Annotated in this window: 50 protein-coding genes (1 of these 50 cut by a window edge); 26 read left to right on the forward strand and 24 right to left on the reverse strand. The window is 42.6% G+C overall.

Annotated features, from left to right (window positions below):
- From rfbC to znuC, 9 genes are all read right to left on the reverse strand, one after another.
- Nucleotides 1–427: the 5' portion of a dTDP-4-dehydrorhamnose 3,5-epimerase gene (rfbC, locus tag DC094_RS06500; protein WP_116686321.1), read on the reverse strand. It extends 140 nt beyond the left edge of the window; only the first 427 of its 567 coding nucleotides appear in the window; it begins with the start codon at nucleotides 425–427; its stop codon lies beyond the left edge, outside the window.
- Between the two features lie 21 nt (nucleotides 428–448).
- A complete protein-coding gene (rfbA, locus tag DC094_RS06505; RefSeq protein ID WP_116686322.1) occupies nucleotides 449–1,357 on the reverse strand; it encodes a glucose-1-phosphate thymidylyltransferase RfbA in 909 nt (302 codons plus the stop codon).
- Between the two features lie 76 nt (nucleotides 1,358–1,433).
- Nucleotides 1,434–3,128, reverse strand: a complete 1,695-nt coding sequence (locus DC094_RS06510) for a polysaccharide biosynthesis/export family protein (protein ID WP_116686323.1) — start codon at nucleotides 3,126–3,128, stop codon at nucleotides 1,434–1,436.
- 177 nt (nucleotides 3,129–3,305) lie between these two features.
- A complete protein-coding gene (locus tag DC094_RS06515; RefSeq protein ID WP_116686324.1) occupies nucleotides 3,306–4,484 on the reverse strand; it encodes a KpsE/RkpR family capsule polysaccharide export protein in 1,179 nt (392 codons plus the stop codon).
- 148 nt (nucleotides 4,485–4,632) lie between these two features.
- The gene (locus DC094_RS06520) at nucleotides 4,633–5,301 is read right to left on the reverse strand and encodes an ABC transporter ATP-binding protein (RefSeq protein ID WP_116686325.1); all 669 of its coding nucleotides are present in this window, start codon (nucleotides 5,299–5,301) and stop codon (nucleotides 4,633–4,635) included.
- The gene (locus DC094_RS06525) at nucleotides 5,298–6,074 is read right to left on the reverse strand and encodes an ABC transporter permease (protein WP_116686326.1); all 777 of its coding nucleotides are present in this window, start codon (nucleotides 6,072–6,074) and stop codon (nucleotides 5,298–5,300) included. The genes DC094_RS06520 and DC094_RS06525 overlap by 4 nt, the downstream gene beginning before the upstream one ends.
- Nucleotides 6,075–6,262: 188 nt before the next feature.
- Entirely contained in the window at nucleotides 6,263–7,243 is a 981-nt protein-coding gene (locus tag DC094_RS06530; protein WP_116686327.1) for a KpsF/GutQ family sugar-phosphate isomerase, read from the reverse strand.
- Between the two features lie 1,307 nt (nucleotides 7,244–8,550).
- Nucleotides 8,551–9,429: a metal ABC transporter permease gene (locus DC094_RS06535; protein ID WP_116686328.1), complete on the reverse strand. Its 879-nt coding sequence runs from the start codon at nucleotides 9,427–9,429 to the stop codon at nucleotides 8,551–8,553.
- Between the two features lie 210 nt (nucleotides 9,430–9,639).
- Nucleotides 9,640–10,407: a zinc ABC transporter ATP-binding protein ZnuC gene (gene znuC / locus DC094_RS06540; protein WP_206605595.1), complete on the reverse strand. Its 768-nt coding sequence runs from the start codon at nucleotides 10,405–10,407 to the stop codon at nucleotides 9,640–9,642.
- Between the two features lie 271 nt (nucleotides 10,408–10,678).
- Here znuC and DC094_RS06545 point away from each other — a divergent pair, with 271 nt between their 5' ends.
- The 3 genes from DC094_RS06545 (at nucleotide 10,679) to egtD (ending at nucleotide 14,864) form a co-directional block, all read left to right on the forward strand.
- Complete coding sequence (locus DC094_RS06545; RefSeq protein WP_116686329.1) at nucleotides 10,679–11,674, forward strand: zinc ABC transporter substrate-binding protein; 996 nt, start codon at nucleotides 10,679–10,681, stop codon at nucleotides 11,672–11,674.
- Between the two features lie 345 nt (nucleotides 11,675–12,019).
- Nucleotides 12,020–13,621, forward strand: a complete 1,602-nt coding sequence (gene egtB / locus DC094_RS06550) for an ergothioneine biosynthesis protein EgtB (protein WP_116686330.1) — start codon at nucleotides 12,020–12,022, stop codon at nucleotides 13,619–13,621.
- 232 nt (nucleotides 13,622–13,853) lie between these two features.
- Complete coding sequence (gene egtD, locus DC094_RS06555) at nucleotides 13,854–14,864, forward strand: L-histidine N(alpha)-methyltransferase (RefSeq protein ID WP_206605596.1); 1,011 nt, start codon at nucleotides 13,854–13,856, stop codon at nucleotides 14,862–14,864.
- A 297-nt stretch (nucleotides 14,865–15,161) separates the two neighbouring features.
- Here the strand turns inward: egtD and radA are convergent, their stop codons facing one another.
- Nucleotides 15,162–16,529 (reverse strand): DNA repair protein RadA, encoded by a 1,368-nt coding sequence (radA, locus tag DC094_RS06560; RefSeq protein ID WP_116686331.1) that lies wholly within the window; start codon nucleotides 16,527–16,529, stop codon nucleotides 15,162–15,164.
- A gap of 112 nt (nucleotides 16,530–16,641) precedes the next feature.
- On the opposite strand from radA, the gene DC094_RS06565 reads away from it, so the two are divergent.
- The 4 genes from DC094_RS06565 (at nucleotide 16,642) to DC094_RS06580 (ending at nucleotide 24,769) form a co-directional block, all read left to right on the forward strand.
- Complete coding sequence (locus DC094_RS06565; protein ID WP_116686332.1) at nucleotides 16,642–17,511, forward strand: hypothetical protein; 870 nt, start codon at nucleotides 16,642–16,644, stop codon at nucleotides 17,509–17,511.
- Nucleotides 17,512–17,733: 222 nt separating this feature from the next.
- On the forward strand, nucleotides 17,734–18,489 hold the full coding sequence (locus DC094_RS06570; protein ID WP_116686333.1) for an HAD-IIA family hydrolase: 756 nt from the start codon (nucleotides 17,734–17,736) through the stop codon (nucleotides 18,487–18,489).
- Nucleotides 18,490–18,793: 304 nt separating this feature from the next.
- Nucleotides 18,794–19,600: a transporter gene (locus DC094_RS06575; RefSeq protein WP_116686334.1), complete on the forward strand. Its 807-nt coding sequence runs from the start codon at nucleotides 18,794–18,796 to the stop codon at nucleotides 19,598–19,600.
- Nucleotides 19,601–19,624: 24 nt separating this feature from the next.
- Nucleotides 19,625–24,769, forward strand: a complete 5,145-nt coding sequence (locus tag DC094_RS06580) for a zinc-dependent metalloprotease (RefSeq protein ID WP_116686335.1) — start codon at nucleotides 19,625–19,627, stop codon at nucleotides 24,767–24,769.
- 77 nt (nucleotides 24,770–24,846) lie between these two features.
- Here DC094_RS06580 and DC094_RS06585 read toward each other — a convergent pair whose 3' ends face one another.
- Together DC094_RS06585 and DC094_RS06590 are read right to left on the reverse strand one after the other, a co-directional pair.
- Nucleotides 24,847–25,701, reverse strand: a complete 855-nt coding sequence (locus DC094_RS06585; protein ID WP_116686336.1) for an NAD(P)-dependent oxidoreductase — start codon at nucleotides 25,699–25,701, stop codon at nucleotides 24,847–24,849.
- Nucleotides 25,702–25,729: 28 nt separating this feature from the next.
- Nucleotides 25,730–26,395 carry a fumarylacetoacetate hydrolase family protein gene (locus tag DC094_RS06590; protein WP_116686746.1) on the reverse strand — a complete coding sequence of 222 codons (666 nt, stop codon included), beginning with the start codon at nucleotides 26,393–26,395 and terminating at the stop codon, nucleotides 25,730–25,732.
- Between the two features lie 85 nt (nucleotides 26,396–26,480).
- Between DC094_RS06590 and DC094_RS06595 the strand changes: the two genes are divergently transcribed.
- Nucleotides 26,481–26,885, forward strand: coding sequence for a hypothetical protein (locus DC094_RS06595; RefSeq protein WP_133245485.1), 405 nt, complete (start codon nucleotides 26,481–26,483; stop codon nucleotides 26,883–26,885).
- A gap of 97 nt (nucleotides 26,886–26,982) precedes the next feature.
- On the opposite strand, the gene DC094_RS06600 is transcribed toward DC094_RS06595, so the two are convergent.
- From DC094_RS06600 to DC094_RS06610, 3 genes are all read right to left on the reverse strand, one after another.
- Nucleotides 26,983–27,213, reverse strand: a complete 231-nt coding sequence (locus DC094_RS06600; RefSeq protein WP_116686338.1) for a hypothetical protein — start codon at nucleotides 27,211–27,213, stop codon at nucleotides 26,983–26,985.
- Nucleotides 27,214–27,247: 34 nt separating this feature from the next.
- Nucleotides 27,248–28,279: a malate dehydrogenase gene (locus tag DC094_RS06605; RefSeq protein ID WP_116686339.1), complete on the reverse strand. Its 1,032-nt coding sequence runs from the start codon at nucleotides 28,277–28,279 to the stop codon at nucleotides 27,248–27,250.
- Nucleotides 28,280–28,674: 395 nt separating this feature from the next.
- Complete coding sequence (locus tag DC094_RS06610; protein ID WP_116686340.1) at nucleotides 28,675–29,862, reverse strand: methyltransferase; 1,188 nt, start codon at nucleotides 29,860–29,862, stop codon at nucleotides 28,675–28,677.
- Nucleotides 29,863–29,976: 114 nt separating this feature from the next.
- Between DC094_RS06610 and DC094_RS06615 the strand changes: the two genes are divergently transcribed.
- The gene (locus tag DC094_RS06615; RefSeq protein WP_116686341.1) at nucleotides 29,977–32,709 is read left to right on the forward strand and encodes a DUF349 domain-containing protein; all 2,733 of its coding nucleotides are present in this window, start codon (nucleotides 29,977–29,979) and stop codon (nucleotides 32,707–32,709) included.
- Between the two features lie 23 nt (nucleotides 32,710–32,732).
- Nucleotides 32,733–33,773 carry an AsmA family protein gene (locus DC094_RS06620; protein WP_116686342.1) on the forward strand — a complete coding sequence of 347 codons (1,041 nt, stop codon included), beginning with the start codon at nucleotides 32,733–32,735 and terminating at the stop codon, nucleotides 33,771–33,773.
- Nucleotides 33,774–33,845: 72 nt separating this feature from the next.
- Here the strand turns inward: DC094_RS06620 and DC094_RS06625 are convergent, their stop codons facing one another.
- Nucleotides 33,846–34,220: a hypothetical protein gene (locus DC094_RS06625; protein WP_116686343.1), complete on the reverse strand. Its 375-nt coding sequence runs from the start codon at nucleotides 34,218–34,220 to the stop codon at nucleotides 33,846–33,848.
- Between the two features lie 544 nt (nucleotides 34,221–34,764).
- Between DC094_RS06625 and DC094_RS06630 the strand changes: the two genes are divergently transcribed.
- A complete protein-coding gene (locus DC094_RS06630; RefSeq protein ID WP_116686344.1) occupies nucleotides 34,765–35,814 on the forward strand; it encodes an NAD(P)H-dependent flavin oxidoreductase in 1,050 nt (349 codons plus the stop codon).
- A gap of 210 nt (nucleotides 35,815–36,024) precedes the next feature.
- Here DC094_RS06630 and glpD read toward each other — a convergent pair whose 3' ends face one another.
- Nucleotides 36,025–37,551, reverse strand: a complete 1,527-nt coding sequence (gene glpD / locus DC094_RS06635; RefSeq protein ID WP_116686345.1) for a glycerol-3-phosphate dehydrogenase — start codon at nucleotides 37,549–37,551, stop codon at nucleotides 36,025–36,027.
- Between the two features lie 414 nt (nucleotides 37,552–37,965).
- On the opposite strand from glpD, the gene DC094_RS06640 reads away from it, so the two are divergent.
- Nucleotides 37,966–39,588 carry a cation:proton antiporter domain-containing protein gene (locus DC094_RS06640; RefSeq protein ID WP_116686346.1) on the forward strand — a complete coding sequence of 541 codons (1,623 nt, stop codon included), beginning with the start codon at nucleotides 37,966–37,968 and terminating at the stop codon, nucleotides 39,586–39,588.
- A 57-nt stretch (nucleotides 39,589–39,645) separates the two neighbouring features.
- Here the strand turns inward: DC094_RS06640 and pspF are convergent, their stop codons facing one another.
- The gene (gene pspF, locus DC094_RS06645; protein ID WP_116686347.1) at nucleotides 39,646–40,752 is read right to left on the reverse strand and encodes a phage shock protein operon transcriptional activator; all 1,107 of its coding nucleotides are present in this window, start codon (nucleotides 40,750–40,752) and stop codon (nucleotides 39,646–39,648) included.
- Nucleotides 40,753–40,973: 221 nt separating this feature from the next.
- Here pspF and DC094_RS06650 point away from each other — a divergent pair, with 221 nt between their 5' ends.
- From DC094_RS06650 to DC094_RS06665, 4 genes are read left to right on the forward strand one after another with little or no spacing between them, the layout of a single operon-like run.
- The gene (locus tag DC094_RS06650; RefSeq protein WP_116686348.1) at nucleotides 40,974–41,633 is read left to right on the forward strand and encodes a PspA/IM30 family protein; all 660 of its coding nucleotides are present in this window, start codon (nucleotides 40,974–40,976) and stop codon (nucleotides 41,631–41,633) included.
- Nucleotides 41,634–41,681: 48 nt separating this feature from the next.
- Nucleotides 41,682–41,909 (forward strand): envelope stress response membrane protein PspB, encoded by a 228-nt coding sequence (locus tag DC094_RS06655; protein ID WP_116686349.1) that lies wholly within the window; start codon nucleotides 41,682–41,684, stop codon nucleotides 41,907–41,909.
- Nucleotides 41,906–42,370: a PspC domain-containing protein gene (locus DC094_RS06660; protein ID WP_116686350.1), complete on the forward strand. Its 465-nt coding sequence runs from the start codon at nucleotides 41,906–41,908 to the stop codon at nucleotides 42,368–42,370. The genes DC094_RS06655 and DC094_RS06660 overlap by 4 nt, the downstream gene beginning before the upstream one ends.
- Entirely contained in the window at nucleotides 42,367–42,747 is a 381-nt protein-coding gene (locus tag DC094_RS06665; RefSeq protein WP_116686351.1) for a DUF3192 domain-containing protein, read from the forward strand. Before DC094_RS06660 ends, DC094_RS06665 begins: the two co-directional genes overlap by 4 nt.
- An 89-nt stretch (nucleotides 42,748–42,836) precedes the next feature.
- Here the strand turns inward: DC094_RS06665 and DC094_RS06670 are convergent, their stop codons facing one another.
- From DC094_RS06670 to ubiK, 3 genes are all read right to left on the reverse strand, one after another.
- Complete coding sequence (locus DC094_RS06670; RefSeq protein WP_116686352.1) at nucleotides 42,837–43,634, reverse strand: DeoR/GlpR family transcriptional regulator; 798 nt, start codon at nucleotides 43,632–43,634, stop codon at nucleotides 42,837–42,839.
- A gap of 118 nt (nucleotides 43,635–43,752) precedes the next feature.
- Nucleotides 43,753–45,105, reverse strand: coding sequence for a glycerol-3-phosphate transporter (gene glpT, locus DC094_RS06675; RefSeq protein WP_116686353.1), 1,353 nt, complete (start codon nucleotides 45,103–45,105; stop codon nucleotides 43,753–43,755).
- A gap of 761 nt (nucleotides 45,106–45,866) precedes the next feature.
- The gene (gene ubiK, locus DC094_RS06680) at nucleotides 45,867–46,136 is read right to left on the reverse strand and encodes a ubiquinone biosynthesis accessory factor UbiK (protein ID WP_116686354.1); all 270 of its coding nucleotides are present in this window, start codon (nucleotides 46,134–46,136) and stop codon (nucleotides 45,867–45,869) included.
- Nucleotides 46,137–46,529: 393 nt separating this feature from the next.
- Here ubiK and DC094_RS06685 point away from each other — a divergent pair, with 393 nt between their 5' ends.
- From DC094_RS06685 to DC094_RS06705, 5 genes are all read left to right on the forward strand, one after another.
- Nucleotides 46,530–46,868: a P-II family nitrogen regulator gene (locus tag DC094_RS06685; RefSeq protein WP_116686355.1), complete on the forward strand. Its 339-nt coding sequence runs from the start codon at nucleotides 46,530–46,532 to the stop codon at nucleotides 46,866–46,868.
- A gap of 138 nt (nucleotides 46,869–47,006) precedes the next feature.
- The gene (locus tag DC094_RS06690) at nucleotides 47,007–48,197 is read left to right on the forward strand and encodes an ammonium transporter (protein ID WP_422615582.1); all 1,191 of its coding nucleotides are present in this window, start codon (nucleotides 47,007–47,009) and stop codon (nucleotides 48,195–48,197) included.
- Between the two features lie 238 nt (nucleotides 48,198–48,435).
- Nucleotides 48,436–48,897 carry a DUF4124 domain-containing protein gene (locus tag DC094_RS06695; RefSeq protein WP_116686357.1) on the forward strand — a complete coding sequence of 154 codons (462 nt, stop codon included), beginning with the start codon at nucleotides 48,436–48,438 and terminating at the stop codon, nucleotides 48,895–48,897.
- A 70-nt stretch (nucleotides 48,898–48,967) separates the two neighbouring features.
- Entirely contained in the window at nucleotides 48,968–49,501 is a 534-nt protein-coding gene (locus DC094_RS06700; RefSeq protein WP_116686358.1) for an NUDIX hydrolase, read from the forward strand.
- Nucleotides 49,502–49,858, forward strand: coding sequence for a YbaN family protein (locus DC094_RS06705; protein ID WP_116686359.1), 357 nt, complete (start codon nucleotides 49,502–49,504; stop codon nucleotides 49,856–49,858).
- Between the two features lie 61 nt (nucleotides 49,859–49,919).
- Here the strand turns inward: DC094_RS06705 and ppnP are convergent, their stop codons facing one another.
- On the reverse strand, nucleotides 49,920–50,204 hold the full coding sequence (gene ppnP, locus DC094_RS06710; protein ID WP_116686360.1) for a pyrimidine/purine nucleoside phosphorylase: 285 nt from the start codon (nucleotides 50,202–50,204) through the stop codon (nucleotides 49,920–49,922).
- Between the two features lie 124 nt (nucleotides 50,205–50,328).
- Nucleotides 50,329–51,183, reverse strand: coding sequence for a polyamine aminopropyltransferase (gene speE, locus DC094_RS06715; RefSeq protein WP_339374120.1), 855 nt, complete (start codon nucleotides 51,181–51,183; stop codon nucleotides 50,329–50,331).
- A 189-nt stretch (nucleotides 51,184–51,372) separates the two neighbouring features.
- Between speE and speA the strand changes: the two genes are divergently transcribed.
- The 3 genes from speA to DC094_RS06730 all read left to right on the forward strand — a co-directional run bounded on the left by speA (nucleotide 51,373) and on the right by DC094_RS06730 (nucleotide 55,331).
- Nucleotides 51,373–53,325 carry a biosynthetic arginine decarboxylase gene (speA, locus tag DC094_RS06720; protein ID WP_116686362.1) on the forward strand — a complete coding sequence of 651 codons (1,953 nt, stop codon included), beginning with the start codon at nucleotides 51,373–51,375 and terminating at the stop codon, nucleotides 53,323–53,325.
- Nucleotides 53,325–54,218, forward strand: coding sequence for a 1-acylglycerol-3-phosphate O-acyltransferase, YihG family (gene yihG, locus DC094_RS06725; protein ID WP_116686363.1), 894 nt, complete (start codon nucleotides 53,325–53,327; stop codon nucleotides 54,216–54,218). Before speA ends, yihG begins: the two co-directional genes overlap by 1 nt.
- Nucleotides 54,219–54,365: 147 nt before the next feature.
- Nucleotides 54,366–55,331, forward strand: a complete 966-nt coding sequence (locus DC094_RS06730) for a D-2-hydroxyacid dehydrogenase (protein WP_116686364.1) — start codon at nucleotides 54,366–54,368, stop codon at nucleotides 55,329–55,331.
- On the opposite strand, the gene DC094_RS06735 is transcribed toward DC094_RS06730, so the two are convergent.
- Nucleotides 55,332–56,579 (reverse strand): nucleotide sugar dehydrogenase, encoded by a 1,248-nt coding sequence (locus DC094_RS06735; protein ID WP_116686365.1) that lies wholly within the window; start codon nucleotides 56,577–56,579, stop codon nucleotides 55,332–55,334.
- Nucleotides 56,580–56,765: 186 nt separating this feature from the next.
- Here DC094_RS06735 and DC094_RS06740 point away from each other — a divergent pair, with 186 nt between their 5' ends.
- Both DC094_RS06740 and DC094_RS06745 read left to right on the forward strand, forming a co-directional pair.
- Nucleotides 56,766–57,074, forward strand: coding sequence for an ArsR/SmtB family transcription factor (locus tag DC094_RS06740; RefSeq protein WP_116686366.1), 309 nt, complete (start codon nucleotides 56,766–56,768; stop codon nucleotides 57,072–57,074).
- A gap of 153 nt (nucleotides 57,075–57,227) precedes the next feature.
- Nucleotides 57,228–57,659 (forward strand): DUF1499 domain-containing protein, encoded by a 432-nt coding sequence (locus DC094_RS06745; RefSeq protein ID WP_116686367.1) that lies wholly within the window; start codon nucleotides 57,228–57,230, stop codon nucleotides 57,657–57,659.
- Nucleotides 57,660–57,671: the final 12 nt, after the last annotated feature.

The following is a 57,671-nucleotide window of genomic DNA, read 5'->3' on the forward strand; positions in this document are numbered from 1 at the left end:
TCAAATCGTATTCTGGTGAATAATAATTAGTGCATTTATATTGAAAATCGGCAATATCTGAAATTACATAAAAGCCATGAGCAAAACCTTCCGGCACCCAAAATTGACGTTTGTTTTCTTCAGAAAGCAATACGCCGGCCCATTTTCCATAGGTTGGCGAATCTTTGCGCATGTCAACTGCAACATCAAACACTTCACCACGGGTCACTCGAACTAGTTTTCCTTGGGTATTTTTAGTTTGCAGGTGCAGCCCTCTTAAAATACCTTGTTTGGACCGGCTGTGGTTGTCTTGCACAAATTCTTTATCAATACCTAATGCTGAAAAATCTTCTTTCTGGAAAGTTTCCATAAAGAAGCCACGCTCATCGCCAAACACTTTTGGTTCAATCACAAAAGCGTCACAAAGGCCGACTTCAATTTTTTTCATAACACATGCCTTGAATTAAAGTTAAGCTACGTTGCTAACGCCATGTATAGAGCGGTCGCCTTCTTTAAGAATATTTAATAAATATTCTCCGTAACCACTTTTTTTCAATGGTTTGGCCAGTGCAGCTAATTGGAAATCACTGATAAAACCTTTTCGCCAAGCAATTTCTTCTGGGCAGGCAATTTTCAAACCTTGGCGTTTTTCCATGGTTTCAACAAACATGGCTGCTGACAATAAATCAGAATGGGTACCGGTATCTAACCAAGTTGCACCACGACCTAATTTTTCGACATAGAGTTGTTGCTGCTGTAAGTACACATCATTAACCGATGTGATTTCTAACTCACCACGGGCAGACGGCTTAATACTTTTAGCAATCTCTACCACTTGATTGTCATAAAAATAGAGGCCGGTGACTGCAAAGTTCGATTTAGGTTGAGTTGGCTTTTCTTCAATAGAAAGCGCTCTTCCATACTCATCCAGCTCCACCACACCGTAAGCACGAGGGTCAGCCACACGGTAACCAAATACAGTTGCACCGGTTTCACGTTGTGAGGCCTGATAAAGCAATTCGCTAAACTTATGGCTCCAAAAAACATTGTCGCCCAGAATTAATGCACAAGAGTCTTTACCAATAAATTCTTCACCCAAGATAAATGCTTGTGCCAAACCATCGGGTGAAGGTTGCTCTTTATATTGAATTGATATACCCCATTTTTTACCATCACCAAGTAGCTCTTCATAACGTGGTAAATCATGTGGGGTTGAAATCAGCAGAATTTCTTTAATACCCGCCAACATTAGTGTGCTTAATGAATAGTAAATCATTGGCTTATCATAAATTGGCATTAATTGCTTACTGAATGCCTGAGTCAGTGGGTACAACCGAGTACCTGAACCACCCGCTAAAATAATTCCTTTTCTATTCATTTTTCTGCCTCGTTAAATATTTTCTACAAATCCTGCTATTTTTTTAGTGGTAGTAGCTATTTAAATTAAGCATTATCTACAAACCAACTACTGCGGCGGTACTAATTGCAATTCGATAAACAATTTCGGTAATGTCTTTAGCTAACTGCAGGTTTTTCACATCAACCTGCGGCATAACCAAAATTTCATCACCCGGTTTCATTACGATTTTTTGCTCTGATTGATACCAAGAACTTTCTTTAATTTGAGTGATTCTTCCATTTCGATGCAAAATCAACAATTTTGATTGGTCTGCTTTTTGTGAATATCCGCCCGCATCGGCAACATATTTCTGAATTGGTTTGTTGGTTTGATATTCCAAAGCGTTCGGGAACATCACTTCGCCATGCACTTGTACTAGATTGCTGTTGTCTGGAATAACCAAGCGGTCGCCCTGCTGTAACGTGAGATCACTTTTGGATGGATTGCCGGATAAAATAACTTGGCCAAGCGGCTCAACTAATTTAGCGCGGTCGATAAACTGTAAAATTGATTTAGCATCTTGCGCACGTAATTGTGCTTCACCGCTGGTGCTGCTTCGTGCCGATAGGGTGACTGCCTCTAGACGTTGTAGCGAGGTCAGTAGCATTTCTTTTTGACGCGCTGCCACTGACTTTCGGTAGATGCGTAAATCTTTTAAACTAGATTGCTGGGTAAGCGGTAGCTTTCGTAGCGCGTCGACTAATTTGGCACCATAGGGCAAAACATATTCAGCTTGGCCTGCATGCTCACCTTCAATTTTGACTAAAATATTACCCGGCGCTCGATCTGCAACAATTTCTACTTCATCGCCACTATTCAATTGAATATTTTTTAGATTGCTGGTTGCTAACGCAATATATTCAATTTCAATTTTTTCGGTGGCACTTCGGTTAATTCTTACATGGGAACCTAGCGGCAATTTACCTGACAGCTTTAATGCCTGCGCCAAGGTTAAGTTTTTTCCGATAAATTCAAACTGTGCTGGGTTTTGTACTAAACCAGAAATACTCACCGATGCCTGACGTGATGCAACCATTAACATATCGCCATCATGCAGTTGCAACTGCTTAATTTTACCTTGACGAATAAATTGGTAAAGGTTGAAGCTGGCCAGTTTTCGGTTATTTCGAAGTAGTTGAATGTCTAAATAGCTACCGCTTTGTGGCTGAATGCCACCGGCTTTTTCTAGGTAACTCAATATTGAATCAGAAGATAAACCGCCATATAAACCGGGTTTTTTTACAAAGCCAGTGACAAACAGCTTAACTGGCTGGGTTGCCGCCAAAGTTACATAGGCTTGTACGTTAGACTGGTATACCCGCTTAACCGCCAAATTAACGACTTTATTTAACTCAGCGTTGGTTACCCCAGCTAAATGTACTGGGCCAACTTGTGGCAGAAAAATATTACCTTGTGGGTCAACGGTTAATTCGCTGGCAGCTTCATAAGCGCCCCACATTTGCAGTAATAGCTGGTCGCCGACTGCAATTTGGTAATTGGGGTTAAAGCCTTTAAATGATGCCTTGGCAAAACCACCTGAAAACAGGTTTTGACCAAATACCGGTAATGATGATTGGTTTTGTTCAATTACATTGCGCTGCATTGCCTGTGGTGCTGCGGCAATTGTTGCTGTTGAGTTAGACGAGCTGGCGCTGGCAAAGGCCGGTTGAGTTAAAATGGCAACCAATGCAAACGACAAGCTGGTTAACTGTCGTTTTTTATTTAGCGTTTTTTTTAAACTTTTGAACACAATACATCCTTACATCGTTGTGTTGAATTTCGCTGGGAGCGCAGGCGGCTCGCTTGCGCTCCCAGTGATAAATATTCCTGGCGAGAATGACGAGAAGTAAATAATTGATCTCGCCACCTCCATGTGACTGGGTCCCGTCAATCCCTGACGGGATGACGTGCCCAGCATAAAAACACGCTAATCCTGATGCTCACGGATGGTTGCTCGAATCATTCGGTATAATGAAAACAACATTAATTGGCACAATAGCAACGTAAACAAAATATATAACTTACGCGGATAAGCGGCTTCTTCGGCGATTTGTGGCTTACTGATGGTCACTAAGTGCTTGAGCTTTCTACTCGCTTCCATTCGTGCTGCTTCCAGTGCTGCCAATGATGATTCATAGGCTCGCGTGGCAAATTCCAGGTCTAACCGAAGCTGCTGGTATTCAGCCATCCGTTGGTTTAACGAATTACCATCATTACTGACTAATTTAAGCTTTTCTTCATCAATCTGAATTTCAATCGAACTAATTCGTCTAGCTATCGACATAGGCGCAGGTGCCGATGGCTTTTGATAACTTAATAGTTCACGCCTGCGTGCTTTTAATTCAGATAATTTAGCTTCAAGCCCGGAAACAATACTACCTAAACTAGAGCCTTGTGCTTCTGGACTATAAAGCTGGTTATTCTCTTGGAAAATCAATATTGACTGCTTGATAGAACGCAGCTTTTGTTCCAAACGCAGCACCTGCTCTGCAACAAACTGCTGCTGACCATTGGCTAGATCATGACTGGTTTTATTTACAAACCCTTCCGCAGCCCGCAAAATTTGCCTAACCAATTTTTCTGAATATTCAGCGTCAAAAGTCTCTGCTTCTAGCAGTAACATGCCACGCGATTCATCAAAATGAATTTTGATATTATTTCTATAATATTTTAAAAAGTCTTCCTGTGTTGCTGTTTTTTCTAGCCGGTATAACAAATCATTTTTACTACTACTGTAGTGAGCTTTTAGTTGCAACTGCTGATCTAACTGCTTAAGCAGATCCAATGATTGGATATATTCAACAATGACTTGTTCGTCTTTTGCTGAATTATCGCCCAACCCTAATAGAGCTAGGCCTGCCGATGCTGTCGATGCACCACTCGCAGATTGCACGATAAAGCTGCTATTGCTTGCATAACGATTAGAGGCGACCCCGACCATATAAGCCGTTGCAATCATGAATGGGAAAATTACCAACCAGTTAAAATCTCGACTGACCAATACTGACTTTACCCAGCGCAGTAGTTTCATATCCTTGACAAAAGCATCTGGTTTTTTGACCAGCTTTTTGGCTTTCCTGGAAATAGAATCAGGAATAGCTTTCATTTAATACTCCAAATATTTTGTAGGTTTGATGAATTTTAATGAAATCAGACATCTTCCCGGCAAATACACAAGTGTCTGATTGCGCCTGAAGCTTATCAAACCTACTGCGCCAAAGGCTCATCAAACCTAGATTAAAGCGTGTGTTTGGTTATGCTCGTTTCATTTCATCTTGATAAGCGGTTACTGCGTCATTAATATCATCAAAAATGCACATTTCACCTTGGCGCATATAGACACCCACATCACAAATATTTTTTAACTCATACATGCTGTGTGAAACAAAAATTACATTACCGCTCTCTCGTTTGGCTTTCATAGCAGCAGCGCTTTTCTTTTTAAATCTATCGTCGCCTACCGCTGTCAATTCATCGATTAGATAGTAATCAAAGTCAAACGCCATACTGACAGCAAATGAAAGCCGCGAGCGCATACCAGAGGAGTAACTCTTTATTGGCATGTCAAAATAATCACCAATTTCAGAAAAATCGTGGATAAAGGCCAACTTTTCTTTGATAGTTTGCTCGCTATCACCATAGATTCGGCAAACAAATCGGGCGTTGTCTCGGCCCGTCATGCTGCCTTGAAAACCACCTGCTAGACCCATCGGCCATGAGATGCTGCCCGTTACATTTATTTCACCTGAGCTTGGGTAGTCAATTTTACCCAACAGCTTCATCAGAGTTGATTTACCAGTTCCGTTGGCACCAAATATTCCAATATTTTTTCCTGGGGGAAATACTGCCGAGACATCTTTAAGCACATACTTTCGACCATCCGGTGTTGGGTAATATTTGGTGACATTTTTTAACTCAATCACGAAGCCACCATATTGCGCCAGTCTAACCGATAGAGCATTAAGCCAATAGTTACGCTGGCTAGAGCACAGAATGCTAAATAATTCATACTAACCATGGGCGCTGAATAGGTTTCAAATAATCCTTCTCTACCCAGTTCAATGGCGTGCAATATTGGATTCCACAACAAATAGGGCCACACTGACTCAGGAAGCATGCTTAGAGAAAAAAAGATCCCAGAAATAAAATACAATGGCCGTTGAATAACACCTGCTATGCTAGTTAAATCTCTACTGCGATAACCAATACAACCCGCAACCAGACTCAAACCAAAACTAAATATAAATAGCAAAACCCAAGCTAAAATAGCTTCTAAGATATTACCTAATGGAAATTGATAACCACAGAACCACAAAATTGCAGTAATTAGTGGAATACCAATTACAAACAACATCAGTTCCATTATAAAGCGGGCAACAAAAGTATTAATTGGTCGAACCTGGCGGTATACAAACAAGCTGCGATTACCTTCAATGGCACCAAAGCCTAATGAAAATAATTTAGAAAAAAACAAGAATGGGCCAATCCCAGTCATGATAATATATGGTGTATCCACACCCATAACCTGAGAGCTACCACGCAACGAAAACATTGCTGTCATCACACCAATATGCATTAATGGCTCTAATAACACCCAGGCATAACCCATGCGCATGCTGCCAAAACGGGTTTTCATTTCCCGCATAAACAGCGCATGAACCACAGCCCGCTGGATTTGAAATGGTGTTCTGCTCATATATCTCGCAACTTTGATTGCCTAGCATTTTTCGATAGCTTTTGAATAAGCGACACGTCGGCTTGGTGATGCTCTACCGCCATCAGGCTTTTGGTAAACGTGCGCTCAAAATTTCGGATGGCGCTCCGCTTATCCAACCTACGTTGAAATGGGGTGCAATTATTCATAGCGACGCTATTGCACCCACTCTACTGTACCCATTCTACTAAGCCGGAAATCTGCTGGTGGTCATCAACCGCCACTAACACTTTAATTTGCATTTCACGCATGGTTTCTTCTGCATCCGCCAACATTTCTCTGTCAGAAATAGTTTTTGGTTGATAACTCATTATGTCTTTGGCAGTTGACTGATCGATTTTAATGCCTTGCACTAATGCCCGGCGCAAATCACCATCTGAAACCACACCTAGTAAGTTTTTTTGTTGGTCAACTACTAGCGCCAAGCCAAAACGCGATTTTGTCATGCTAAATAGCACTTCAGTCATTGCTGCTTCGGGCTTAACAAAAGGCAGGTCTTTTGTATGCATGACATCTTTAACCCGGGTTAACAAACGTCGGCCTAAGCTGCCACCTGGGTGAAATTGTGCAAAATCTTCCGGTTGGAAATTACGCTGTTTCATTAACGCCACTGCAAGTGCATCACCTATCGCGACTGTCGCTGTGGTCGAAGTGGTTGGCGCTAAATTATTCGGGCAGACTTCTCGCTTAACTTTGCAGTCGAGCACCACATCGCTGTGTTTGGCCAAAGTTGAATCAGCTCCACCAGTAATAGCGATACTCGGTACACCGAAGCTTTTCACTGAAGGCAACAGTTGCAGCACTTCATCGGTCTCGCCGCTGTAAGAAATCAGCAGCAAAACATCAATTGGCTTTACCATGCCAAGGTCACCGTGAAATGCTTCACCCGGATGCATAAAAAATGATGGCGTGCCAGTAGAAGCAAAAGTAGCGACAATTTTTCTACCGATCAGACCTGACTTACCCATGCCGCAAACAATCACTCGCCCCTGACAATTTAAAATCAGCTCGATAGCCTGCTCAAAAGTTTGGTCTACCCGTTCTGCTAGAGATTGCAGTGCCGCAGCTTGTTCTAGAAAAACATCTTTTACCGTGTCAGTAATCGATTGAACATAATCAGTTACATGCGGGCTTGTTGTTACAATTTTCATGTCTTTCCACAACCTCTGTTACAGCGGATATTTATTAACCAGCTATTTGCAAATGCACTGACTGCGATCAAACTTGTATAGCCACTTAGTTGAACCTTAAATCGCGTATTTTGACGACACTTTATAAATCATGATCACAGCCAACTTTGTAAAACTGACTTAATCAGAAGCAACTTTAATCAAAAAAGAAGCTATTAGCTGCGATTTACCGACTTACCTAATAAGTTAACTATCAGCAATGGCTTATTTCCATATCGGGAATTCAGGTTGGTAAACACACTAATTCCCGAAAACCCCTTCAACACCACTGGCTAAAAATAAAGCTTTACTCTGCAAACATTGCTACCGGCGCATTTTATTTAACTGTGACTATCAAATATGCCTGACCATACAATTTTTGTAGCGTTAAGTTTGGAACATACGAAGTTCGGGAATCTTACTGAATGACAGCTTTTTGACAGTTGATGTACGTCAACTAACATGATGTTGTATGTTACTTACCAATTCATGTAAGTTTTTGTATTCAGGAAAAAACCAATAAATATTATGTTACATATGCTGCATAAAGCATTTGAAAACATGACGATTTAGTCATACTCAATAAGGGGTAGAGGGAAATTTGACGCTCAAATAATATTTTTGATTTTTCTGCTTATTAATTATTAATGTTGGGTTATGTTACATATGTGACACATTGAAATGTATTTTATATGTGAAGCATGTCACATATAAGATTTCAGTCTAAAACTAATAAAAAATACAACCATATGTAAAGAAATTAGTTATTATGAATTTGCCGCATGTTCATGCTGCTTCTGCTGCATAACCACTTACTTGTTTTTGTGATACCCATCATTGACAAACCAAGTTGTTGCTTTGACTGAAAAACCAATCTGTGCTTTTTAATTTCAGTTAAAAAACAACCCAACAATAAAACCATTATTTTTATGATGAATTAGCCGACATTTTAAATGACTCAAGTACAACTCTTCTTTGAATTAGTATGTTACTAAACTGAGCATTAATTGACGTTTTTGGCAGTATTTTGGTTTGAGTACGTGAGATTGCAAGTGAGTATTGCTGGAAAGCATGAGATTGCAGGGAGATATTGCTGGAGGGAATGTTTTCGTAGATTTGACAAGCTTTAAAGCGCAAGCAGCCACTTTTTAATTTGCTGCCTAAGAAGCTGAGTGTGATTGCTGTATAAATTGTTGGGTGCTCCCACAGGCTCACCCAGCCTTGTATCTGCTGGAACGACGGCTCGGCACCGGAAACCGCAGGTCCAATCTGGGCCAGCCTTCCGGTATTTAAAATCGCAGCTTTGGCAGTAAAAGAAAGCCGATAAGGGCGCACACCACAATTGTCGGCCCCGACGGCAAATCGAGCCATACTGATGCCAATAATCCAGATACAACAGAAATACTGCCAAATACTGCTGCGCCAATAACCATGGCTTCGGGTGATTTTGCAATTCTTCCTGAAGTCGCTGCTGGAATTAGCATTAGTCCGGTGAGTACTAAAACACCGACTACTTTAATTGCCAATGCCACAGCAATCGCGAGCAACAGCACTAATTGAATGCGCAATCTGGCAACTGAAACACCTTCTATTTTTGCTAGGGTTTCATCAACCGTGATCATCAACAAATCGCGCCAGCTAAAACTAATACCTGCAATCACTAGCAATAATCCGCTAGCGATCCACCACAAGTCTTGCTCAGCAACCGACAACACATCACCCAACAGGTAATTGCTTAGATTTACCCCGCGATCGGCAACCAATGAAGCCACCACAATGCCAAGCGCTAACGAACCATGGGAAATAATACCGAGTAGGGCATCGTTGCCAATAACAGGTTGATTCGCTGTAAAAGTTGCAGATTTTTTAAATGGATTTAGCCGCTGCAGATTTAAACTTGAAACAACATTGCTACCATCACCAAGCATTAGACCTAAAATCAATGCCAGCAATAGCAAAACCACTACCACACCATATAAAGGTGCAAATTCAAAAAATACCGCCAGCGCGACACCTAATAAAGAACCATGGGCCAAGGTATCGCCAAAGAAAGCCATTTTTCGCCAAATCAAAAAGCTGCCCAGCGGGGCTGACATTAAGCTGATCATGATCGCAGCTAATCCTGGTACCCATAAAATTTCTAGCCATTCACTCATTGTTTCAATCATGTTGGTCGCTTCTTTTTTTAGGCGAATCTATCGTTATAAGCTGCGGTTTTCGTTTTATGCTTGACCCTTAATTCCTGGGTGCGCCGTCAGGCTTAGCCAGGCTACGAAAACCGATTGGTTTTTATTGATAAAATTCGAGCTTTTCAATTAATACCAACCCAAGTCAGATACAAGGTTGGGCAAGCCTGTGGGCGCACCCAGCACAATTTGTTAATGCTTGCACTGCTCATCACCACCTCCCACTACTTCGCCATCGCAACCGTGGGTGTGATTATGGTGATGGGTATATACCGCTAAAGCCTCAGCTTCTGTAGGACTAAATAAACGAAGATATTCTGGATGCTGGCTAACCATTTCCGGGTGACCGCTGCAGCAGATATGTTGATTGAGGCATAAAACCTGATCGGTACCTGACATTACTAGGTGCAAATCATGGGATACCATTAATACGCCGCAGTTCAGTTGATCTCTTAGCTGGCCAATCAAACGATACAGTTCGGCCTGACCGGTGATATCCACGCCCTGCGCAGGTTCATCTAACACGAGTAAATCTGGTTTACGCAATATAGCCCTGGCTAACAATACTCGCTGCCACTCTCCGCCAGACAACACATGTACCGAGCGCTGCAGTAAACGCAGCATGCCGACTTGCTGCAATGCTTGTTCTATTTCTTGCTGGCTAATTTGCTTGCAAGCCAATCTTAAAAAACGTTCAACCGATAAAGGCAATGCCGGATTAACTTGCAGTTTTTGCGGCATATAGCCAATGCGTAGCTTTCGCTTGCGTTTAATTTGGCCCGAATCTTCCCGCTCTAACCCCAGCAATAATTTGAGCAAGGTAGATTTCCCGGCACCATTGGGGCCGATGACTACCACAATTTTCCCTGCAGTTACTTCCAGAGAAATATCTTTTAAAATATGCCGTTGGTTGCGTACAAAACAGATATTTTCTGCCTTGATTAAAAATGATTCAGCCAAGAGGACCTCTGTAAATCAAATGTTTTGGTGGTCGAATTTACCATTGGTGTCAATTGCAGCATGGTCTGTTGTGGTCAAATTCACCGTTGGCATTAATTGCACCATGGTCTGTAGGTTGTACGGAGCGCTAGGCGCGACCTACAAATTTCGGGGATTGATACCAATCAATACCCGGCAAATAATCTGTCGTGTGTGGTGCTTGTATCTGCAGTTGTGACCACTGCCCAAGTTGTTATATTATAACAACACACCAATAAGCAGTAGTAGTTTAATGTCTCGCCGCCAATTCTCACTAATAAGTAGTTTGTTTTTTTTATCAATCATCTTTCTAAGCCCTGTCAGCCATGCCGCCAAGGTTGAGACTTCGATTGCACCCATTCATTCTGTTGTTAGCTACTTGCTGGATGGTATTGACCAGCCAGGCTTGCTGATCGACAAGGCCACTTCACCACATGATTTTGCCCTCAAACCATCACATCGCTTAAGACTAAAACGGGCCAAGTTAATTATTTGGGGCGGCGAATCTCTGGAAACCTCGCTGGCATTGCCGATTAAAAAAATCACTCGCAAGAAAGATTTAGCGCTGTTAGATAACCGTAAACTGGACTTACTAGGCTTTCGTACGCAAAATCATTGGCTACCAGCTGTTGCACAATCCAGTGCGATTACTTACTCAGCTTCTCAAGAGAGCAGCAGTGATAAACACAGTAATAAACACAAGCATGACCATTCATTGCACAGCCAGCTATATAAAGACCCACATTTCTGGCTAGATCCTCGTAGAGTTTCCACCGCTGCTGAAATTATTCACCAGCAACTTCAGGCCGTTTACCCCAAGCAATCGCTGCAACTTAAAAGCAACTTGGCCGCTTTTAATCGTCAATTGGAAGTTTTGGATCAGAACTTGCGCAATAAGTTATACCCAGTTCAAAAAACACCTTTTTTGGTCTTTCACGATGCTTGGCAATATTTCGATCATCGCTATCAGCTGAACCCTGCAGGGGCTTTAACCAATAACCCGGAACAGCCGTTAAAACTGCGAACCATTCACTTGCTAAAGCAGCGTATTCGCAATCAAAATATTCACTGTTTGTTTAGTGAACCCCAGTTCCCTACTAAGTCGGTGCAAACCCTCGCCAGACTAACGGATATTAAAGTGGCATTACTTGACCCACTCGGCAGCCAATTAGCGCCAGGTAAGCAGCTTTATTTTCAGATGATGAATAAGATTGGCGACGTTATGCGCCAATGCTTGATTCATTCGTAGGCGTTCATTGGTCGTCATGAATAGAGCCTTGGCTTTCGGGTGCGCCACAGGCTTATTCATTTTGAGCCTTTGGTTCCCGGGTGCGCTGTCAGGCTTACCCAGGCTACGAAAACCAATTGGTTTTCATCAATATTAACCTCAAAATTGTTAATTCACTCCAAACCAAATGCAGGTTGGGTAAGCCCGAAGGCGCACCCAACAATTCAAGCGGCAATCGCACCCAACAGTTTAAGCGCTAGCCATACCCGGTAAAACACAAACCCTCTACAACTGACATCAACAGTTAATTTCTATGGTCTATGCTTGATTTCCAATACCTGACGAAACAAAAGAACAGGATTGGTTATGGATACCCCAGATTCAGATTTTCTCCCAAGCGCTATCGGCACTTTGGCAGCTTCTCCGACTATATCTTCAACTGTTTCTTCACAACCTGCTGACTCTAAGCCAACACTTGAAGCACTTGCCCAAGATTACTGCACTATCCGAGCAATCAGTGAACAGCTTTGTCAGCCGTTGGAAATTGAAGATTATATGCTCCAAAGCATGCCAGATGTCAGCCCTACAAAGTGGCATCTTGCGCATGTTAGCTGGTTTTTTGAAACTTTCATTTTGATCCCTTTTTCTGATAACTATCAGGTATTCAATTCTGAATGGGATCATCTGTTTAATTCCTATTACCAGCATCACGGCACCCCTTTTTCTCGCCCCAAAAGAGGGCTGCTTAGTCGGCCTACCGTTAAACAGGTTTACCAATACCGGGCGCATATTGACCAAAAAATGCAGCAGCTGTTGCAAACACTACAGAGCCCGAATAAAGACCTAATCAATCAAGAGACGACCCAACAAACAACCGAAGAAATAATTCGCCGTTGTTATATTGGGCTAAATCATGAGCAGCAGCATCAAGAATTATTGCTCACCGATATAAAATATAATTTATTTCAAAACCCCGCCTACCCCAAATACCAAAGTGAAAAATCACACAGCACTTCATATGAACCTTCGCACGACTCTTTACACAATTCATCACACGACTCTTTACACGACCTCTTAACGCCGAGCGCTGCTCAAATTCAACCAACAGATATGAACTGGATTAAAATTTTTGGCGGCCAGCATTCAATTGGAATAAATAAAGAACAGACATCAGAAAATAGTACTTCTAATTTCGATTTTAGCTATGACAATGAACAGCCCATTCACCCGGTAATTATTAATGATTTTTTACTAGCCGATAGAACAATTACTAATCAAGAATTCTTATTATTTATTGAAGATGGCGGCTATCAAAATTTCGAGTTTTGGCTTTCCGACGGCTGGGATACTTGTTGCGAACAAAAATGGCATGCGCCACTTTATTGGGTTAACAAAAACAACCAGTGGTTTGAATATACTTTAAATGGTTTACAGCGATTAAATCCTTTACAACCGGTTTGCCATATTAGCTTTTACGAAGCCGATGCCTACGCCCGCTGGGCGGGCTGCCGATTACCCACCGAGGCAGAATGGGAAGTGGCAGCAGCAATATCACAAGCATCTGAATCAACTGAACTATCTACCACCGAACTATCTACCACCGAACTATCTACCACCAAACTATCTACCACCAAATTATCCGCAACTAGCAATGGTCATTGGCTAGAAGATGGCCTGCGCCAAAATCGACTGCATCCTATCAGCGTTCAGAATCATTCAGATATAACAAAACTGCAACAGATGATGGGTAATGTCTGGGAATGGACCTCCAGCGCTTATCTTGCTTACCCTGGCTATAAAGTAGAGGCAGGTGCTTTGGGCGAATACAATGGGAAATTTATGTGTAATCAAATGGTGCTTCGGGGCGGTAGCTGCATATCTCAACGTAACCATTTACGAACCAGCTACCGTAACTTTTTTTATCCACAAAGTCGTTGGCAGTTTAGTGGCATTAGGCTGGCGAAATAAATAAACGTTGGGGGCGTTTTAATTTACCCACATTGTTGGGTACGCCGTAGGCTTACCCAACCTACTTTTTCGGTATTAATTTGAATATTCGACATTTACCAACAAAAAAACCAATCGGTTTTCGTAGCCTGGGTAAGCCCGTAGGCGCACCCGGGAACCACAGGTTTAATATGGGTAAGCCCGTAGGCGTACCCGGGAATCGAAGGTTTATTTTGCTAAAAAGGATTTTGGCATGAATAAGAGCAATCAAAAGCTTATGACAGAAAATTTACAACCAAATCTGCAACAACACACAGCTGACTTTCAATTTCATGATTTTGCGCCGAAATCAGAAGATTTGTCGCAAGCAATTCAAAGTGGCTGGTCAGAGAAACCAAAAAATATCTCGCCTAAGTTTTTCTATGACCAGCGTGGCTCACAATTATTTGATAAAATTTGTCAGCTTGATGAATATTACGTCACTCGAACTGAAATCATGCTGCTAGAAAAACACGCCAATGAAATAGCAAAGAATATTGGCGACAATAGCTGCTTAATTGAAATGGGCAGTGGCAGCAGTAAAAAAATACGATTAATTCTAGAAGCATTGCGCCCGGCTCTTTACATGCCGATTGATATTTCCCGTGAACATCTAATCGAATCAGCTAGCCTATTAGCCAAAGACTACTCTTGGTTAAAAATTAATGCAGTGTGCTTGGATTATTCAGAGCAGTGGAACCTTCCCGACGAGACACCAAGACTGAACCGCGCTGCTTTTTTCCCTGGCTCGAGCATTGGTAATTTTCATCCTCTGCAAGCTTCGCAACTGCTGCAGCAAATGTCTCAAGCACTCGGTAAGGGCGGAAAAATTATTATTGGCGTCGACCTGAAAAAGCCAGAAAAACAGCTTAATGCGGCCTATAACGATAAAAATGGCATTACTGCTGAGTTTAATAAAAATCTATTGCATCGAATTAACCGTGAGCTTTTTTGCGACATTAACCCTGACAGCTTTAGCCATAACGCCTTCTACTCCCATTCACATAATCGAATTGAAATGCACCTAGTAAGTAACCAGCAACAAGTTATTTCTATTCAAGGAATCGATTACCATTTCGACAAAGGGGAATCAATTCATACCGAATGCTCATATAAATACTCAGCAAGTGACTTTCAACAGCTAGCAGTAAATTCAGGACTAACACCGCTCAAATGCTGGATAGACAACGAAGCGAAGTTCAGTATTCATTTGTTGGAATATTAAAATAAAAGTCACTATTCAGCAAAAAAGATGAGGCGGTTAATTGTTAGCGCATCGTCATTCTCGCCAAGGAATGGCGAGAATCCAGCGACAGGGAGGTTTCACGGCAATGCAACGTACGTGCTGGATGATTTACCGCCCATGGCAGCTGGATCCCGGCATCCCTGCTCGGAACGACAGAACCCAATTAAATCTGCCTATTACGAAGCGGTCGGTAAATATGCTGAATAGTTACAAATTAAAAAATATCGAAATTGAATTAACAATTTCGACATTTTAATTTGTCTGTTTTCAACCGTTTTACAAAGCATCAACCGCTTCAGACAAATGTTCGACCGCAACTACTTCCATACCATCAATTGGAGTGCGGGGTGCATTGCCTTTTGGGACAATCGCTCGGGTAAAGCCATGTTTAGCAGCATCTTTAATTCGCTCTTGCCCGGAAGGCACCGGGCGAATTTCTCCCGATAATCCTATTTCGCCAAAAACCACCAGCCCTTCTGGCAATGGTCGACTGCGCAGGCCTGAAATGACGGCCAATAGCACCGCGAGGTCAATACCGGTTTCTAATACTTTTACCCCGCCAACCACATTTAAAAAGACATCTTGGTCATGGGTCGCAATACCACCATGGCGGTGTAAAACGGCCAATAACATCGCGAGCCGATTATGATCTAAACCGACCGCTACCCGACGTGGGTGCCCGGTATGACTATCATCAACCAGCGCCTGCACTTCTACCAATAATGGCCGAGTACCTTCCCAACTCACCATTACCGCACTGCCGGGTAAGTCTGTTTTTCTGCCGGAAAGAAAAATTGCCGACGGATTACTGACTTCTTTGAGGCCGCGATCGGTCATGGCAAATACGCCCAGTTCATTGACTGCGCCAAAGCGGTTTTTAATCGCCCGAATTGCCCGGAAACGACTGCCTTTATCCCCTTCAAAATAGAGCACAGTATCAACCATATGCTCTAACACTCGTGGGCCAGCAATAGAGCCATCTTTGGTCACGTGGCCCACTAGAAAAATTGCAACGCCTGATTGCTTAGCAAGCCGAACTAAACGTGCGGCGCTTTCTCTCACTTGGCTTACCGAACCCGGCGCAGAACTCACAAGATCTGAAAAAATGGTCTGAATCGAATCAACCACCATTACTTTGGGTTTTTCCCGTTCAGCGACTTCGGCAATTTTTTCGACTCGGGTTTCGGTGAGTAATTTTAATTTATCGGTCGGCAGACCTAAGCGACGGGCACGCAAGGCAACCTGCTGCAACGACTCTTCACCGGTCACATACAGCACTGGCATTTTGGTTGATAAATGTGCCATCGATTGAATCAACAATGTTGATTTACCAATACCCGGATCACCGCCAATTAGCACCACTGCGCCATCAACCATGCCACCACCAAGCACACGGTCGAGCTCTAATAAACCACTGGAGAAACGTGGGTCTTCAACCAGATTAACTTCATTGATTAATACCGCCTCAGTTTGGGCAGTACCGGTCCAGCCTGCGGAGCGAGGGTTTTTTGAAACAGCCGGCGCATTGGAAACCAGCTGTTCTTGCATAGAGTTCCAGGCACCACAGTCATTACAGCGACCGGCCCATTTGGGCGAATCTGCGCCACACTCTGAACAAACGAAACGAATTTTTTCTTTGGCCATGGTTCAACGGTTTGTACAATAGTGGCTAAACTTTATCACATTGACTAAAAGCTAAAAGCTAAATCACTACTAACACCTATTCAACTTGGCCGCTAAGGAAAGAAAAGCTGATATGCTTAAACCAAAAACAATTTGCAATGACAACGCTTTATTATGGAAAATAGGGCAGCCTAAAACGGTATATATTCGAGCTGCTACCTATGGCGCAAAAACAAAAGACAAGCATAACATTCCCGCCAACATGGAGGTGAAATTATATTTACATATGAATTATTTCGATGTCGCTACAATAGCTGATGGCATGCCTTATGATTATGGCTCATTTACTGCCCTTCCTCCTTCATTAGCATTTACTGACAAACCGATATATACCTGTGTTGATGGTAATGACAAGGCAATAATTCATACCTCTGCTGACTTTAAAGTTTTTCAAACCTTAAAGTCTATTACTCGAATCTTTAATATTTATCAGACCTTTGAAGGCAATGATTCAACGCCACCTTCAAAATTGAAAGCTGTTTCATCGTTTCGATCAGAAATGGAAGCTTTTGCATTACACGATACTGCTTATATTCATGTGATTGGAGAAACGAGTATATTGAAAATAATTAGTTATCTTAAAAAATTTAAAACGGTTCAATATGTAAATTTTTTACTTTCTGATTTTGTCGTAACAGGGCGTTTTAAGTCTCAATATACTCGCTCTAACCCGGCACCAAGTTTCAGTCTGCCCCAACCTAACCCCGAAGCAGAAAAAGTACGACAACAAATGATTGAAGAATATGGAACAGAGCATCAACTTCAAACTACAAAAGCAACATCTAGCGACATATCACTTGCAGATTCCGTTCCCGCCGATGAAGAATCAAAAAATGCAGCGCAGCTCTACCTCGATACACGACCACAAATGCGAGCACGGAGCAAACCGGTATCTGCGCCTTCTCTCCATCGCAGACAAGGAGCAATTCGAAGAAGATCTTAATAGCTGAGCTCATTTTCTAGCTAAGTTGAGCTGCTTTTTCATCAACGATTAATCAGGAATGCTGTTGAATTAATATTCCTGATTAATGCGACTTAGAGCCCCTCTTTATTAACAAGACCCGTCCAGAGGGCTGAGCAACCCACCCGGCGGAGCGCTTAATCAAAGCATTTTGAAGTAGTTTGGGTATACAATCTGTGCATTGTTTATCTTGATTTTCCAGCCATGACACCTTCATTATTGATTTTTGACCTGGATGGTACTGTCTATCAAGGCAACCAGGTTATCGCCGGTGCGCCGGAGTTTTTTAGCCAGCTTGTCAGCAACAACATCCGCTACATATTCGCCACTAACCGAGCCGATCGCCGCGCTGAAGTCGTTAGCGAGCAATTGAATTTACTGGGTATTGCCTGCCAACCCGATCAAGTGATTACCTCATCAATGGTCGCTGCAGACATGGTTGCTGGCCAACGAGTATTCGCGATTGGCGGAGAAGCTGTTAGTTATTACCTAGAACAACAAGGCTGCGTTCTTGCCAGCGATCAAGTTGATAGTGTGGTAGTTGGTTTTGATCCGGAAATTAATCTGGAAAAGCTGACTATCGCAACACGATTGATCAAAAATGGTGCGCACTTTATTGGCACCAATCCTGATCCAACCATTCTGCTGGATGATGGCCTAATGCCAGAATGCGGTGCTTTGCTGGGTGCAATTGAGATTTCAACTAACCAGAAGCCGAAAATTGTTGGCAAGCCTGAAGCGGCCATGATTCATTTTGCGTGTAAAAAAGCAGGCGTTAATCCTGAGCAAGCCATCATGATTGGTGATTATTTATATACCGACATCGCTGCAGCCAATGCTGCAGGTTGTAAATCGGTATTACTGCTAACCGGCATTAGTACCCAAGAACAATTAGATAGCTCTGATATTCAACCAAGTCATGTATGCAGCACATACGATGAACTAGCGTCATACATATAACCACGCTACTTCAAATTTTGACCTCACAATTTAAAATGACTTAGGTGTAAATCTACCTAGCAAACGATGAGTGGTCATTACTAAATGACCACTACTCCCTGAAGTCTTGCTTCAATTCAATTCATACAAATTCAATACAACTATCTATTTACAAAGAAAAATCACACTAAACCAACGCTACTCTAGCCTGGTTTTCACCCCGTTTTTTGAAGCATAAATACCATATTTGCAAATGTGCAAAGAAATGATAGGCTGCATATGTAACATTTATTCACCTCCATAACATCATAATAACGAGGTTGAAATGACACATAAGCCGAGGAACTACTTGCCTCTTTTGCTGCTTCTCCCCTTTCAGATTGGGGCTCAGGAGCAACCTTGGTCAGCAACAATTGCAACTGCTGCTTCGACCAATGCCTATCAATATGGCGAGACAGATAATGCTCGGAGTTTATCTCTGGACATTATCGCCAATTACAAAATCGCAACAAATCAAACGCTAACATTACTCAGTGGTGTATCCCAAGATTTAGATGACGGTAAAGAAGACGGCTTTAGTAACAGCTGGATTTTTTATAAAAATGCTGCCTGGAAAAACATCACACCTGATACCGATGTTAGCTACCGATTCGGTCTGCAACTGCCTACCAGCGAATACTCAAACAAAACCAAAAAATATGCCGCGCTCAGAGCTGAATTACCGATGGTGTATTCCATTCAGAGCGATTGGCTTAAAGGCTGGAATTTTGGTTTTACTCCGAGACTCACTAGAAATTTTTATGAAAGAACAACGCCTATCGAGGGTAGTCGTGCTTTTGTAGAAATTGAGTTAAGGGGCGCTGCATCTCTATCGGGGGATTTAGCCAACAACCTTTCTGCATCTATCAACGGTTATTTCCGTCGCGATAAACCCTTCGATAATGGCTGGCGCTCCCCCAGATATGGACTCGGCTTCGATCTAAGTTACTCACTTCCTGAGGATTTCAGTGTTTCCGCTGGTTTTAGTAACCAAGGCGCACTTTATGATTCTGAGCGAGGAGATAAAGGTGATGTATCACTGATAGATCGTGAAGGTACAGAGTTTTATCTCTCGCTAGAAAAATCTTTATAAGAATAAAAATTGGAGAAAATAATAATGAAAAAGTGGTTACCATTTGCACTGGTGCCCTTGATGGCTACCGGTTGTTTTGAGAAGTCAGCAGAATATCAAGAGGTAGATAAAGACGCTGACCTAATTTCAAAAAATGCAATTAATTTAAATACGACCTATCTATACGTCCCATCAACAAGCGCAGCACCAAGATACGCGATATCTCAATTCCCATTTTACCAAGGTGAAGAAAAGCTTGTTCAGCTGCATTTCTCAAAAAAAGGGCTCGAAGTACTAGAGCTTGACCGTGATGCAGAACTTAACGACAAAGGTATGATTGTTCCTGGTCGCTATGTTACTGACAATGAAGCAAGTGTTAAATACTCTCCAGTTTTAACTATTCCTGGCGAACACATTGATTTCCGTTGTAATGAAGACGAATTTGGTGAATGCACTAACTCGGAAGAAGTTATTCCAGGAGACGACGACGGAGAGGAAACATGGAAGGGATTTGCTTACTTTGATCCTGAATATAAAGGTATTATTCAACATGAACTGAACACCACCAATTGGTTTTTTGAAGGTGGCGGTCTAGATCTTACTGAAACAAAAGTAATTAGCTATGAAGTAAAAGATGGTGTAATTGATATTGAACTGGAAAAAACTTTCCAGGTTCAGGAATCAGCAATTTTCGATCACTACAACAATGGGTTAAGCGACCTATCATTCAAAAGTCGTTTCCACTATTCTTTAGTAGATATCAACAAGCTGGCAAGTAAAGATTATACACCAGTCTATTATGCGGATACTGACCACGATACTTTTGGTTTCTTTAAAGATGAAATTAATAAATATAATGTTAATGGCACTTGCTATAACGATTGCAAAGTAAGCCATTTATTGAATCGATTTAATCCTACAAAAGAAACGCTTGACTATCATTTGAGCGGTACTTTCTTAAAGCCTGAAAACAAAATATTTTTAGATGCTACAGAAGAAGTTTTCCAAGCCATCAACCCAATGATGCAAGCTGCTGGCGTACCACCAGTTAAATTGATTACACCAGAGTCAGTGGAAACTGCTCGGAATTCTGGTGATTTACGAATCAATATGATCAATTTAGTGGATGACCCACTAGAAAATGGTTTGCTTGGATATGGCCCTTCAGTATCTCACCCATTAACCGGTGAAATTGTTAAGGCACACATCAACCAATATTCTGGCGTAGCAAGAACCATCACTCGCAGGCATTGGAATGAACTAGTTCGCTTATTTAACCGTGATGCCATTGCAAAAACACCTGCAATAGTCGCTGAGAGATCTACATCTCTTATTGGCGAAAATCAGGCTGACACCGATCCTCAATCAACAGAAAGAGCATTACTGCTGCCGGTAACGAATGGTATTTCTCAAATTGATCGCGCTACTGTTGAGAAAGCTAAGCAAGCAAGTCGCAGACAAGTTCACATCGACGACTTACAAGTAATTGAAAAGAATCGCGATGTAACATCAAAAGAATTTAACTTTAACAATGAATTGCTAGTTGAAGAAAAACGCCTTTTACAATGGGGCGAGCAAACTGCACTTGGCGTTGAAGCATCGTGGGTTTCATCCACCGTCAAAGGTTTTTTACCTGGGCTTGATGAAAATGACTCTCGCTGGAATGTTGAAGGTAAGTTAATTGCTTGGGATAACTTAAGTGACGAAGCGCAACGGATTATTTCTGATGCGGTTGCAGTATATGTCTATAAAACCACTTTGGTTCACGAGCTTGGCCACAACTTAGGCTTGAGACATAACTTTAAAGGCTCACTGGATGGAAATAATTTCTATTCTGAAGCTGAAGTTAATGAATTAAATCTAAAGCATGTTCCTGCTTACAGCTCTGTAATGGATTACGCACCTTCTGTTCTGGATGAATTGCCAGTATGGGGCAAGTATGATTTAGCAGCATTCCGCTTCGCATATAAGCGTGAACTTGATTTAGTCGCTGAAAATACTGCTGATGTCGAAAATCAACAACTGACTTTTTCATTAGATGCTTATGACACTATTTATAATGCAGAAATCAAAAACTCTGACGGTGATAACAGCCAAGACGGCAGTCTGAAACTACCTTACGGTGTTGTTGATTTTATTGAAAATATCAACGCATTAAAAGATGAATCAGACCGTGACGTAAAAAATGCTACTAGCGAAATGCTTGCTGCACAGGCTAAAGCTGATTCATATAGAGAAATTACCCAGCGCGTACTATCACTTAATAATGCTGAGTATTACCGAGATGAGAATGAAAACTCTCAAGCAGAGCAGTATGGAATTATCGATGCTGAAACAGCATTAATTAATGACAGAATAGAACAGCTAAAAGCTGACGACTTAACTGATGAAGATCGATCCAGATTAACAGCAGAAATCGATCAAGCACGCGACAATATTGCAGCCAGCCAAAAAGTGATTGGCGATTTAGAAGCTGCGCATATCGCTTTAGAAAATGCTGTTGCGTCAGCTCGAGATTTATATGCTCAAGTATTCTTGAATAACAGGCAGTTTATTGTTGAAAACTTTGCATTGCAGTTAGATAGCTATTTAGATCATTACGATTTGGCCGAAGATGAAGCTGAAAAATTGCAAGCTAGTCTGGCGTCATTAGACGAAACAGACACTCGCTATTTTTCATCTGAAGAGCTCATCAAACACCAGGAAACTATTCAAACTCAGCAACAACGACTAGATGATTTATTTACTTTTATCGATTATGTCAAGCCTAACCCGAATGATTCTAGAACGAATATTGATAATCGTTATTCCGAAATTTCTTTTGAATACTACCAAGTAGCCAATGAAATTAGTCAGCTGAAAAATGATATCCCTCAAGTTGAAGCATTTTCAGATAATGCCAAGCAATCGCTTGATGTTGTGATAAATGATTTTGAGGTTATTAAAGAAATATCAGAAAAAACTGAAGAGCAGAAAGAAGAGTTTGACCGCCTTGAAGCAGAAATGATTCAAGCACAAGAGCTATACAATGGATCTGTTTCATATCTTGCGCAGCTAAGAAATTCGCTATCTGGAAAACTAAGTCAATTAACTACTTTAAAACGTGATATCGACCAAAATAAGAATGAAATTCTTAAAGGTCAGCAACATTTTTCAGAGATCTTCTCATTATTTGATGGCGATCAGAATAACGGTGAATACCCTGTTTGGAAAATCGAAATTGGTTCTTATATAGCAGAAGTCTCTGCAACAGATATTGATTTAGAAAAAGCAACTGCGGCATACGATTTAGCCAACGCTAAATCAGAAAGCCTTAAACAGTCTTTCTCTAAAATTGATATTTTAAGTGACGATACTAAAGAATTACTTTCTTACTACAATCCAAGAAGTTACGAATTCTGTACTGATGGGAACGTTTCATTAAACAACGATTGTAATCGTTTTGATGAGGGCACCAATTTATCAGAAATTGTTGATTATTGGATTCAACGCTACATCGATGGTTTTGAAACTAGCAATACCCGTAATGGTCGCACTAACTTCTACGAAGATCACATCATTAATTATGCTGCAAGACGTTTGAACCAGCAAAATCAAATGAGAGATGTAATAGAAGATTACGATCTATATAAAAGCATCACTGACAACAACATCGATGGTTATGCAGATTTCTGCGGTCGTGAACTAGCCAAACAACCACTCGAAATTAGCCAAGGATTTGCTAGTTTCTGTGGTCGGTTACTTGCCGTAAATGACAGTGCGGTAAAAGTAGGACAATTCTTATTAGAGCTAGCGTCTATGCCTGATCACACATGTGAATTGAAAGGCACTGACATTACTGGCGCTGAAAAGTACTTTACTATGCCACTATCTGAGTTATTTGGTGATTTGAACTACCGCGCACTGCCAAAAGGCTACCCTGCACCGTTAAGCTGTTTTGACCAAGGCATGCAACAAGCACTTAAAGCAAATGATTTAAATAAATCGATTGGCTTTGATGCTTTAGAAGTTGGTGATGATTTCGATACAGGTTATCGTGCGGTAGACGTTGTTTCAGAAACTGGCCGTTATTTAAATGGTTTTAGAAATAACGATCCGTCCCATAAATTCTCTAATGATCGTTCTGTTTTAGGTACTTGGGTTGATCGCGTATTTGCAATTGAAACACTGGCACGTCGCGCATCATTGCGCCCGACTACTGACGAGGGCACTTCTGCATTAACAGATATTCCTGAAATCAAAGCCGGCTTTAATGAATTTGCTCGCTATATCACCTTAGGCGGCTCATCAACTAACGGCGTTAAGTTCACTGATGCCCAAGGCAATCCTGTTACACCAAAAGCACAATACAGCTACGACGGCTTGCAGAAAATTGCAGAGCCATTGTCTTATTGGTCAGAAAGTTTAATTAGCCGCTTAGGTTTAAATGATTTCTCTAAGACAGAAGTAACCAAAGCATTATTGAACAAAGTTTGGTATGGAGCTGATGTAACCGGATCATGGCGCTCGGATTGGGCAGAAGAAGCCAGAGGTTTAGTCAACATGGTTTCTAGCCGTTACTATGATCAGCAAAACGAAGAGCTTGATGCACTTACCTTAACTCACGATGGTTTTGTTTATCAGGCAACTGCTGATAACCGCATTGCCTATGAAATTATTCAAAACCAATTTTGGAATAAACAGCTTACAAGGTTAAGCACCGGAGGTGTTAATTTCGAAGCGATATTAGATACTAAAACTTTCGCTGATGAGAATTATCAGCAATTGGCTTTAGCATCGTGGAAAGTAATGGACACCACTGGTACCGATAATAACGATCTTTACCAGCTTGCAGAATTTATCTTCACTTATGGTATGGATAACATTAGATCTCAAATTGGTTTAGTGTTCCAAATTGGTAACTTCAGTGCTGATTATTCTACTTGGTTCGCAACCGACCGAGACCGTGACGCATTCTGGAAAGCAATGAGAATCGTTGAAAGTGCCGAGAGCCTCGGTGATCTTGAGTTATTGTTTGACCAAATAACTGATCAGAAAATAGATATTGTATCTAAATTGGAAAGTGCCGATGAAGCAACTATCGAAGCATACCAAGTTAACTACAACGCCTTATCTCTATACATTTCCGGTGAGTTAGCGCCATTGTCAGCTAAGCAACTTAACGTATTGCCATTACTCCCTAGAAGATAAAAATAGAAAGTAACGGTACAACGTAAAAACAAAAGGCGTTTATTGGAAACAATAAACGCCTTTTTTCATCGAGCTAATTACTTCCTCGCAATCACACTCGAATCCAACTCACCATCGCCTTTCTCTACCGCTTTATTTAAATCATCGGTCACTCTTTGTGCAGCCGTTAAATCAAGCCCCAGTGCTACAGCATTTTCCATTACAATATTCATATCTTTTAAATGCAATGCGGCTTTAAATCCTGGCTTAAAATTATTATCAATTAATCGTTGGCCATGAATTTCCATTACCCGGCTTTGGGCAAAACCACCTAAAAGCGCTTTTCTGACTTCGGCAAAATCAACATCTTGTGCACCGGCATATTTCAACGCTTCACCGGCAGCAGCAACCGTCGCACCGACCATAATTTGGTTGCAGCCTTTAGCAACTTGGCCTGCACCATGATCACCGATATGGGTAATAGTTTTACCCATGGTTTGCAAAACTGACGAAACTCTAGCCAATACTTCAGGCTTACCTCCAGCCATAATAGTCAGCGTGGCATTTCTGGCACCAACATCTCCGCCAGAGACTGGTGCATCGAGCATATCGATATTTTTTTCTGCTAGCTTGGCGGCAATTTCTCGGGTGGTTGCCGGGGAAATGGTCGACATATCAACCACCACACAACCTGGTTGTGCACCTTCAATAATACCCTGTTCACCCAAAATAACGGCTTCAACATCTGGCGTATCGGAGACACAAGTAATGACCATATCACTGGCAACAGCCACTTCAGCAGCAGAGCTGTACACTATCATTCCTAGTGCTTTAGCTTGGTCAGTAATAGCTTGCTTACGCGCCCAAACATGTAATTGATAGCCAGCCTTTTGGATGTTCTTCGCCATGGCGAAACCCATAATACCCAAGCCAATAAAACCAATGTTTTTCATTGCTGATAACTCCTTAATTATTTCTAACTTATTTAAAGGCAGCTAAAAATGAAAAGCTATTTTGCAAAGTCATTTTTAATTGATCGCCCGACTCAACCGGCCCAACACCTGCTGGCGTGCCGGTTAAAATAATATCACCCGGCTGTAGGGTAAAGGTCTCGCTGATATGGCTGATTAACTGTGAAATCGACATAATCATGTCTTGGCTATTACCGGTTTGCTGCAGTTGATCATTTCGGTGCAGGGTAAAATTTATTTCAGTCAGATCTTTGATTTGTGAAATTTCAACCCACGGTGCAATTGGACAGCTATCGTCAAATGCTTTGGCGCGTTCCCACGGGTGACCTTTTTGTTTTAATTGATTTTGCAGGTCACGCAATGTCAGATCTAACGCGAGGGTAATATGAGAAATCCCCGCCAGTGTTTCAACTTCAGATACATTTTTTAGCGGTTTGCTCACTAACACGGCGACTTCTAATTCATGGTGGCAACTACCTTGTCCTGTCGGTAACTCAATTGGCTTTAGCAAGTCAATTAATGCGCTGGCCGGTTTGAGAAACAGCAATGGCTGGCTAGGCACGGCATTACCGAGCTCTTTGGCATGCTCAGCGTAATTGCGCCCGACACACACCACTTTTCCAACGGGGATATTCAGGCTAAGGCCATTCGTAGTAAGATGGGAGAAGCTGATCATATTGCTTTTATCCTGCTTTGAGTTGACCTGCTCGAAACCCATCGAGCAGCACAGAGGCAGAGATTATCTCAGTGAGGGGAGAATGATGAAACACCTGATTGCTGCAGCCTTAATTACTTTACCTGTAATGGCTTTTGCGAAAACTTTACCAGAATGCCAAGTAACCGACGGCGTATGTAACTACCAAGACCCAGAACTGGGCGAGTTACAGCTAGTGATTGACCCGGTTGAACCTGCACCTATGAAACCTGTGCGCTTTATTTTACAAGCCAAGGGCCAGAGCGGCGAAATTGTTAGCCGCAGTGAAGGCGTAAAAATGTTTATGGGTTATACCGATATCAAGTTCAAACAAAGTGGCGATCAATATCAAGGCGAAGGTATTTTTCCAAAATGCCACAATAAGAAAATGGGTTGGAAAATGAATGTTACTTTGAATCATCAAGGTGAAGAAATTATCTGGCCGGTTAAATTCTTTATGATTCAAAAATAATATTTAGTTTTCTAAATTGAATCTATCGAAATCTTCGTGCCAAGATCTATCATTGGAAAATCCGCACCGGCTTCCTGGCAGATAATTGCTCCCGGCATTATCTGCATTCCTCACATTCATGTGAGTTCCTTTTTGCGGTATACATTACATCCATGTAAATATCCGCACCGGCTTCCTGCTTCTTTGCGGTATACATTACATCCATGTAAATATCCGCACCGGCTTCCTGCCTCTTTGCGGTATACATTACATCCATGTAAATATCCGCACCGGCTTCCTGCCTCTTTGCGGTATACATTACATCCATGTAAATAAAAATCCCGGCCATTTTGCAATGACCGGGATTTTTTAAATATTACTGATTACAGCAGGCGATCTGCTTTCAGGAATAATTCATTTTTAACTTGCGCAGGCTTAGACTCTGGCAGCAAATGCTTAACCATATCCATTTCACCTTGTAGCTCATCAACGTTGGCTTGAACTGCTGCCACACCAAAGTCGCTTAACTCCATGCCCTGAACAATTTTCCAATTACCAAACTGACAGATACATGGGAAAGAGAAAATCAGGCCTTCTGGTACGTTATAGCTACCATCAGAATATACCGCCATCGAAACGATATCATCAGAACCCAACGCCCAATCACGCATGTGATCCAGAGCTGCCTGAGCCGCTGAAGCAGCAGAAGAAGCACCGCGAGCACCAATGATTTCTGCACCACGCTTTTGCACGGTAGGAATCATGGTGTTCTTGTACCAATCATCTTCAATCTGATCGAGAACATCCATACCCAGCGCTTCTGCATTTTCCAGACCTGGATACATCGTTGGAGAGTGATTACCCCAAACCACCAAACCGGTCAGCCCCATTGGGTTGACGCCCAATTTTTGCCCCAATTGACCGATAGTACGGTTATGGTCCAAACGGGTCATTGCAGTGAACTGCGAAGAATCCAAATCAGGTGCATTTCGTTGCGCAATTAATGCGTTAGTGTTGCAAGGGTTGCCCACAACCAAAACACGAACTGCCGGGTTAGCAAAATCATTTAATGCCTTACCCTGACGCGCAAAGATTTCAGCATTAGCTGCCATTAAATCTGCACGCTCCATTCCAGGTCCACGTGGACGAGAACCAACCAAGAATGCGTAATCTATGTCTTTGAAGCCTTCTTCTGGGTTGTCATGCAAGCTAATTTCAGCCAGCAGTGGGAAACCGCAATCCAGCAATTCCATGGCAACACCTTTCAGTGCTTTCATTCCCTGAGGAATATCAACCAGCTGTAAAGCAATTGGCTGGTCTACGCCGAGGAATTCACCTGCAGCCAACTTGAACAGAAGCGTATAAGAAATATTACCGGCTGCACCGGTGACCGCAATGCGTAAAGGTTTTTTCATCGTTCTGGCTCCTATGGCATCGGTTTTATAATTTTTAAAAGAAAAACCGTGCCGTTATCAACAAAAAACCAGGCCTCAAAATACGACATTGAATGGCTATCAATAATTGGCCATCAATAAATGATCATTAATAAATAACTGCCAATAAAAATTACCAGAATATTAAAGTCATATTTAAATAATGCCGTGAGCGAGTAACTACATGTTCATGGTTGAAAAAGAACATGTCATACCAATTAAGCTACAGGCAAAATATGCCTACAAAAACATCAAATCAAGCCCAAAGGCGTGAAATTAGCAGTTTTAGTTAACAATTATGACTTGCAGCAAAATTGTTGGTTCATCGCTCTTGGCGTTTATTTTATGTTTTCAATAATCGCTTTCGAAACCCAGACTTATTCTTTTGTCTTTGCCTTGCTCTCGCGTTTTCGCGGTTTTCTTGCAGCAAGAACCACAAACTTGGGATCAGCCGCCACTTGCCTGACTTCATGAAACAGGCGTTTCAACGTGACGTGATAGCCAAGATGGCGATTACCTACCACCAGTAGTTCACCATTGGGACTCAGCACTTTTGCTGCCTGACTTAGCATGCGCCAGGCAATCTGATCTCCAACGGTGTGACCCTGATGAAAAGGCGGGTTGCAGAGTATCAGATCTGCACTGTCTGCATCAAAGCCATCGAGACAATTATTTTGTTGGAAAGTCACCGGGTTGGCTAACGAACCCTCTAAATTATTGAGCTTGAAGCCATCTTCAGCCGAAGCAACCGCCAAAGAAGATTCATCTACAAAATGTATTTCAGCCTGCGGGTTGAGTTTTGCCGCCTGAATACCCAGCACGCCATTACCACAACCGAGGTCGATAATCTTACCGGTAACCTCTTTAGGGATATGCGGCAAAATAACTTGAGCGCCGGGGTCTAACTTGCTTCGACTAAATACACCGGGACGGTTATTCAACTGAATAGAGTAGGGTTCTGCCTGCCAGCGCTTATCTTGGGGGCCAACCGGTTTTTCAGGATTGGTTGTTTTTGCTAGCAGCTCAAGATCTGGCGTGACGTGCAACACCCGAGCTTTCTTCTTTGCCAGCGAAGGTTGAACCTTGCCAAGATATTTCTCAAAAATTTGGTTCTGCGCCAGCGTCATATGCTTGACCATGCCGGCGGCCATTATTTTGGTTTGTGGGCCAATCAGGTGGGCAATTTGCACCAATTGCCATTCCAGTAAAGATAAAGAACGCGGCAATTTAACGACCAGCAGGTCAATTGGTTGCTTCAACTGCTGAAAAGGAAGCTCGGTTAACGACTGAAAATCGACCGAATAACACTGGGGGTTGGCCTTTTGGTTATGTGCTAATGCAAGTTCAGCTAATTTCGAGTCACTCCATAACGTGACAGAGTGACACTGAATGCATAGCGATAACGCACCAAACGCATCGTTAATCACTAAAGCTGTCGCTAAGCCTTCGGTGTCGCTAACTTGTTGCAACAGATACTCATCTGCGGCATCCCAGGCTCGTAATGTCTCGTTTTGCCGTAATGGCCAACGAACTAAATCCAGCGATGTAGGCAATATAACTGACAAGATGAACCCTCAAAAACGTCAATTATATCCTGCTACGGGCACCTATACACACCTCTTGAAAAGCTATAACCTCTCTGGTCAGGTTAAACCACTGGTTCAGAGCTACAAGTCCTGATGATTCTGGATAAATTATTCAAGCCCAAGTGGCAAAATTCCCGCCCCGAAACTCGTATCAGAGCGCTCAAAGATATGGATTGTGGCACGGCGGAGAATGCAAACATCATCTCTAATCTGGCCTTCGAGGATTCCAATACAGCAGTACGCTGCATTGCAATTGCTCGCCTGAACCAGATAGACCGTTTAATTAAATTGACCCAGGATGGTCAAAAGAAAATTTCCGATGCGGCCCGTGAGCGACTCGGATTATTTATTCTCGGCCGAGCAGGCCAGCTTGATCTAACCGACCGCCACCAACTGATGCAAAAGCTACAGCCCCTAGGCGATGGCTTGATTATTCATATCATGCAAGGTGGTGATGCTGGCTTACAAGCTGCACTGGTTGAACAGACAAAAGACGATTTACAGTTGGTAGAGTTAGCACTCACTGCCAGTACCACCAAAGTTCGTCAATTAGCCGCTAATCAAATTGAAAAGCTGGAAACGCTAGAAGAACTGGCCCGCAAATGCCGCGGTAAAGACAAAAGCGTTTTACAGATTTGCCGTGACAAGCTGAAAAAACATCAGCAACAGTTACAGCAATTGCAGCAGGCTAAAGCTGACTTTCAAAAGCTGATTGATCAAATTAGTAAATTATCTCGCCAAGATTCTGATCCACTATATGAAGGTAAGGTGGCTCACCTTCAGCAGTCATGGGATCGTTTGAGCAAAGAGCAGCCAGAAATTGGCCAGCAAATGCATTCAGCCTTCGCTGAAAAAATGCAGCTTTGCCAAAATCAGCTCGATCAATGGCAGCAAGCCCGTCAGTTGGAAATTCAAAAACAACAGCAAATTATTGAGGCCGGTGAAAACCAGCAGCAAATTTGTCATCTATTGGATACCGCACTTGATGAGCGTCAGCAAGTTGTCGATTTCACCGAACAAGACATCCAGTTAACCCGAAGCCTGTTACAGCTTCAGGAACATTGCTGGCATGAAAGCTGTGAAATTCAGAAAGCTGCAGATGAACTAGCTCGCCAATACCATCGTTTGTCTCAGCTGTTACATGTTTGGGTCAATGCGGCAGAAAATTACCTGAAGCTGCAGCCGGAACTGACTCGAGTCATCGAAGAAGATCATCAGCATTTATCTAAAATCATTGATCAGGTTCGCTGGCCAACCGAATTACCCGCGCCGGCGTTAATTCATCAGGCTAATGGCATTTTGGCTGAAGTTCGCCAACAGAAAGCTCAAGTCAGGCAAGAACAGCAAAATCAGGCGGCACAACTGCGCCAAGAAATGGATCAACTGGCAAAATTGCTAGATTGCGGCGAGCTTAAACAAGCTCGCAAAATGAATCGACAGCTGCATAAAGACTTGAAAGCTTCACCTAAGCTGCCAGACCAACTGCGCAAGCAACTGCATGTGTTGGAAGCTCGACTGTATGAACTGGAAGATTGGCAAGGCTACGCCACGCTTCCTAAGCAACAGCAGCTGATCGATAATATGGAACAGCTGATTGATTCTGAATTACCTGCAGAAGCTCTGGCGGATCAAATCCACCAGCTGCAGATGGAATGGAAAGAATTAGGCGGCAGTGGACAAAAGCAGTGGAAGCAATTTAGCGATGCGGCCGATAAAGCTTTTATCCCTTGTAAAAAATTCTTTGAACAGCGCAATTTAGTTCGTCAGCAAAACTTGCAACAACGCCAAGTTATTGTTGATGAGTTAACCGCGTTTTATGAGCAAACCGATTGGGAAACTGTCGACTGGAATGCACTGGAAACCATTCTTCGCACCGCGCGTGATGAGTGGAGTAAATACCAGGAAGTCGATCCAAAAAATAATCGTAAGGTTCATCGTCAGTTCGACCGTATTTTGAAAAAATTACGCGAAAAACTGGATGGTTTCCGCAAGCAAAATTACGACCTAAAGCAAGCACTGGTTGAACAAGCACAAAGCTTGATTGAACTGCCAGAAGACGATGCCTTAGCTCAAGCCAAAGAATTGCAGTCCCAATGGAAAGCAATTCCTTTAACCTGGCGGCGTGACGAACATAAACTGTGGCGTAATTTCCATACGGCCTGTGAAGCGATATTCACTGCGCGCAAGGAAAACTATCAGGCACGGAAACAGGTCAAGCAGCAAGGATTTGAACAAGCAGAGCAAGTCTTGCAGGGCATACAGCAACAATTTGAGCAAGCAGGCGACAGCAAGGCATTACGTGCCAACCTGAAACAAGCAACGCAGCAAATTGAACAAGCTTTGCCCGGTCAGCGTGATCGCAGCAAATTTGATCAGCAATTACAGTTGTTGGAACAGCAGTTAATCCAACAGCAACAAAAAATGCAGCAGCAAAATCTGGTGCAGCGTTTTGAGCAAATCAAACAAGCCGCTTTCTCACAAGATCCGGTTGAATCCTTTAATACATTGACTGAACAAGACAAAAAGGCCTTCGCCCAGCGCAACCATCAACCTTTGGTCAGTGAAGCATTGCTGCGTGAGAAAACCGTTGAGCTGGAAATTTTGTGCGGTCATATTTCACCAGAACAAGATCAGGCACTGCGTTTGCAACTGCAAGTCGCTCGACTGGCCAATAGTCTGGGTCAAACCACTCAAGCTGAATCTTCTCTGGTTGACCAAGCAATAGCAGCAGCACGAGAAATTTTGTTGTTACAAAAACTGGATGAACATGAACACCAGTCTTATATTTACCGAGTCGAGCAGGCTATTGTTTTCCTGCTTAAGTAGATAAACGCTGGAGAACCAGTTTCATGAGCAAGTGGCTTATTCGTTCTGCCCTGCTTTTGGTTTTAATCGTAGCCGGGATGCATTCCTGGCTATGGTTCCAGATCAAGGATCAGATCGACGTCAAAATCAGCAGGTACGCTGACACGGCAACCATTAGCTACAACTCTTTTCGCTTATACCCTAATGCCAGTGTTGTTTTAACTGACCTGGTAGTAACCCCTGTTGCAACGCCTACTAACATTCGTGCCGATGAGCTTCATTTAACACCGGAATCTTATTTCCAATTAATTCGCTCAGCACTAGGCAATCCTGGCGGTGAAATACATCTAAAGCTAAGCAATTGGCGCTTACCGCTAGATGGCTTTGTATTTGAAGATCTAGATAATAAACATCGGATTAATTATTTAGGTACACCACTAGATGCACTTGGTTGCGGTAAAACCTATGCATTGCAGAGCGAGCAATTAAAACAGATGGGATTTCAGCGCTTAAGTGGCGATTTGGAATTTTCAATGAATATGGCTAGTTCATCTAAGCCATGGCAATTTAACGCCAAGCTCACTGCAGATCAGGCAATGTCGATTGACTTGAGTGTTGGATTAGACAACATTTCTCTCGAACAATTGGCTAAAAAATCGCTCGATCAAGTTCGGCTTCGTAGCTTGTCTTTGCATTACCAAGATTTAGGTTACAACCAATTAAAAAATGAATTTTGCGCCGAACAGTTCCGCAGCAATCAAACTGATTTCCTTAAACGCCATACATTCAGAGTTGAAGATACTTTACGCCGCCATGGCTTAACCGTTTCTGAACAAGCACTCGAGCTATGGCATGAATTCCAGAAAGGTAGCGATCTGTTCAGCATCAACACATTGATGCAGCCAGTGAAACTAACCGAACTCAGCCAGCAGCTTCCTATGCAGATTGTTTCACAACTGGATTTGTCTTTGAGCCTTGCAGGTAAGCCACCGGTTGAATTAAAGCTTCAGCAGATTGACCCAGATGAACGCTTCACTTGGCAAGATTTAATCAACTGGCTCACCGAGCCTGCCAATAAGAATTGATAAAACAACAATTTGACAGGCCAACCTTTTAATTGAATATATTTAAAAGGTTGGCCTGTTAGATTTTGAGAATTAAATATCGCCATCCCACTGGAAAAAACTATCCATAGGCAGCAGCCTAATACCACCCAACATTGCTAGCGCGGTTTGTTTTTCTACTAATTCAAAAACTTTATCTTTAGCTCGTGACGAATGACCAAATTTTGCTCCAACTTGATAATGACCTGATTTATTCGTCCAAAGCACTAGGTCACCATAGCGAAAATATTTACCTTCATCATCACGGTAACCGGCTTCAGGGGCAAAAAATAATTCTCCTGCAAAGTGCACTGACTTGAACTTTGCAACAGTCGAATGGCCAATAGTACCGCTTTGGGTTTGTTCCGTTAAAAAAATAACCGATGGGAGTTCTTTTTTTATTACAAAATCATACCAGCCAGTAGGCATTGTTATTTGTCGCGTTGGTTTTTCATTAAAGCTCCTAATACTTGAGCTTCTCTCATGTTGATATTCAATAATTCGATAGCGCTCATCAGCGAAAAAGAATAATCTTTTTTCTAATATTAGCCCTTTCTACTGACGACCAATCATAGGATAACTGCAAAGTTGAAGCTCTGTTACTTTTCTGAACAGCTCTCGCTTTTGCCTATTTTTTGCAAAAAAATTAGCCAAAGACATAACTTACACCACTAAATAATCATTACTTTACTTATCTTAATTTCAAAAAGTACACTCGAATTATTCGATAGGCTGTAAATTTTATCCCCTAATCGGTTACGTGGTGTTTTACTTCTCAACGTGGAAGCTTCATACCTTTTAATCTGTACTGTACGAATAAAAAATCATATACCTACGGTCAACAATATATTTTATAGACTTTGGAAACCATAGCGTTTTGACATTTTTGACGCAGATGCTTTTTTATCAGCCAATTCCATTTAGTTCAAACGCTATACAATACACTGCAAAACATGACAATCAGTAGCAATCAATGAAAACAAGAATTACCGACCTACTTGGCATCGAAAAACCGCTAATCCTTCCCGGTATGAGCTGGGTTTCTATCCCAGAGCTAGTGGCAGCAGTCAGTAATGCCGGTGGTTTAGGCATTTTGGCGACTGGTCCGCTAAATGAAAAAGAAACCCGAGCAGCCATCCAAAAAATTCGTCAGCTAACCGATAAACCCTTCGGTGTGGGTTGTACCTTGCTGATGCCTGGCGCCAAAGAAAATGCCAAGGTCGCTTTAGCTGAAAAAGTACCGGTGATTAATTTTTCATTAGGTAAAGGCGACTGGATCTGCAAGCAAGCTCACGCCTATGGCGGCAAAGTCATTGCAACAGTGGTGAATGAAAAACACGCATTGTCTGCCCAATCGATTGGTGCCGATGCTTTGATGGTGACAGGCCATGAGGCAGCAGCTCATGGTGGCAACGCAACTTCAATGGTTTTATTGCCGGCAATTGCCGACGCTGTCGACATTCCGCTTATTTTGGCCGGTGGCGTTGCTGATGGCCGTGGACTGGCTGCAACCTTGGCGCTAGGTGGCCACGCTGCAGCGATGGGAACCCGACTGGCAACCTCCCAGGAAAGCCCAGTCCATGCTGCAACTAAACAGTTAATTCTCGAAAAATCAATTCTGGAAACGATCTATTCCAAAGACTTTGATGGCTTATGGTGCCGCGTAATGGAAACACCATCGGCAAAGTCTGCTTGCAAGAAAAAGATGAACTTCTTTAAAGCCTGCAGAGGCGCATTAAAAGCGAGAAAGGAAATAAGTATTCCTTTATGGAAGATTGTTGCTGCAATGGCGGTGGCTCCAACCAAAGTTAAAGATCTGGCATATTTCGGTGCAGCCAGCCAAGCAATTCGCGCATCGATTGAAGATGGCGACCATGAAATGGGGGTGCAATTGATTGGTCAAAGCCAAGGGCTAGTTAATGATATTGCATCGGTCGATGAAATCATTTCTCGCACCGTTAATCAGGCAGAGCAGGTGCTGGGGAATTTACAGCCTGAAACGGTTTTAGATAAAGTGTCTTAGTCGTTTTTTCTATGGCGGTATTTTCGGCATGCAATACATTGCTGTATATCATCGCACCGTCATCTTGGAAAAAATGCTCTCTGCATTTCTTACATTCCGGCATAAAAAACCCGGCTAAATTAGCCGGGCAACCCGTCGTATGATCTTTTTCGATCACTTTTGCTCTCCGGACTTAATTGCTTCCTGCAATCTTTCCGAAACTGTAAATTTCTATTTAACTGCTTGCTGCTCAATCAATCTATTTCTTAGCCAATCATTCAGTTCTGTTTGTTGCTGTTGGCTTAAATTCATTTTCAGGCGTGTTCTGCGCCAGATAACATCTTCCAATTCTATCGCCCATTCTTGATCAATCAGATAATCCAGCTCAAGTTGGTACAAACTTGCACCAAAATGTCTTCCTAAGTCCTTAATTGACTTTGCATTACCTAATACTTTCCAGCACAAGCTACCGTATTGGCGAACCAGCCTTTTTACAAAAGCATCGCCACCTGCGGCTACCAAAAATGGATAGTCTTTGATTAGTCGACGCTTAATTCCATCAATGCCATCAGAGAAATCACCACCCGGCAATGGATTTTCAGCCGTCCAGTTACCTGTCATTTCTGAAAAGAACGGTTTTAAGCGATTGACCGCGGCTTCAGATAATTTTCTATAGGTCGTTAATTTACCGCCAAATACCGATAAAAGCGGCGACTGATTATTTTCAGCGTCCAGCTCCATGGTGTAATCACGGGTAATGGCTTGCGGGTCATCGGATTCGTCTTCACAGAGAGGACGCACACCGGCAAAACTATCCAGAATATCGGTAGATGCGATTTGCTGAGTAAAATGCTTATTAACCACATCACATAAATACTGAGCTTCATCTTCAGAGCAATGGGTTTTTCGAACATCACCCAACTCTTCAACATCGGTAGTACCGATTAAAGAGAACTGATCCAGCCAAGGAATTACAAAAACAATTCGACGGTCTTCATTTTGTAAAATATATGCCTGATCACCCTCGTGCAGCCGATTCACAATAATATGACTGCCACGAATCATGCGAATTTTACGCGGTGCCTTGAGAGTTAATGCCTGGTCAAAGAATTTACCAACCCAAGGGCCAGCAGCATTAACCAGTGCTTTGGCTTTAATGCTATAGAACTCACCGGTTAAAGTGTTTTCTAACTCAACCTGCCATAAATCATTATTACGAACCGCTTTAACCGCCTTGGTGCGAGTCAAAATAGTTGCGCCATTTTCTCTGGCCTGACAAGCATTCAAAATAACCAAACGCGCATCATCAACCCAAGCATCCGAGTACTCAAAACCTTTTTTCATTTCAGGTTTGAGCGGGTCTGATGATGAAAACTGAATGCTTTTCGAGCCTGGTAAAGTTACCCGTTTACCGAGGTTGTCATACATCCACAGACCAATTCGAATCATCCACGCTGGGCGTAAATGCGGTCGATGTGGCAAGCGAAAACGCATTGCTTGTGCAATATGAGGCAGCTTTTTTAAAAGTACTTCTCGTTCACTCAAGGCCTCCTTGACCAAACGAAACTCATAATGCTCAAGATATCGAAGCCCACCATGGATCAACTTGCTACTCGCCGATGACGTGGCACCTGCCAAATCATGACTTTCACATAAGCCAACCTTTAGCCCTCTTCCTGACGCATCATTTGCGATACCTATGCCGTTGATGCCACCACCAACAACAAACAGGTCATAAACTTCGTCGACCCGACTCATCTGCTCACCTTTTGCCTGCCCTCAGCAAGCTGCAACAAAAAAACACATGTTCGTTTATTTTTTAACGAAAATTTATTCGAACATAATTAGTGCGATTGCGAACATATTGGGTTAAAAACTAGCCACCGTCAATACAAAGCATCACATCCCAGCAAAATACTGAAATCCATAAACCAGGTGAATTGAAAGCAACTGATTTAAAAAAATAAGCGAGCGTCGCTATTAATTGTTTCGCAAGAGAAGTGCGTAGTAATTTCTAACAGACACAGTTCAAACCTCTTAGTAGCAACTAATCGTGGCGCTGTCATAATCAGATAATTTATCTCTACAATCGGTACAAATTCCATTCATCGTGAATAGAATTCTTATAGAATAAGACGCGCTTAGTTTCTCCCTGCTATTGAAAGGATCATCTTGGAACCCGCCATACTCATCATTACCTTAGCCTGCGGCATGTTAGTCAATCGTTTTGGGTTGCCACCTCTTATCGGCTATCTGGCGGCGGGATTTGTCCTGTTTCTATTTGGTATCGACGAATCAAGCCTGCCGCTGCTTGAACAACTTGCCAATCTCGGTGTGACCTTACTGTTGTTTATTATTGGTTTGAAACTGGATGTTCGAAGTTTATTCAAAGCCGAAGTTTTAGCAGGTTCAAGCCTGCACTTAATGGCATCGATGTTGTTTTTTATTCCTCTACTGAAAATTTTAGGGGTATTAGGCCTAGAACAACTCACTGGGCTTGAGTTAAAGCAGCTTGGGTTATTAGCCTTTGCCTTGAGTTTCTCGAGTACCATTTTTGCGGTAAAAGTACTCGAAGAAAAAGGCGATATAAAATCACTGTACGGCCGTATCACCATTGGCATCCTCATTATGCAGGATATCTTCGCTGTCGCTTTTCTCACTATTTCAAAGGGAGATGTTCCTTCAATCTGGGCTTTAGGACTTTTGTTCCTACCTCTTGCTAAACCCATTATTTATAAGATATTTGATCGAGTCGGTCACGGTGAACTGCTAGTGCTATTTGGTTTAGTGATGGCGTTGGTATTAGGGGCAGGCCTGTTTGAACTTGTGGGGCTGAAGCCTGACTTAGGCGCCTTGATCATCGGTATCTTATTGGCTGGTCATACAAAGTCTTCTGAACTGGCTAAATCATTGTTCTATTTTAAGGAGCTATTCTTAGTCGCTTTCTTCTTAACTATTGGGCTTAATGGTTTACCAAGCTTTTCAGACATAGGCCTCGCGTTGCTATTGGTGCTTATCGTGCCGATTAAGGTGGCGTTATTTCTCTATCTATTCACTTATTTTAAGCTGCGTTCACGCACCGCAGTATTAACTTCTATTAACCTAGGTAATTACAGTGAGTTTGGTCTCATTGTGGCAGCAGTCGCCACCAGCAAAGGCTGGTTACCGCCGCAATGGATGATTATTTTAGCGGTGGCTTTGAGTTTAAGCTTCCTCGTCGCGGTGCCATTCAATGCGGCATCGAATCGTCTATATCAAAAATTCCAATCTCGGCTACAAAAGCTAGAGCGTCATCCACTACACCCTGAAGATCGTCCTATTCATATCGGCAACCCTCGCTTTTTAATCTTAGGAATGGGGCGTATTGGTAGTGGTGCTTATGATGAACTAACCAGTAAATTCGATGGTGAAATTTTAGGCATCGAACATAAACAAGAATTGGTCGATTTCCATCAAGCAGCAGGCCGCAACATAGTTAAAGGCGATGCATCTGACACTGACTTTTGGGAGAAGCTAAACATGGCTCCTAACCTTGAATTAGTGCTATTAGCAATGCCACACCATATCGGTAATCAGTTCGCTGTCGAACAGTTAAAGCGGCTCGACTACCAAGGAAAACTGAGTGCGATTGTCCAATACAGCGAAGATGCGCTGTCGCTTAAAGACTCTGGCGTACACAGTGTTTTCAACCTCTATGAAGCAGCCGGCGCTGGTTTTGTTGACCATGTGGTTCAAGAACTTAAATCAGGCAAACAGCATGAAGCTGATATTGCTGTCGATACATCTAAATTGTAAATTTTGAATTCAAATCTTAGTCGGATGATTCCTTTAATTATTTTTAAGCGATACCTGCTAGATAGCGGGTATATGACTCTCTTTACTATATTTTTTTATTCTTGCTCGAAGTTGATCGTACGAGAGTTGAAGCTGCTCTGCGGTTTTTTGCTGTTGCCGATGGTTGGTTAGTAAGGCTGTTTCTATCAGCTGTTTTTCTATTTTTGACAAGCAACTTTTCAAATCAATCGCCTGTTTCTGCTCAAGCAAATGCTGCAACTTTTCTACTTCTCCAAGCGTTTTATTTTCTAGTTGCAAGTCCAGCGGCATATTTGGAGTATCTTGCGTCATATCAAGTTGATCGAAATCAACCGACAAACCAGATAACCCAGATAACCAAGGCGAATCAAATGGGTCAAACACCACTAAATTTAACAATTGGTTTTCTTGATTGTTTCCAAGCGCTTCCTGCCGACAAACACTTCTTTCTACAACATTTTTTAATTCACGCACATTACCAGGCCACTGATAGTCATTTAAAGCCTGCTGCGCCTGCACTGAAAACCCGGCAAAACTTTCCCAGCCAAGCTCACTGGCCATTGCAAAAGCAAAATGACTGGCCAGTCTTAAAATATCTTCATCACGAAATCTAAGCGGCGGCAAAGCCAATACATCAAACGCCAACCGGTCTAGCAAATCATGACGAAATTTTCCCTGCCTTGCCAAACCTGGAAGATCTTCATTGGTTGCGGCAACCACTCGAACATCTACCGTTACCGTTTCAGAACCACCAACACGGTAATATTCGCCATATTCAATTACGCGCAATAGCTTTTCTTGGAGTTTCGAACCCATGGTTGCCAACTCATCAAGAAACAATGTTCCGCCGCTAGCTGCATGAAATAAACCATCACGCTTTCTTTGTGCACCAGTAAAAGCTCCAGCTTCATAGCCAAACAGCTCGCTATCAAGTAGCTCATCGCTGAATGCAGCACAGTTCACTTTGACCAGTTGTTGCTGCCATCTTGGCGATAAATAATGCAACCGATCAGCGATCGCTTCTTTACCTGTTCCTCGCTCACCAACCACTAGAACAGACCTCTGGTGCCTGGCAAACCGAGACACTGATTCCATCATTTCCAGAAACGCCGAAGAGTTTCCAATCAAACCTTTCTTTACAGCCATAGTGTTTTAGTTTTTTTAGCCATCTTTCGGTTAATTTAACCATTATGCGGCTTTTTACGCCAATGAAAAATATGTCGAAAACTTAGATCCTTAATGAAAATTCGATGCAACAGATTGATATTAAAAAGTTAGAAACATTAAAACCAAATCTGGCACGCATTATGTAGATAAAGCATCAAACACCTGCGATTTTGCAGAGACGTATAACAAGGGTAATCAACATGAGTATCTTTTCTCGCCTTAGCGATATTTTGAGTTCCAACATTTCTTCAATATTGGATCGCGCTGAAGATCCAGAAAAAATGGCCCGCCTAATGCTTCAGGAAATGGAAGAAACCCTGGTAGAAGTCAGAACTGATGCCGCTCGCTTGATTGCACAAAAAAAAGAACTGCAACGACAAGTCGACTCTTTTGATGCCTCAATCCAAGACTGGACCGATAAAGCATCGCTCGCGCTACAACATCAAAGAGAAGATTTAGCTCGCAAGGCATTAGCCGAAAAACAATCGGTCACCAACCAGAAAGAACAAAAAAATGGTTTCCTTGTTGAAATGGAGCAACAACTGACCAAGCACGATGAAGACATCACTCGCTTACAAAATGCCATGGATGATGCCCGCAAGCGGCTTGAGTCAATACGGCTGCGAGAGCAGGTTTCTTCAAATCGAGTTAAAATGCGGCAGAAGACGCAAATTGAAACTCTGGTTAAACAGGAAATCCGCTTCGAACAATTAGAAAAAGGCATTGATGCGATAGAAAGCCAACTCGACTCTCAGTCACTTGGCAAAAAAGATATCCACGCTGAGTTCGAAGCATTACAAGCAAATCATGAAATTGAAAAGGAACTTGAAGTTCTGAAAAAGAACCTTGCGAAACAATAAGTTCTAACCAATTATATTTGCTGCTATTTATTTTATAGGGATGCATTCATGTCAGAAGATATTCTGGAGCTCGTGATTCTTATTAGCGTGCTTTTAGCTCTCTTTATTTATATGCCATGGCTTAGGCACAAAAGAAGGCAAGACGAACGCCTAGATCAAGAATCACAAGAACTTTTTGATGCGTCAATAATTCGCTTAGAAAGCATGGAAGAAAGAATTCATACCTTGGAGAGAATTCTCGATAGCGAGGTTCCCGACTGGAGAAACCGGCCATGAAGCAACAAACTGAGCTTTTAATTAAAGCCCATGGCCAACCCGTTATTTTAGGCTTGTGTCATTTAACAGCTAAGAAGTTCGATCTTGATGTGATTCTGGTGCGTTTGGCCGCAATACTTTTAACCTACTTTATTAGCGCTCAGATTTTTACTGCTTATATCGTAATTGGCATTGTCGTTAAAATCAGCCAACCGAAATCAAACAGCAAAAAGATTCGAAAAGTAAAGAAAAAAAATGTTTATCAGACAGTTGCGATGAATACGCAACCTCAAAAAGTGGCAATCAAAACTGCTCTCGATGAATCGAGATTAACTCGGGCATCAACACAAGCTTTTGCTCGGAAGATTTCTCGACTAGAGCAACGATTACAAAAGCTGGAGCAACATACAACTTCCAGCCATTTTCAGTTAAACCAAGCGTTTAACCATTTAAAAAATAATAACTCAGAGACGTTACTATGAAAAAAACAACTACTGCACTTTCAGCACTTTTAGCTACATCTGTTTTTATGAGTGGTTGTGCCATCAATATTGGCGATAAGAAAGATGACGATGGTTACAGCTACCAGCTAGAAATCTCAACAGAAAAAGACAATCGACAAAACCTGTCATTACTCAATCTTGGGCAAACCAAGCAGCAGGTAATTGATATTTTTGGCACCGCTGATTTTAGTGAGGCCTTCAGCCTTAATCAGCAGAAGGTTCAGATTCTTTACTATCGCACTCAAAGATCAGATGAAAACGCGCCGTTGACCAAAAAAGAGTGTACCCCGCTTATTTTTAAGCAAGGCCAACTAGATAGCTGGGGACAGTTAGCTTTGGTCGCGATGCAAAAGTAGCCGAAAGCAGAATCACGACTGTTTGCGACATACCATACTTCCGTGTATATAAAAAAACCCGCCGTAGCGGGTTTTTTACTTTCTGGAAATTACTCAGCCAGAAACTGCGGAGCATCCATATCAGGTAAAACAAGCTGAACCTGTTTTTGCTCCAACAGGCGAATTAATTCTTCTGGTGGTGGCTTGTCGGTAAACAAGGCATCCAACATAGAAATGTCGCCTAAACGAACCATTGCCTGACGACCAAATTTAGAATGGTCTGCAGCCAAAAACACATGGGTCGCATTGTTAACCATGGCTTGCGCAACACGAACTTCGTGGTAATCAAAATCGATTAGCGCACCGTCCATGCCAACACCACTGATGCCGATAATGGCATAGTCCATGCTGAACTGATGGATGAAATCACGAGTGGCTTCACCAATAATGCCGCCATCTCGATTTCGAACTTCACCACCAGCAAGAATCACAGTGAAACTGCTGTTTTCGGTCAAAATTGCTGCTGCATGCAAGTTATTGGTAACAACTCGTAGGTTGTTTCTTACCAACAATGCTCGAGCGACTGATTCTGTAGATGTACCGATGTTAATAAATAAAGAAGATCCGTCGGGGATATGTCGAACCAGAGAATCGGCGATCTTTTTCTTCTCAGAACGAAACTGATTCAGTCGAGTCGCATAATCTGTATTTTCGGTACTGGAAGGAGACGCCGCGCCACCATGGTGTCTACTCACCAAGTTGGCTTCTGCTAAATCATTCAAGTCACGACGAATTGTCTGGGGCGTTACATTAAAATGCTGTACCAGGGTTTCCGTAGTGACAAACCCCCTCTCCCGTACCAGATCAACGATGGTTTTCTGACGCTGACGTTGATTCTGTTTATGCATTTAGGTTACCTCGTTTGCGGAAGTCATCCTGACTAGCTGCAAACATTATTCTTGTTGTCAGAGAAAAGTACAAATAAAGTAGGTGAAGCTTTAGCAAAAGCTTCACCTTACTTTGATCTTATGCAGACACCTCATGACCCATTGAACGTTTTTCAGAGTTCAATGTTAGAGCAATCAAGACAATCGACATCACACAAGCCGCTGTAATAATCATAAAGCCTGCGTCCCAACCTGCAACGTCAACCGCATGACCAATCACAACGTTAGCAGTTACTGCACCACCAACATAACCAAACAGACCGGTGAAGCCTGCAGCAGTACCAGCCGCCTTCTTAGGCACCAGATCCAGTGCATGTACACCAATCAACATGACTGGGCCGTAGATCAAAAAGCCAATCGCAATCAGCATTGCAATATCAACACTAGGATTGCCTGCTGGGTTGAACCAGTAAACCAATACGCATATCAGAGTTAGCACCATATAGATGATGCTTGCTGGTGCACGACGGCCTTTAAAGACTTTATCCGACAACCAACCACAAGCCAGCGTACCTGGAATACCGGCCCACTCGTACAAGGCATACGCCCAACCTGCATCTTGAAATGAGAAGCCTTTGGCTTCTTCTAAATACAGCGGTGCCCAGTCCAGAACGCCATAACGCACCAAATAGACAAATGCGTTAGCAATTGCGATGGCCCATAACAGTCGATTGTTCAGAACATACTTAAAGAAAATCTCTTTGGCAGTAAATTCTTTTTCATGCTCTTTTCCATACTCAAATCCTTTCGGATAATCGTTTTTGTACTCTTCAATGCTTGGCAAACCTTGTGATTGAGGTGCATCACGAACAGTTAACCAGATGAGTACTGCAACACCCAGTGCGACAAAACCATTGGTATATAGCACTGCGTGCCAATCAGCAAAGAATGCCATACCAAACAGTGCAATCGGTGCTAATAAGCCACCACCAATATTGTGGGCAACGTTCCACACCGCCATTTTGGTGCCGCGCTCGCTGGCAGAAAACCAGTGAACCATGGTCCGGCCTGCTGGTGGCCAACCCATTCCTTGGAACCAACCATTAGCCATCAATAAAACGAACATGATGCCAACAGAGCTGGTGAAGAAAGGCACCATACCCATTGCAATCATGGTCAATGAACTAACAAACAAGCCAAGTGCCATAAAGTTACGCGCATTACTGCGGTCGGAAACGCTGCCCATCAAGAACTTGGACAAACCATAGGCAATCGCAACACCGGAAAGTGCAAGACCGAGCTCTGCTCGGGTATAGCCTTCATCTACTAAATGAGGAATAGCTAAAGTAAAGTTTTTACGAACTAAGTAATAACCGGCATATCCGAAGAAAATACCGAGAAAAACCTGCATTCTTAAACGCTTGTAAGACTCATCTACCTGATCTTCAGGCAAACGCTCTTTATGCGCTGGTGGCTTGAGAAATCCAATCATTTGCTTAACCGCACTGTGAATTATTTTGAGTTAGGTAACAGTTCGAACATTAAGCGCAAGCGAACGAAAACATCTTGATGCATGTCACCTGCCAACCAGTTGAATGGCACATAAACGAAAAAAAAAGTGTACCAGTTATTGATATGTAAAATAATAAAATATACCGCCAGAAACGCATAACTTGCTACCTCAAAGGAGATAGGTAAACTTGTTTTTATTTATTTAATTTAGATAGATACAAGAACTTAAAGCTCATTAACTCAAGATAATAATGATGATAATTACTCGTTTTTTATGATTTTCATTGGAAATTTCAGCACTCGGAAATGATCAGAAACGATCTTGAATGCGATATTTGAAGTTCTTTTATTATCGTTAACAGCGCCAGCGCCGCTATATGCAATAGCTTGCTCTAATAGCTATTTGGCTAGTAATCCATTGCTAGAACCATTTTGTTGTTTTTATTGAAATGAGTGCCAATACGGCCCATGAAAAAGATAAAACTGATGCAAGTCATGCCTTTTAAGCGAAGTTTGAATAATCGGTATCGTTTGATTCGAACATGCAACTAACAGTCATTTATTTCAAAAATTACCTTCAGTTGGTAACGAAGGAATTGAGCAACACTGCCCATTTCAGTTAACAAGCTGTAGATACAAAAACGCTGATGACCATAAAATGATCATCAGCGCTGGGCAAAACATTATTTGGCAAAAACTAACTGCTAACTAGATCGAGCCAATTTTCTACTTTCCGATTCGCTATTCTTTTTCTTCTGGCTGCGACGGATTCAACTGCGCTTGAAGTTCAGCCATTTGCGCTTCCAGCTGCTCTAATTTGGAGCGGGTGCGTGACAACACACCTTTCTGCACTTCAAATTCTTCACGAGTGACCAAATCCATCTTGGAAAAAAAGCCCTGCAGCACTGAGCGCATGCTCTTTTCGCTCTCTTGTTGAAACTGTTTCAAACCAGGGGGCAAAGCCGCAGATAGCTTCTTGCTCAGTTCATCGATCATATTGGGATCGAACATAGGACATCTCCGGTTCTGGTTAAAACACACCTTTGACAGCAAATATGTAGTGTGTTGGTTAATTTACTTTAGGTAATTTAGCAGGTTTCTTTTTTTGATTCAGCCCGAGCCCTGCCACTTCAATCCAACTTTCCTTTTATTTGTTGCCTGACAACCCACCAATTAACGATGCACTTAACTGCAACTTATTGATAACTAACGCACCAAATGCGTGCGTTTGTCAGGTTTTGGTGCGCACCGCTTTCGTCCACAATAAATGATTTCACTTCAACACGTTGATATAAATGAATAAATAAAACTGGCACAGGGATTGCTCCTTCCTCAGCAATCGCAATACAAATTTCCAATAAGTCAGCCCGGTGAATAACCGGCGGTAATTACAAGGAGAGCACCATGAAACTGGTCACTGCAGTCATCAAGCCATTCAAGTTGGATGATGTTCGTGAAGCATTATCGGAAATTGGCGTACAAGGGATTACGGTCTCTGAAGTCAAAGGTTTCGGTCGACAAAAGGGACATACCGAACTCTACCGTGGCGCTGAATACGTAGTTGATTTTCTACCTAAGGTAAAAATTGAGTTGGCGATTGAATCAGAACAAGTCGAACGGGTGGTTGAATCGATTACCGACGCGGCTCGCACCGGAAAAATTGGTGACGGCAAAATTTTTGTCCGCAGCCTAGAACAAGTCATCCGGATTCGTACTGGTGAAGAAGGCGTAGAAGCCATTTAACACCATTTGACGATGAATGCTGCAACAACTCATAAGTGAAACAAAAAGATTTCACTGAGTTGCGCCCAGAACAAGAGGATAAATACCGTGGAAGATCTGACTCAAGTTAAATACGCACTGGATACTTTTTATTTCCTAATGTGCGGCGCGCTAGTTATGTGGATGGCAGCTGGTTTTGCCATGCTAGAAGCCGGCCTGGTTCGCGCTAAAAACACCACCGAAATTCTGACTAAAAATATTGCGCTATTTGCTATTTCCTGCGTGATGTTTCTGCTAGTGGGTTACAACATTATGTATGTTGATAACGCTTCTGCCGGTTGGTTACCAAGCCTTGGTTTCACCATCGGTGCTGAACACACAACCGACGCAGTGTTAAAAGGCGAAGCCGACCACTCATTAGGCGCCGACTTCTTCTTCCAAGTGGTATTTGTTGCCACTGCAATGTCTATCGTCTCTGGCGCAGTGGCCGAGCGGATGAAGTTGTGGGCTTTCCTAGCCTTCTCAGTAGTAATGACCGGATTCATCTATCCAATGGAAGGCTACTGGACCTGGGGCGGCGGTTTCTTGAGTGAAACCGTTGGCTTCTCTGACTTCGCAGGTTCCGGCATCGTTCACATGGCAGGTGCTGCTGCAGCTTTAGCAGGGGTATTGGTACTTGGGGCACGTAAAGGAAAATACGGCGCTAACGGTGAAGTTAATGCGATTCCTGGTGCTAACTTACCTATGGCAACATTGGGTACATTTATCCTCTGGTTAGGTTGGTTCGGGTTTAACGGTGGTTCTCAATTGCTGCTGTCAGATGTAGAAAACGCTAACGCAGTCGGTCAAATCTTCCTTAACACTAACGCAGCAGCTACTGGCGGCGTAATCTCAGCATTAATTACCGCCCGCTTGTTGTTCGGTAAGGCTGATTTAACCATGACACTTAATGGTGCATTAGCTGGCTTGGTTGCCATCACTGCAGAACCTCTAGCACCAACTGGCCTAGCAGCGACGTTAATCGGCGCATGTGGCGGCGTGTTAGTGGTGTTCTCTATCCTGACTTTAGACAAGCTGAAAATTGATGATCCAGTCGGCGCAATTTCAGTACATGGTGTAGTGGGTTTATTCGGTGTGATGGTCGTTCCCGTCAATAACAGTGGCGCAAGCTTTGGCGCACAAGCAATTGGTGCAGCCGTGATCTTTGCTTGGGTATTCGGTGCCAGCTTGGTGGTTTGGCTAGCACTGAAAGCACTGATGGGTGTTCGAGTGAGCGAAGAAGACGAATACAACGGTGTTGATTTAGCAGATTGTGGAATGGAAGCCTATCCAGAATTCACTAATAAATAATACTAAAAAGTTGTAAAAGCGTTAATTGAAAAGCAGTCTTTTGACGTATAAAAAAACCGCCGCTATTTCACAATAAATAGCGGCGGTTTTTTATTTCAAAACCAATTAATTTGTTAAACTGGTCACAATCTATCAACACCCAGCAGCAGCCATTGTTAAAAGCGAGAGCTAATCGACACATCCGATTGATCTAACTTTCTAGTTTTTCGAGAGATAACCAGTTTCTCGGAGCAGTAACATGAAAGTGCTTCCTATTTTTGCTTTGGCAATTGCACTTCTCGCAGCGAATTATTCAGATGCAGCAGAAATTTACAAATGGAAAGATCAAGACGGCAAGGTAGTCTTTGGCAGCTCACCACCTGCTGGCATCGAGGTTGAAAGAACCGGCCAACAAACTGGTTCAGGCTTGGCTGGCGAAGCGATTGATGCGCCAAATTCTGTTAAAGAGCAGCTAGATTCTGTCAACAAGAGCAAAAAATCTCGCCTGAAGGGAAAAACTTTAGCCCGGCATAATGAACGATTGCGTAAGCGCAGCGCTATATTATGTGATCAATCAAAAAACCGGCAAAACATGCTAAAGCATTCTCCCCGCGCCGGTTCGTATGACGCAAAAGGCAATAAACGCATTTACTCAACAGAAGAACGTCGCTTGATGACCGAACAAGCACAGCAAGAGGTTAACAAGTACTGCGCAAAATAATGACGTGATTATTTGCTGAAGAAGCAATGGTAAGGCATATAATGAGGCAATCAAGCCAAGAGAGAACGTTATGCCTTCCACGCTTTTCCAATGGCACGTATTTCAGGTGCAACAACAAAAACATACCTTACCTGATGATCGCATTGTCGACTGGACTCACCTGCATCACCCTGGTGCTGTAGTCATACTTCCTCTAATGCCGGATGGCAAAATTCTGTTACTCAAGCAATATCGCCCAGCAATTGGCAAATGGATCTACGAAGTACCCGCCGGTACCTTGGAGCCAGATGAAGATATCTTGCAGTGTGCACAACGTGAATTAATCGAAGAAACCAATCACCATGCAACCGACTGGACCGACCTAGGCACTCTGTTACCAGCACCTGGTTTTTGTGATGAAGTTCAGCACTGTTATTTAGCCCGTGCATTAGAACAACATGCAGGTCAAAAAGATGATGATGAGTTTTTTGAGCAGGTACCCGTCACAGAGAAACACTTTGTTGAGCTGATTGCCCAAGGAAAGATCATCGATTCAAAAACCATCGCAATCTGGGCGAAATGGAAAGCCAACAAAAATTTATTGCTAGCTGAAATGACGTCATAAATGCGGCGAATTCTTTATGCTATTGCTGGCACGCTATCTCTGATCACCGGATTGATCGGAGTGGTGTTGCCGGTACTGCCAACCACTCCTTTTCTATTGCTTTCTGCATGGTGTTTTGCCCGCAGCAACAAGCGACTGCACGCATGGTTAATTAACCATAAGTATTTTGGCCCAGCCATTAACGATTGGGAAAAACACAAAGGGATAAAAGCCAGCAATAAAAAACGCGCTTATGTTTTAATTGTTCTGAGTTTTTCAATTAGCATTTATGTGGTACCGCTAACATGGGTAAAGGTGTTGCTATTATTTATGTGTATTGCATTGCTGTGGAATATGAAACGGATTAAAACGCTTTAATTAATTTTAATTTTTTAATACCACTCAATAGATAATTTTCCCATCCCTGGGAAAATATCAATCACTCATAGCGACACAAATAACTACTAGCCACTTCAACCGTTAGCTTGAAGCTACTATTCGCTTCTACTTCAAAGGTTTCACCGGCATGGTACATTTTCCAGCTATCGCTGTTAGGCAGCTGTACATTTAAGCTACCGCTAATCACTGTCATAAATTCCCTTACCGCGGTAGAAAACTGGTATTCACCCGGTTCCATTGCGCCGATGGTTGCATCCATCTCTTGTGAACGAATACCACCAATCGATTTTACTTTACCTTCAAAATATTCATTACTGCTTAGCATAAGAGACTCCTTTTGAAAATTTTTGATTAGTTTTTAAAACAACTATTTTTATTTTTTATCGGCCCAATCAAATGAAAAGGCCGTTGGCAACAACTCAATTCTGTAACAACACAAAAGACAAAGCTTATTTAGCCAGTGCCTTTTTCATAAACTCTGGCAAAGCCAAAGATTTATGGTGGCACTCAAGGTTGTAATAAAGTGTTTCAAACGGCTTATTGGCAATATCAGTTTCTCTGAAATTATTCAGATCGCGTCCTTTCGCCGCCATGGTAGCGCTCCACCAGCCAGATGGGTAAACCGGCTGCGGGAAATCTAGCGTTTTCGTGTCAGCAAAACCAGCTGCTTTCATATCTCGGTGCATGCCTGCAATTAAATCGGAATGATAAATCGGTGATTCACTCTGCTGGACCATAATGCCGCCAGTTTTTAAGGCTTTCAGGCAGTTTGCAAAAAATGCTTGAGTAAACAGACCTGCAGCTGGGCCAACCGGATCGGTAGAATCAACAATAATCAAATCAAAGGCAGCTTCACCCTGATCAGCCATCCAGGCAATACCATCACCAAAATAGAAATGGGCTCTTGGATCTTTATTCGCCGAGCATAATTCAGGGAAATATTCTTCTGACAAATCAGTGACTCGCTGGTCAATTTCGACCTGCCAAGCTTCTTCCACACCCGGGTGTTTCAATACTTCCTTCATGGTGCCGCAATCACCACCACCGATAATCACCACACGTTTAGGATCGGCATGGGTAAACAGCGCCGGATGTGACATCATTTCGTGATAGAGAAAGTTATCCCGATCGGTCAACATCACACAGTCATCAATCACCATTAAACGACCAAACGTTTCAGTTTGATAGATTGCTATCTGCTGATATTCAGTTTGTTCTTCATGCAACTTCTCTTTGATTTTAAAAGAAAAGGCTGAGCCATCTTTGCCATGAATTTCGCTATACCAGCTCTCATCAAGCGCCATCATTTCCACCATCTAAAACTAAAACATTAATTGCTGGGCAAGCATAGCTAGGCGAAACCTGCTGGCAAGTATTTTTTACTCTGTAGTGGAAAATTACTTTCATTAAATTGAGTTCAGCAAATTGCTAGAGCAGCTCCGCAAGATAGGTATAATGATCGGCTGTATCTCATGCCGCTTAATGGAAAATGAATGAGCGAGTGGAGTATCGAGCAATCCCGCCAAACTTATAATATTGCTCGCTGGAGTGAAGGTTACTTCGATATCAGCCAGCAAGGGCACCTGATCGCCAAACCCAATCATCATTGCCCTGATGTATTTGATGACCAGCCTGAAAATCGATCACCGACCAATCGGTCAACTGGTATCGATTTACCGCAACTAATGGAAGAAATTCAACAAAGCGGCTTACGCTTGCCGGTATTAGTCAGGTTTACCGATATATTGGATGGCCGAGTTCGCCAACTCTGTAGTGCTTTTGATAAGGCACGCAAAGCGTTTTCTTACCAAGGAAGTTACAGCTCGGTTTACCCGATCAAAACCAATCAGCAACGCCATTTAGTGGAAGGGCTGCTGAAAGCCGGTGGAAATCGGCTTGGCCTGGAAGCAGGTTCAAAGCCAGAATTACTGGCGGTACTCGGTCTGCTAAGCCAACAAGAAACTGTTCATGGTGCAATATCAGGCCGGATTATCGTCTGCAATGGCTACAAAGATCGCGAATATATTCGCCTAGCACTGATTGCCCAACAACTCGGCCATCAAGTGTATTTGGTGGTAGAAAAACTCAGCGAACTTGAGCAAATTCTGCAAGAAGGCCGGGTGATGAATATTCAACCCGTGATTGGCTTACGAACCCGGTTATCCACTGTTTCATCAGGGCAATGGCAAAATACCGGTGGCGAAAAAGGCAAGTTCGGCTTAACTGCAGGCCAGTTGATTCAGGCGATGGATATTCTCAAGCAGCAGCAGTCTCAGCACTGCCTGAAATTATTACATTTCCATATGGGTTCGCAGATTTCTGATATCCATGAAATTCGTCGTGGCGTTAGCGAGTGTGCTCGCTATTACGCCGAGCTACGCCGTTTTGGCGCACCGATTGATATTGTTGATGTTGGTGGTGGCCTAGGCGTTGATTACGAAGGTACCGGCTCAAATAGCCATTTCTCTACCAATTACACCATTGATGATTATGCTAGCCAAATAGTTCGTGGATTAGCCGAAGCCTGTAACAGAGAAAAGCAGCCCCAGCCGACTATTTTCACTGAGTCAGGCCGTGGTTTAAGTGCACACCATGCGGTACTTATCACCAATGTGATTGATCGGGAAATTCCCGATGCTCTGCCAGTTTCAGCACCCGCTGCATCATCACCTCTGGCATTACAATTGTTGTGGCAAAAACTGCAACAGGTGAACTCCAACCAGCCATTGCAAGCATTCAGCCAGGCAGAGCAGGCCTTGTCTGAAATTGCCGAGGGCTATCTGCATGGTGAGTTTTCTCTGGTAGAAAAGGCTCAGGCTGAAGCAATTTGGATGCAATTTTGTCGGCAGCTATTGCCCAAATTAGATCCAGCTCGCCGCCCCCATCGCCCAATTCTCGATCAGTTAAATGAAAAACTGGCCCACCGGCTGTTTTGTAATTTATCACTGTTCCAGTCATTGCCAGACGTTTGGGGAATTGGCCAAGTTTTTCCAGTGATGCCTTTGCAAGGGTTGGATCAACCGCCAGCAATTCGTGCGCGCTTGCAGGACATTACCTGTGATTCAGATGGCCGAATTGACGATTACGCCGATGGCGAAGGCGTTGAAAGCACCCTGCCACTGCCCCTGCCCCCCAAAGACAAACCTCAGCTGTTGGCTTTTTTCTTAGTGGGTGCTTACCAGGAAATTCTGGGCGATATGCACAACCTGTTCGGTGACACCGACTCGGTGCATGTCGAATTAACTGCGACTGGCTATCAACTAGTTCAACCTAAAATGGGCGATACAGTTGAAGATTTATTAGAATACGTGAATTATGACGCAAAAGAATTGCTCAATTCACTGGAAGCCAGCTTGAACGCCAGCAACCTCGACCCAGCAGACAAACAATGCTGGCTGGGCGAACTCCGCGAAGGCTTTCGCGGCTATACCTATTTGGAGGACTAATGCTGCAGTTTCTTCCCGCACCGGTTTTAGGTGCCATCAGTTTTATGTTGTATCTCATCAATACAATATTGTGGGCTACGCCAATTGTGGTGTTTGGCTTGGTTAAAGCACTATTACCGATTACTCCGGTGCAAAAAGGCCTCAGTAAGATCCTGCATTTTTTTGCCGGAAGCTGGGTGACTTGTAATAGTGGAATTTTGGCTCTGACCCGCAAAGTAAATTGGCAAGTCACCGGGATAGATAATCCAATGTTAAAAACCAACGATTGGTTTTTAGTGATTTCCAACCACCAAAGCTGGACCGACATTTTGGTATTACAGCATGTCTTAAACCGGAAAATACCTTTTTTAAAATTCTTCTTAAAACAAGAATTAATTAAAGTACCTGTTTTAGGCTTGGCATGGTGGGCTTTAGACTTCCCATTTATGAAGCGCTATAGCAAATCTTATTTAGCTAAGCATCCTGAAATGAAAGGAAAAGATAAAGAGACTACAAAAAAGGCCTGTGAGAAATTTCGCCATATGCCAATTTCAGTGATGAACTTTGTCGAAGGCACTCGCTTTACTCCGGCCAAGAAGCAGCGACAAAACTCGCCCTACCAAAACCTGTTAAAACCAAAGTCAGGTGGGATTAGTTTTGTACTCGATGCATTGGGTGATCAAATTCAGAACATTGTTGATGTCACGGTTCATTACTCGACTAAAAACAATAGTTTTTGGGATTTCTGTTGTGGCAGGATTCCAACAATTAAGGTTGATGTCAAAGTGATTCAGCGGCCTGCTGACCTAGTCGGTGACTATGAAACAGACAAGGCCTATCGGACTCAGTTCCAAGGCTGGCTGAATAGTATTTGGCAAGCGAAAGATCAACAGTTAAGCCAACTTCAAAAATAATTTGTTTAACTGATTATGCGCGCTATTGATTTAGTAATAGCGCGCATTTTATCTTCTCCCAATTGACACCCTTTTCAAACCTTCATTTTTTTAACCAGACTCAATTACTTAAACCTGTTTTGTAAATTATTTTCGGTAGGATATTTTATGGGCCAACTTGGTGTTTTTCTAGATTGCGATACCCTCTGCCAAGCCAACGGCCAAGGGCCAGATCTGTCAGGTCTAACGGCTACCTTAAACAACTGGCAGCTTTGGCCTAGCACACAACCAACGCAGGTTGCCCAGCGGATAAAAAACGCAACCGTTGTTGTCAGTAATAAAGTATTTTTAAATCGAGAAACGCTCAGCCAAGCTAAATCACTTAAATTAATTTGCATTGCAGCTACCGGAACCAATAATGTAGATTTAATCGCCGCTAAAGATTTAGGCATTGCAGTATGTAACGTAGTGAATTATGGCAGAGCCTCAGTTGCCCAACATGCTTTTTCACTGATATTGGCATTAGCAAACAAAACCGCAGAATATGCTCAAGCTGTTAATCAGGGTGACTGGTGCCGCTCCAATCAGTTTTGCTTATTGGATTACCCGATTGTTGAACTAGCAGGAAAAACTCTCGGTATTGTTGGCTATGGTGATCTGGCCAAAGGAGTTTGTCAGATTGCCGAAGGTTTTGGCATGAAGATTATTCTGGCGGGTGAAACTAAACCTAAAGACCCGTATCCGCGAATGGTACTTGATCAGTTATTGGTTGAGGCGGATGTATTAAGCATTCACTGCCCACTAACCGCCAATACAGAGAACCTGATTGATACTGCACAGTTGGCACAAATGAAACCATCAGCATTTATCATTAATACTGCTCGCGGGGGAATTATTAATGAAACTGCTTTAGCCAAAGCGTTAATTAATCGAACAATTGCTGGTGCCGCGACCGATGTACTTAGCCAAGAACCACCTACGCCTGACAATCCGCTGCTAAACCCATCGATTCCCAACCTGATTATTACACCCCACTGCGCCTGGGGCAGCAGTGAAGCACGTCAGCGATTGGTAGGTATCATTACTAGCAACATTGAAAACTTTATTGCTAAAAAATCTTTTAATCAGGTTTAATCAACCAGATTTAACCTGATAAATAATACGATTCTGATGTTGCCTTAATAAATTTTGAACATCAGGGTCGTTTTCAAAGCAGCTATGCGGCACTACAGTCAGAATCACATCATACTGTTTTTTTGGTAATTTCGAATATAACTCGATAGAAAATCTCTTATCCGCATCTTGCTTGTCAACCAGCGGATCATAAACATCGACTTGCAAGCCGTATTCTTCTAAATTCCTGATCACATCGATAGTTTTACTATTACGAATATCTTTGCAGTTTTCTTTAAACGCCAGCCCCATCAATAGAACACTGCCACCTTCCACATGCATTTTTCTTTTTAACATCTTTTTAACGACTCGACTGGCAATGTATTCCGCCATACAGTCATTAACCTGACGAGCGCCAGTAATAATTTGTGGATAATAACCATGCTGCTCTGCTTTATAAATCAAATAATACGGGTCAACTCCAATGCAATGCCCACCTACCAAACCCGGGGTAAACGGCAAGAAATTCCATTTGGTTCTAGCCGCTTGTAGAACTTCACCAGCATCGATATTTAATTTATCCAGAATTACTAATAATTCATTCATTAAAGCAATATTGACATCTCGCTGGGTGTTCTCAATAACCTTTGCTGCTTCTGCGACCTTAATAGAAGGCGCTCGGTAGGTCTTGGCAATCAGTACACTTTGATAGATTTGATCTATGTAGATGGCAGATTCTGGACTGGATCCAGAGGTAATCTTGCAGATATTTTTTAGCTGATTTTTCTTATCGCCAGGATTAATTCTTTCTGGACTATATCCAACAAATAAGTCTTCATTTAATGTCAGCGATGATTTTTTCTGCAGAATTGGAATACAAATTTCTTCGGTAGCGCCAGGGTACACCGTCGATTCAAACACCACTACATTATTTTTTTCGAGGTAACCGGCCAGCATCGAGCAAGCGAACTTCAATGCTGACATGTCAGGCCGGCGGCTATCATCAATCGGCGTAGGTACCGTGACGATGTAAATATCAGCTCGCTTTAAATCACCCAATTGCCCGGTGAGACTTAAATAATTCGCCTTAGCAATATCTCTGGCAGATACTTCTTCAGTTTCGTCATAACCATCTAATAACGCCTTAACCCGCTCATCTCTGAGATCAAAACCTAGCGTTTGATAGTGTTCACCAAAAGCCAATGCCAGCGGTAAACCTACATAGCCCAGCCCGATAACTGCAATAACAGGATCATCCTTGAATTGCATAGTGCATTCCTTGATATCAAAACCAGCAATAAAAAAGCCGGTTAGTTCGTATACAAAAAATATGCTTATACCGAACTAAATTTGCCGAATACCTACCTTTATAGACCTAATTGAGCAAACAGATACTTGACCAAATCTCCCGAGAACGAAATCATAGGCACTCTTGCATGTGACAATTCGGCCCAGATGACTTCTCCTGATCCCAAACAACTCTCTCAGATGGCAACTCTGTTCAAGCTACTTGGCGATGAAGGTCGCTTGAAACTAGTAATGGCTTGCCTAGATGAGCCCAAGCCGGTGTGCTGCCTATCCACCGCAGCAGACATGTCACAGTCGCTTACCAGCCATCACTTAAGAAGTCTGCGCAAGGCACGCATTCTTAAGGGCACTCGCAGTGGCAAGCAAATGCTTTATCAGCCAGATGACCATCATATTCGTGATTTACTGCAGCGGATGATTGAACACGTCAGCGAACCGGAACAATGCGACGATTAGATATCAAACAAAATTCAACGATTCACTACGAAATCGATTATTTCACTGCAAGTAATTGACAGTTTGTCAGCTGTCACTGAGCATATAGCCACCCCCTAAAGAGGCCTGAGCATTATGATCAGTTCCTCACGAATATAATGAGAAATAGCTGTTATGAAATACTTACTGAGTGCCGCAATGGTTATGTCTTTATTAGGTTGCGCAGGTACGCCTGTCGCCGGTGGGTTGAGCGATCAAAAATTAGCTGACTGCGCTTCTAAGCCCAACTGCGTTTGTAGTGATATGGCCATCTCAGATAGCCATTACATTGAGCCATTGGCTGTTCAATCGGTTGATGATTGGAACTGGCTCGCGGATGATTTAGCCGCTCAGAGCAATACTGAAGTCGTTTCCAGATCAGAAAATTATCTTCACCTGACTTTTACTACACCCCTCATACGTTATACCGATGACGTTGAGTTGCATTTTGTGGCTACTAAAAAACATATCGCAGTTCGTTCAGCATCACGGATTGGATATAGCGATTTAGGCGCCAATAAAAAACGGGTAGAAATGATTCGAGAAAAACTAAAACAGAAAATCTGATCGAGCACTTCT

This window comes from Pelagibaculum spongiae (assembly GCF_003097315.1).
In the GTDB taxonomy this organism is placed as follows: domain Bacteria; phylum Pseudomonadota; class Gammaproteobacteria; order Enterobacterales; family Pelagibaculaceae; genus Pelagibaculum; species Pelagibaculum spongiae.

Excerpts from the sequence above, each read along its gene's own strand:
- rfbA (WP_116686322.1), bottom strand. The coding sequence starts at position 1,357 with ATGAATAGAAAAGGAATTATTTTAGCGGGTGGTTCAGGTACTCGGTTG.
- DC094_RS06515 (WP_116686324.1), bottom strand. The coding sequence starts at position 4,484 with ATGAAAGCTATTCCTGATTCTATTTCCAGGAAAGCCAAAAAGCTGGTC.
- DC094_RS06525 (WP_116686326.1), bottom strand. The coding sequence starts at position 6,074 with ATGAGCAGAACACCATTTCAAATCCAGCGGGCTGTGGTTCATGCGCTG.
- DC094_RS06530 (WP_116686327.1), bottom strand. The coding sequence starts at position 7,243 with ATGAAAATTGTAACAACAAGCCCGCATGTAACTGATTATGTTCAATCG.
- DC094_RS06535 (WP_116686328.1), bottom strand. The coding sequence starts at position 9,429 with ATGATTGAAACAATGAGTGAATGGCTAGAAATTTTATGGGTACCAGGA.
- DC094_RS06545 (WP_116686329.1), top strand. The coding sequence starts at position 10,679 with ATGTCTCGCCGCCAATTCTCACTAATAAGTAGTTTGTTTTTTTTATCA.
- egtB (WP_116686330.1), top strand. The coding sequence starts at position 12,020 with ATGGATACCCCAGATTCAGATTTTCTCCCAAGCGCTATCGGCACTTTG.
- egtD (WP_206605596.1), top strand. The coding sequence starts at position 13,854 with ATGAATAAGAGCAATCAAAAGCTTATGACAGAAAATTTACAACCAAAT.
- radA (WP_116686331.1), bottom strand. The coding sequence starts at position 16,529 with ATGGCCAAAGAAAAAATTCGTTTCGTTTGTTCAGAGTGTGGCGCAGAT.
- DC094_RS06565 (WP_116686332.1), top strand. The coding sequence starts at position 16,642 with ATGCTTAAACCAAAAACAATTTGCAATGACAACGCTTTATTATGGAAA.
- DC094_RS06570 (WP_116686333.1), top strand. The coding sequence starts at position 17,734 with ATGACACCTTCATTATTGATTTTTGACCTGGATGGTACTGTCTATCAA.
- DC094_RS06575 (WP_116686334.1), top strand. The coding sequence starts at position 18,794 with ATGACACATAAGCCGAGGAACTACTTGCCTCTTTTGCTGCTTCTCCCC.
- DC094_RS06580 (WP_116686335.1), top strand. The coding sequence starts at position 19,625 with ATGAAAAAGTGGTTACCATTTGCACTGGTGCCCTTGATGGCTACCGGT.
- DC094_RS06585 (WP_116686336.1), bottom strand. The coding sequence starts at position 25,701 with ATGAAAAACATTGGTTTTATTGGCTTGGGTATTATGGGTTTCGCCATG.
- DC094_RS06590 (WP_116686746.1), bottom strand. The coding sequence starts at position 26,395 with ATGATCAGCTTCTCCCATCTTACTACGAATGGCCTTAGCCTGAATATC.
- DC094_RS06595 (WP_133245485.1), top strand. The coding sequence starts at position 26,481 with ATGAAACACCTGATTGCTGCAGCCTTAATTACTTTACCTGTAATGGCT.
- DC094_RS06600 (WP_116686338.1), bottom strand. The coding sequence starts at position 27,213 with ATGGCCGGGATTTTTATTTACATGGATGTAATGTATACCGCAAAGAGG.
- DC094_RS06605 (WP_116686339.1), bottom strand. The coding sequence starts at position 28,279 with ATGAAAAAACCTTTACGCATTGCGGTCACCGGTGCAGCCGGTAATATT.
- DC094_RS06615 (WP_116686341.1), top strand. The coding sequence starts at position 29,977 with ATGATTCTGGATAAATTATTCAAGCCCAAGTGGCAAAATTCCCGCCCC.
- DC094_RS06620 (WP_116686342.1), top strand. The coding sequence starts at position 32,733 with ATGAGCAAGTGGCTTATTCGTTCTGCCCTGCTTTTGGTTTTAATCGTA.
- DC094_RS06625 (WP_116686343.1), bottom strand. The coding sequence starts at position 34,220 with ATGCCTACTGGCTGGTATGATTTTGTAATAAAAAAAGAACTCCCATCG.
- DC094_RS06630 (WP_116686344.1), top strand. The coding sequence starts at position 34,765 with ATGAAAACAAGAATTACCGACCTACTTGGCATCGAAAAACCGCTAATC.
- glpD (WP_116686345.1), bottom strand. The coding sequence starts at position 37,551 with ATGAGTCGGGTCGACGAAGTTTATGACCTGTTTGTTGTTGGTGGTGGC.
- pspF (WP_116686347.1), bottom strand. The coding sequence starts at position 40,752 with ATGGCTGTAAAGAAAGGTTTGATTGGAAACTCTTCGGCGTTTCTGGAA.
- DC094_RS06650 (WP_116686348.1), top strand. The coding sequence starts at position 40,974 with ATGAGTATCTTTTCTCGCCTTAGCGATATTTTGAGTTCCAACATTTCT.
- DC094_RS06655 (WP_116686349.1), top strand. The coding sequence starts at position 41,682 with ATGTCAGAAGATATTCTGGAGCTCGTGATTCTTATTAGCGTGCTTTTA.
- DC094_RS06660 (WP_116686350.1), top strand. The coding sequence starts at position 41,906 with ATGAAGCAACAAACTGAGCTTTTAATTAAAGCCCATGGCCAACCCGTT.
- DC094_RS06665 (WP_116686351.1), top strand. The coding sequence starts at position 42,367 with ATGAAAAAAACAACTACTGCACTTTCAGCACTTTTAGCTACATCTGTT.
- DC094_RS06670 (WP_116686352.1), bottom strand. The coding sequence starts at position 43,634 with ATGCATAAACAGAATCAACGTCAGCGTCAGAAAACCATCGTTGATCTG.
- glpT (WP_116686353.1), bottom strand. The coding sequence starts at position 45,105 with ATGATTGGATTTCTCAAGCCACCAGCGCATAAAGAGCGTTTGCCTGAA.
- ubiK (WP_116686354.1), bottom strand. The coding sequence starts at position 46,136 with ATGTTCGATCCCAATATGATCGATGAACTGAGCAAGAAGCTATCTGCG.
- DC094_RS06685 (WP_116686355.1), top strand. The coding sequence starts at position 46,530 with ATGAAACTGGTCACTGCAGTCATCAAGCCATTCAAGTTGGATGATGTT.
- DC094_RS06690 (WP_422615582.1), top strand. The coding sequence starts at position 47,007 with ATGTGCGGCGCGCTAGTTATGTGGATGGCAGCTGGTTTTGCCATGCTA.
- DC094_RS06695 (WP_116686357.1), top strand. The coding sequence starts at position 48,436 with ATGAAAGTGCTTCCTATTTTTGCTTTGGCAATTGCACTTCTCGCAGCG.
- DC094_RS06700 (WP_116686358.1), top strand. The coding sequence starts at position 48,968 with ATGCCTTCCACGCTTTTCCAATGGCACGTATTTCAGGTGCAACAACAA.
- DC094_RS06705 (WP_116686359.1), top strand. The coding sequence starts at position 49,502 with ATGCGGCGAATTCTTTATGCTATTGCTGGCACGCTATCTCTGATCACC.
- ppnP (WP_116686360.1), bottom strand. The coding sequence starts at position 50,204 with ATGCTAAGCAGTAATGAATATTTTGAAGGTAAAGTAAAATCGATTGGT.
- speE (WP_339374120.1), bottom strand. The coding sequence starts at position 51,183 with ATGGCGCTTGATGAGAGCTGGTATAGCGAAATTCATGGCAAAGATGGC.
- speA (WP_116686362.1), top strand. The coding sequence starts at position 51,373 with ATGAGCGAGTGGAGTATCGAGCAATCCCGCCAAACTTATAATATTGCT.
- yihG (WP_116686363.1), top strand. The coding sequence starts at position 53,325 with ATGCTGCAGTTTCTTCCCGCACCGGTTTTAGGTGCCATCAGTTTTATG.
- DC094_RS06730 (WP_116686364.1), top strand. The coding sequence starts at position 54,366 with ATGGGCCAACTTGGTGTTTTTCTAGATTGCGATACCCTCTGCCAAGCC.
- DC094_RS06735 (WP_116686365.1), bottom strand. The coding sequence starts at position 56,579 with ATGCAATTCAAGGATGATCCTGTTATTGCAGTTATCGGGCTGGGCTAT.
- DC094_RS06740 (WP_116686366.1), top strand. The coding sequence starts at position 56,766 with ATGACTTCTCCTGATCCCAAACAACTCTCTCAGATGGCAACTCTGTTC.
- DC094_RS06745 (WP_116686367.1), top strand. The coding sequence starts at position 57,228 with ATGAAATACTTACTGAGTGCCGCAATGGTTATGTCTTTATTAGGTTGC.